Origin of the sequence: Bacillus massiliglaciei, assembly GCF_900098925.1 — a bacterium.
Classification (GTDB): Bacteria; Bacillota; Bacilli; order Bacillales; family DSM-1321; genus Peribacillus; species Peribacillus massiliglaciei.
Genome location: NZ_LT622343.1, coordinates 1 through 55896, shown reverse-complemented (window position 1 = coordinate 55896; position 55896 = coordinate 1). Strand labels below are relative to the sequence as shown.

Annotated in this window: 68 protein-coding genes, 2 rRNA genes, 2 pseudogenes and 2 other annotated features (1 of these 74 only partly in view); of the genes and pseudogenes, 1 reads left to right on the top strand and 71 read right to left on the bottom strand. The window is 43.7% G+C overall.

From position 1 onward, the window contains the following. A protein-coding gene (locus tag BQ4305_RS00735; protein WP_110926034.1) for a PTS mannitol transporter subunit IICBA crosses the window boundary here: on the bottom strand, positions 1-81 show its 5' end (the start). It extends 1833 nt beyond the left edge of the window; only the first 81 of its 1914 coding nucleotides appear in the window; the start codon lies at positions 79-81; the stop codon falls past the left edge of the window. 350 nt (positions 82-431) lie between these two features. Further along, positions 432-1259, bottom strand: coding sequence for a mechanosensitive ion channel family protein (locus tag BQ4305_RS00730; protein ID WP_110926033.1), 828 nt, complete (start codon positions 1257-1259; stop codon positions 432-434). 76 nt (positions 1260-1335) lie between these two features. Here BQ4305_RS00730 and BQ4305_RS00725 point away from each other — a divergent pair. Further along, positions 1336-1682: pseudogene (locus BQ4305_RS00725) on the top strand (GNAT family N-acetyltransferase); the annotation flags it as partial. Between the two features lie 87 nt (positions 1683-1769). Here BQ4305_RS00725 and rpsI read toward each other — a convergent pair. The 69 genes and pseudogenes from rpsI to BQ4305_RS00385 form a co-directional block, all read right to left on the bottom strand. Beyond that, complete coding sequence (gene rpsI, locus BQ4305_RS00720) at positions 1770-2162, bottom strand: 30S ribosomal protein S9 (RefSeq protein WP_110926032.1); 393 nt, start codon at positions 2160-2162, stop codon at positions 1770-1772. 20 nt (positions 2163-2182) lie between these two features. Then, positions 2183-2620 (bottom strand): 50S ribosomal protein L13, encoded by a 438-nt coding sequence (gene rplM, locus BQ4305_RS00715; protein ID WP_110926031.1) that lies wholly within the window; start codon positions 2618-2620, stop codon positions 2183-2185. A gap of 143 nt (positions 2621-2763) precedes the next feature. Next, positions 2764-3537: a tRNA pseudouridine(38-40) synthase TruA gene (gene truA, locus BQ4305_RS00710; RefSeq protein WP_110926030.1), complete on the bottom strand. Its 774-nt coding sequence runs from the start codon at positions 3535-3537 to the stop codon at positions 2764-2766. Positions 3538-3548: 11 nt separating this feature from the next. Then, positions 3549-4346 carry an energy-coupling factor transporter transmembrane component T family protein gene (locus BQ4305_RS00705; protein ID WP_110926029.1) on the bottom strand — a complete coding sequence of 266 codons (798 nt, stop codon included), beginning with the start codon at positions 4344-4346 and terminating at the stop codon, positions 3549-3551. Next, complete coding sequence (locus BQ4305_RS00700) at positions 4346-5212, bottom strand: energy-coupling factor ABC transporter ATP-binding protein (RefSeq protein ID WP_110926028.1); 867 nt, start codon at positions 5210-5212, stop codon at positions 4346-4348. Before BQ4305_RS00700 ends, BQ4305_RS00705 begins: the two co-directional genes overlap by 1 nt. After that, a complete protein-coding gene (locus tag BQ4305_RS00695) occupies positions 5188-6027 on the bottom strand; it encodes an energy-coupling factor ABC transporter ATP-binding protein (protein ID WP_110926027.1) in 840 nt (279 codons plus the stop codon). The genes BQ4305_RS00700 and BQ4305_RS00695 overlap by 25 nt, the downstream gene beginning before the upstream one ends. A gap of 384 nt (positions 6028-6411) precedes the next feature. Further along, entirely contained in the window at positions 6412-6774 is a 363-nt protein-coding gene (gene rplQ / locus BQ4305_RS00690) for a 50S ribosomal protein L17 (protein WP_110926026.1), read from the bottom strand. Positions 6775-6856: 82 nt separating this feature from the next. Next, positions 6857-7801 (bottom strand): DNA-directed RNA polymerase subunit alpha, encoded by a 945-nt coding sequence (locus BQ4305_RS00685; protein ID WP_110926025.1) that lies wholly within the window; start codon positions 7799-7801, stop codon positions 6857-6859. A 176-nt stretch (positions 7802-7977) separates the two neighbouring features. Next, positions 7978-8367, bottom strand: a complete 390-nt coding sequence (rpsK, locus tag BQ4305_RS00680) for a 30S ribosomal protein S11 (protein WP_110926024.1) — start codon at positions 8365-8367, stop codon at positions 7978-7980. Positions 8368-8389: 22 nt separating this feature from the next. Further along, positions 8390-8755 carry a 30S ribosomal protein S13 gene (gene rpsM, locus BQ4305_RS00675; RefSeq protein WP_110926023.1) on the bottom strand — a complete coding sequence of 122 codons (366 nt, stop codon included), beginning with the start codon at positions 8753-8755 and terminating at the stop codon, positions 8390-8392. 22 nt (positions 8756-8777) lie between these two features. Next, complete coding sequence (gene rpmJ, locus BQ4305_RS00670) at positions 8778-8891, bottom strand: 50S ribosomal protein L36 (RefSeq protein ID WP_003156543.1); 114 nt, start codon at positions 8889-8891, stop codon at positions 8778-8780. 41 nt (positions 8892-8932) lie between these two features. Beyond that, entirely contained in the window at positions 8933-9151 is a 219-nt protein-coding gene (gene infA / locus BQ4305_RS00665) for a translation initiation factor IF-1 (protein ID WP_028390440.1), read from the bottom strand. Between the two features lie 123 nt (positions 9152-9274). After that, positions 9275-9672 (bottom strand): annotated as a pseudogene (locus tag BQ4305_RS22140) (M24 family metallopeptidase); the annotation flags it as partial. Between the two features lie 53 nt (positions 9673-9725). Continuing rightward, positions 9726-10379, bottom strand: coding sequence for an adenylate kinase (locus BQ4305_RS00660; protein WP_110926022.1), 654 nt, complete (start codon positions 10377-10379; stop codon positions 9726-9728). A gap of 61 nt (positions 10380-10440) precedes the next feature. Next, entirely contained in the window at positions 10441-11736 is a 1296-nt protein-coding gene (gene secY, locus BQ4305_RS00655; protein WP_110926021.1) for a preprotein translocase subunit SecY, read from the bottom strand. Further along, positions 11736-12176, bottom strand: a complete 441-nt coding sequence (rplO, locus tag BQ4305_RS00650) for a 50S ribosomal protein L15 (RefSeq protein ID WP_110926020.1) — start codon at positions 12174-12176, stop codon at positions 11736-11738. Before rplO ends, secY begins: the two co-directional genes overlap by 1 nt. 32 nt (positions 12177-12208) lie before the next feature. Continuing rightward, positions 12209-12391, bottom strand: coding sequence for a 50S ribosomal protein L30 (gene rpmD, locus BQ4305_RS00645; RefSeq protein ID WP_110926019.1), 183 nt, complete (start codon positions 12389-12391; stop codon positions 12209-12211). Positions 12392-12407: 16 nt separating this feature from the next. Beyond that, positions 12408-12911 (bottom strand): 30S ribosomal protein S5, encoded by a 504-nt coding sequence (gene rpsE / locus BQ4305_RS00640; RefSeq protein WP_110926018.1) that lies wholly within the window; start codon positions 12909-12911, stop codon positions 12408-12410. Positions 12912-12934: 23 nt separating this feature from the next. Further along, positions 12935-13297: a 50S ribosomal protein L18 gene (gene rplR / locus BQ4305_RS00635; protein ID WP_110926017.1), complete on the bottom strand. Its 363-nt coding sequence runs from the start codon at positions 13295-13297 to the stop codon at positions 12935-12937. A gap of 35 nt (positions 13298-13332) precedes the next feature. Then, positions 13333-13869, bottom strand: coding sequence for a 50S ribosomal protein L6 (rplF, locus tag BQ4305_RS00630; protein ID WP_110926016.1), 537 nt, complete (start codon positions 13867-13869; stop codon positions 13333-13335). 30 nt (positions 13870-13899) lie between these two features. Further along, complete coding sequence (gene rpsH, locus BQ4305_RS00625) at positions 13900-14298, bottom strand: 30S ribosomal protein S8 (RefSeq protein WP_110926015.1); 399 nt, start codon at positions 14296-14298, stop codon at positions 13900-13902. A 30-nt stretch (positions 14299-14328) separates the two neighbouring features. After that, entirely contained in the window at positions 14329-14514 is a 186-nt protein-coding gene (locus BQ4305_RS00620) for a type Z 30S ribosomal protein S14 (RefSeq protein WP_110926014.1), read from the bottom strand. Positions 14515-14538: 24 nt separating this feature from the next. After that, entirely contained in the window at positions 14539-15078 is a 540-nt protein-coding gene (gene rplE / locus BQ4305_RS00615) for a 50S ribosomal protein L5 (protein WP_110926013.1), read from the bottom strand. A gap of 29 nt (positions 15079-15107) precedes the next feature. Continuing rightward, positions 15108-15419 (bottom strand): 50S ribosomal protein L24, encoded by a 312-nt coding sequence (rplX, locus tag BQ4305_RS00610; RefSeq protein ID WP_110926012.1) that lies wholly within the window; start codon positions 15417-15419, stop codon positions 15108-15110. A gap of 45 nt (positions 15420-15464) precedes the next feature. Further along, positions 15465-15833 carry a 50S ribosomal protein L14 gene (rplN, locus tag BQ4305_RS00605; RefSeq protein ID WP_110926011.1) on the bottom strand — a complete coding sequence of 123 codons (369 nt, stop codon included), beginning with the start codon at positions 15831-15833 and terminating at the stop codon, positions 15465-15467. A gap of 42 nt (positions 15834-15875) precedes the next feature. Beyond that, positions 15876-16139: a 30S ribosomal protein S17 gene (gene rpsQ / locus BQ4305_RS00600; protein ID WP_041101764.1), complete on the bottom strand. Its 264-nt coding sequence runs from the start codon at positions 16137-16139 to the stop codon at positions 15876-15878. A gap of 19 nt (positions 16140-16158) precedes the next feature. After that, positions 16159-16362 carry a 50S ribosomal protein L29 gene (gene rpmC, locus BQ4305_RS00595; protein WP_110926010.1) on the bottom strand — a complete coding sequence of 68 codons (204 nt, stop codon included), beginning with the start codon at positions 16360-16362 and terminating at the stop codon, positions 16159-16161. Then, positions 16352-16786 carry a 50S ribosomal protein L16 gene (rplP, locus tag BQ4305_RS00590; RefSeq protein WP_110926009.1) on the bottom strand — a complete coding sequence of 145 codons (435 nt, stop codon included), beginning with the start codon at positions 16784-16786 and terminating at the stop codon, positions 16352-16354. The genes rpmC and rplP overlap by 11 nt, the downstream gene beginning before the upstream one ends. Position 16787: 1 nt before the next feature. Beyond that, a complete protein-coding gene (gene rpsC / locus BQ4305_RS00585; protein WP_110926008.1) occupies positions 16788-17444 on the bottom strand; it encodes a 30S ribosomal protein S3 in 657 nt (218 codons plus the stop codon). Positions 17445-17447: 3 nt separating this feature from the next. Beyond that, entirely contained in the window at positions 17448-17789 is a 342-nt protein-coding gene (gene rplV / locus BQ4305_RS00580; protein ID WP_110926007.1) for a 50S ribosomal protein L22, read from the bottom strand. Positions 17790-17806: 17 nt separating this feature from the next. Further along, positions 17807-18085: a 30S ribosomal protein S19 gene (gene rpsS / locus BQ4305_RS00575; RefSeq protein ID WP_110926006.1), complete on the bottom strand. Its 279-nt coding sequence runs from the start codon at positions 18083-18085 to the stop codon at positions 17807-17809. Between the two features lie 60 nt (positions 18086-18145). Further along, positions 18146-18976 carry a 50S ribosomal protein L2 gene (rplB, locus tag BQ4305_RS00570; RefSeq protein WP_110926005.1) on the bottom strand — a complete coding sequence of 277 codons (831 nt, stop codon included), beginning with the start codon at positions 18974-18976 and terminating at the stop codon, positions 18146-18148. 25 nt (positions 18977-19001) lie between these two features. Further along, positions 19002-19289, bottom strand: coding sequence for a 50S ribosomal protein L23 (gene rplW / locus BQ4305_RS00565; protein WP_199880499.1), 288 nt, complete (start codon positions 19287-19289; stop codon positions 19002-19004). Next, the gene (gene rplD / locus BQ4305_RS00560) at positions 19286-19909 is read right to left on the bottom strand and encodes a 50S ribosomal protein L4 (protein WP_110926003.1); all 624 of its coding nucleotides are present in this window, start codon (positions 19907-19909) and stop codon (positions 19286-19288) included. Before rplD ends, rplW begins: the two co-directional genes overlap by 4 nt. Before the next feature lie 25 nt (positions 19910-19934). Then, positions 19935-20564 (bottom strand): 50S ribosomal protein L3, encoded by a 630-nt coding sequence (rplC, locus tag BQ4305_RS00555; protein ID WP_110926002.1) that lies wholly within the window; start codon positions 20562-20564, stop codon positions 19935-19937. A 40-nt stretch (positions 20565-20604) separates the two neighbouring features. Beyond that, complete coding sequence (gene rpsJ, locus BQ4305_RS00550; protein WP_110926001.1) at positions 20605-20913, bottom strand: 30S ribosomal protein S10; 309 nt, start codon at positions 20911-20913, stop codon at positions 20605-20607. Positions 20914-21312: 399 nt separating this feature from the next. Next, the gene (tuf, locus tag BQ4305_RS00545; protein WP_110926000.1) at positions 21313-22500 is read right to left on the bottom strand and encodes an elongation factor Tu; all 1188 of its coding nucleotides are present in this window, start codon (positions 22498-22500) and stop codon (positions 21313-21315) included. A gap of 122 nt (positions 22501-22622) precedes the next feature. Continuing rightward, positions 22623-24701 (bottom strand): elongation factor G, encoded by a 2079-nt coding sequence (fusA, locus tag BQ4305_RS00540; protein WP_110925999.1) that lies wholly within the window; start codon positions 24699-24701, stop codon positions 22623-22625. A 51-nt stretch (positions 24702-24752) separates the two neighbouring features. Next, the gene (gene rpsG, locus BQ4305_RS00535) at positions 24753-25223 is read right to left on the bottom strand and encodes a 30S ribosomal protein S7 (protein WP_110925998.1); all 471 of its coding nucleotides are present in this window, start codon (positions 25221-25223) and stop codon (positions 24753-24755) included. 41 nt (positions 25224-25264) lie between these two features. Next, positions 25265-25687: a 30S ribosomal protein S12 gene (gene rpsL / locus BQ4305_RS00530; protein WP_110925997.1), complete on the bottom strand. Its 423-nt coding sequence runs from the start codon at positions 25685-25687 to the stop codon at positions 25265-25267. Positions 25688-25787: 100 nt separating this feature from the next. Continuing rightward, positions 25788-26036, bottom strand: a complete 249-nt coding sequence (locus BQ4305_RS00525) for a 50S ribosomal protein L7ae-like protein (RefSeq protein WP_110925996.1) — start codon at positions 26034-26036, stop codon at positions 25788-25790. A 238-nt stretch (positions 26037-26274) separates the two neighbouring features. Then, positions 26275-29874 carry a DNA-directed RNA polymerase subunit beta' gene (gene rpoC / locus BQ4305_RS00520; RefSeq protein WP_110925995.1) on the bottom strand — a complete coding sequence of 1200 codons (3600 nt, stop codon included), beginning with the start codon at positions 29872-29874 and terminating at the stop codon, positions 26275-26277. Between the two features lie 191 nt (positions 29875-30065). After that, on the bottom strand, positions 30066-33647 hold the full coding sequence (gene rpoB, locus BQ4305_RS00515) for a DNA-directed RNA polymerase subunit beta (protein WP_110925994.1): 3582 nt from the start codon (positions 33645-33647) through the stop codon (positions 30066-30068). Between the two features lie 236 nt (positions 33648-33883). Continuing rightward, a complete protein-coding gene (locus BQ4305_RS00510) occupies positions 33884-34489 on the bottom strand; it encodes a class I SAM-dependent methyltransferase (RefSeq protein ID WP_110925993.1) in 606 nt (201 codons plus the stop codon). Positions 34490-34664: 175 nt separating this feature from the next. Continuing rightward, a complete protein-coding gene (gene rplL / locus BQ4305_RS00505) occupies positions 34665-35024 on the bottom strand; it encodes a 50S ribosomal protein L7/L12 (RefSeq protein ID WP_110925992.1) in 360 nt (119 codons plus the stop codon). A 53-nt stretch (positions 35025-35077) separates the two neighbouring features. Beyond that, complete coding sequence (rplJ, locus tag BQ4305_RS00500) at positions 35078-35578, bottom strand: 50S ribosomal protein L10 (protein WP_110925991.1); 501 nt, start codon at positions 35576-35578, stop codon at positions 35078-35080. 39 nt (positions 35579-35617) lie between these two features. Then, positions 35618-35763 (bottom strand) — a sequence feature (ribosomal protein L10 leader region). Positions 35764-35808: 45 nt separating this feature from the next. Further along, positions 35809-36510: a 50S ribosomal protein L1 gene (gene rplA / locus BQ4305_RS00495; RefSeq protein ID WP_110925990.1), complete on the bottom strand. Its 702-nt coding sequence runs from the start codon at positions 36508-36510 to the stop codon at positions 35809-35811. A gap of 104 nt (positions 36511-36614) precedes the next feature. Next, positions 36615-37040 (bottom strand): 50S ribosomal protein L11, encoded by a 426-nt coding sequence (gene rplK, locus BQ4305_RS00490; protein ID WP_199880498.1) that lies wholly within the window; start codon positions 37038-37040, stop codon positions 36615-36617. A 172-nt stretch (positions 37041-37212) separates the two neighbouring features. Next, on the bottom strand, positions 37213-37746 hold the full coding sequence (gene nusG / locus BQ4305_RS00485; protein ID WP_234396839.1) for a transcription termination/antitermination protein NusG: 534 nt from the start codon (positions 37744-37746) through the stop codon (positions 37213-37215). A gap of 376 nt (positions 37747-38122) precedes the next feature. Continuing rightward, positions 38123-38305, bottom strand: a complete 183-nt coding sequence (gene secE, locus BQ4305_RS00480) for a preprotein translocase subunit SecE (RefSeq protein WP_110925988.1) — start codon at positions 38303-38305, stop codon at positions 38123-38125. Between the two features lie 49 nt (positions 38306-38354). After that, a complete protein-coding gene (rpmG, locus tag BQ4305_RS00475) occupies positions 38355-38504 on the bottom strand; it encodes a 50S ribosomal protein L33 (RefSeq protein WP_110926044.1) in 150 nt (49 codons plus the stop codon). Between the two features lie 125 nt (positions 38505-38629). Beyond that, positions 38630-39280 (bottom strand): RNA polymerase sporulation sigma factor SigH, encoded by a 651-nt coding sequence (sigH, locus tag BQ4305_RS00470; protein ID WP_110925987.1) that lies wholly within the window; start codon positions 39278-39280, stop codon positions 38630-38632. 68 nt (positions 39281-39348) lie between these two features. Further along, positions 39349-39858, bottom strand: coding sequence for an NYN domain-containing protein (locus tag BQ4305_RS00465; protein ID WP_110926043.1), 510 nt, complete (start codon positions 39856-39858; stop codon positions 39349-39351). A 4-nt stretch (positions 39859-39862) separates the two neighbouring features. Continuing rightward, on the bottom strand, positions 39863-40606 hold the full coding sequence (gene rlmB, locus BQ4305_RS00460; RefSeq protein WP_110925986.1) for a 23S rRNA (guanosine(2251)-2'-O)-methyltransferase RlmB: 744 nt from the start codon (positions 40604-40606) through the stop codon (positions 39863-39865). Beyond that, positions 40603-41022 (bottom strand): Mini-ribonuclease 3, encoded by a 420-nt coding sequence (locus BQ4305_RS00455; RefSeq protein ID WP_110925985.1) that lies wholly within the window; start codon positions 41020-41022, stop codon positions 40603-40605. The genes rlmB and BQ4305_RS00455 overlap by 4 nt, the downstream gene beginning before the upstream one ends. Positions 41023-41024: 2 nt before the next feature. Next, positions 41025-42422 (bottom strand): cysteine--tRNA ligase, encoded by a 1398-nt coding sequence (gene cysS / locus BQ4305_RS00450; protein WP_110925984.1) that lies wholly within the window; start codon positions 42420-42422, stop codon positions 41025-41027. Next, the gene (cysE, locus tag BQ4305_RS00445; protein ID WP_110925983.1) at positions 42422-43072 is read right to left on the bottom strand and encodes a serine O-acetyltransferase; all 651 of its coding nucleotides are present in this window, start codon (positions 43070-43072) and stop codon (positions 42422-42424) included. Before cysE ends, cysS begins: the two co-directional genes overlap by 1 nt. Positions 43073-43155: 83 nt before the next feature. Then, positions 43156-43393 (bottom strand) — a binding site (T-box leader). Between the two features lie 60 nt (positions 43394-43453). After that, positions 43454-44905 carry a glutamate--tRNA ligase gene (gene gltX, locus BQ4305_RS00440; RefSeq protein WP_110925982.1) on the bottom strand — a complete coding sequence of 484 codons (1452 nt, stop codon included), beginning with the start codon at positions 44903-44905 and terminating at the stop codon, positions 43454-43456. Between the two features lie 82 nt (positions 44906-44987). Then, positions 44988-45470 carry a 2-C-methyl-D-erythritol 2,4-cyclodiphosphate synthase gene (ispF, locus tag BQ4305_RS00435; RefSeq protein ID WP_110925981.1) on the bottom strand — a complete coding sequence of 161 codons (483 nt, stop codon included), beginning with the start codon at positions 45468-45470 and terminating at the stop codon, positions 44988-44990. Beyond that, entirely contained in the window at positions 45470-46153 is a 684-nt protein-coding gene (gene ispD, locus BQ4305_RS00430) for a 2-C-methyl-D-erythritol 4-phosphate cytidylyltransferase (RefSeq protein WP_110925980.1), read from the bottom strand. The genes ispF and ispD overlap by 1 nt, the downstream gene beginning before the upstream one ends. Positions 46154-46170: 17 nt before the next feature. Continuing rightward, positions 46171-47262, bottom strand: a complete 1092-nt coding sequence (locus tag BQ4305_RS00425) for a PIN/TRAM domain-containing protein (protein ID WP_110925979.1) — start codon at positions 47260-47262, stop codon at positions 46171-46173. A gap of 179 nt (positions 47263-47441) precedes the next feature. Beyond that, the gene (gene disA, locus BQ4305_RS00420) at positions 47442-48515 is read right to left on the bottom strand and encodes a DNA integrity scanning diadenylate cyclase DisA (protein ID WP_110925978.1); all 1074 of its coding nucleotides are present in this window, start codon (positions 48513-48515) and stop codon (positions 47442-47444) included. A gap of 2 nt (positions 48516-48517) precedes the next feature. Next, a complete protein-coding gene (gene radA, locus BQ4305_RS00415; protein ID WP_110925977.1) occupies positions 48518-49909 on the bottom strand; it encodes a DNA repair protein RadA in 1392 nt (463 codons plus the stop codon). Between the two features lie 183 nt (positions 49910-50092). After that, positions 50093-52528 carry an ATP-dependent protease ATP-binding subunit ClpC gene (gene clpC, locus BQ4305_RS00410; protein ID WP_110925976.1) on the bottom strand — a complete coding sequence of 812 codons (2436 nt, stop codon included), beginning with the start codon at positions 52526-52528 and terminating at the stop codon, positions 50093-50095. A 13-nt stretch (positions 52529-52541) separates the two neighbouring features. Next, positions 52542-53612 carry a protein-arginine kinase McsB gene (locus BQ4305_RS00405; protein ID WP_110925975.1) on the bottom strand — a complete coding sequence of 357 codons (1071 nt, stop codon included), beginning with the start codon at positions 53610-53612 and terminating at the stop codon, positions 52542-52544. After that, a complete protein-coding gene (locus BQ4305_RS00400) occupies positions 53609-54160 on the bottom strand; it encodes a protein-arginine kinase activator protein McsA (RefSeq protein ID WP_110925974.1) in 552 nt (183 codons plus the stop codon). Before BQ4305_RS00400 ends, BQ4305_RS00405 begins: the two co-directional genes overlap by 4 nt. Positions 54161-54180: 20 nt before the next feature. After that, the gene (locus BQ4305_RS00395; protein WP_110925973.1) at positions 54181-54642 is read right to left on the bottom strand and encodes a CtsR family transcriptional regulator; all 462 of its coding nucleotides are present in this window, start codon (positions 54640-54642) and stop codon (positions 54181-54183) included. Positions 54643-55603: 961 nt separating this feature from the next. Beyond that, a 5S ribosomal RNA gene (rrf, locus tag BQ4305_RS00390) occupies positions 55604-55719 on the bottom strand. Between the two features lie 62 nt (positions 55720-55781). Further along, positions 55782-55896, bottom strand: a 23S ribosomal RNA gene (locus tag BQ4305_RS00385); the annotation flags it as partial.

Genomic DNA, 55896 nt, shown 5'->3' with positions numbered 1-55896 from the left:
CGCTGATATATTAGGCATGACCATCGAGCTCAAGAAATTCCCGAACTTCTGGACTGCTACTTTTACTTTAGATTGAGCCATTTGCCCCTCATCCCTTCCTTTTCATTAAACTAATAATAAGTCACAAAATTCGACATTTCAATTATCACGAAATCCAGTTTTGTCGCAGCCCTCCCGACAAACTTGTCGTTACTTAACGTTTTATTATTTAGGCTTTCCAAGGAATCCAATCTAATGACAGGTTACCCCTATTTTGCGGCTTACTTTGGTCTTTATCCCCTCCACATAAAAAAGGCAAACGCAGATGGCAGATTTCCATCTATAACAGTTAGAATTTCTTCTAGCGGATATAATCTGAGATAATGCTTCTTCTTTGGATTCCCTGTAACCTAACAAAGGGCATCAGAGATTTTTTCTCCGATACCCTTATTTTAATGGCTTACATCAAGACTCTCAGCCATCATCAATTCACTCTTGTAGGCAGCCGCTGCCAGTTCATATCTTACCTTTTTGCTCACTTCCACAAGATCCGCTTCATTCACAAGAGCGGATAGGGAATATTTATGCCCCTTGAACTCAACATTCAGTTCCGTGATTTGGTTAAAAGTAAAGCTCTCCAACGGCTGGCCATTTACGTCCTTCAACAAGTATTCACTATATTTCTCATTACATGTTTTGGCTACTTCCTCCATTACCTGAAATGCCTCATCCGGATTTTGCCGATAACTGAGGATAAGACTTTCGTTTACCCGTCGCATGCCCCTGTTCCCATTCTGAAGTTCCGAGATGCTGCTGTAGGAAACGGTATAGAGATATCCGTCATATTGGCGGATCTTCAGGTAACGCATACTGATTTCCTCAATTTTCCCCTGCCGCTCTCCATTAATGATCACGTAATCTCCGTGATGGATTTGCCGCTCGAATAAGTAAGTCAGCCCCATGATGTAATCACGGATGATATGCTGGAGAATCAATGCCAAGGCACCCGCCAGTACGACTGAACCAGTCACAAGCTTAGCAAGATCGAAAAAATGACTGAGTAAATAAATACAGAAGAAAACCAGTCCCAAAACCTTTGTCACCTGTTTAGTGAAATGCATTAAAGTCTCTTCACGCTTTTGATCCAAAAAACTTGTTTTATCAAAGAAAAGCTTGAGGGATTTTCGAATCAAATAAACGATCAAAATAATCAGCAGTCCCACTGTGATCACCATCACAATTTCTTTAGGGAACTGCTTGAACAATTCGTAGACAATCACCCGACCAACTCCTGACTTTCTCAACGTCGAATTTTAACGATAGCATAATTTCATAAAAAAAAGAAGCGCAGTGAATCCTGACCTAATCCTTTTTGTGGCGAAGATTCATAACGAAATAGTTGGCAGTGTGCAGCTTCATCTATGCTCAAAGCAGAACGGCGGACATAGAGCCGAAATTGCCAAATTAATGCCCCCCCCCATTTTCGACGGAATGGAATTGGCCGCTTATTAATGGAGAAGGCTCATGAAACAGCTTCAAAAAGAGACCGAACACTGTTGATTCTTGATACAAGAGAAGGAGATCCTTCCAATTTACTTTACCGTTCATTAGGATACATTCAGGCAGGACGGATCCCTTTTTATGCCATGTCCGAAAACGGCACTTACGATGCCACGCTTATTTATTATAAAAATTTAATGTAAACCTACTGGCTCAGTCGTTCTGAGGCTTTTGAAGACAATAAAAAACCCCTTCCCGAAGCATCGGGAAAGGGCTGTAAACGCCAAAAATTAACGTTTTGAGAACTGAGGAGCACGACGAGCGCCTTTAAGACCGTATTTCTTACGTTCTTTCATACGTGGGTCACGAGTCAGTAAACCTGCAGTTTTAAGCGGTGCACGGAATTCTGGATCTACTTGAAGCAATGCACGGGCGATACCGTGACGGATTGCGCCAGCTTGACCAGTGTATCCTCCGCCGTTTACATTGACAAGAATATCGTAAGTTCCAGTAGTTTCAGTTGCAACTAGTGGTTGGTTTACAACTTCACGCAATGCTGCGAATGGGATGTATTCGTTGATTTCACGGCCGTTAATTACGATGCGACCTTCGCCTGGTACTAAACGTACACGAGCTACTGAGCTCTTACGGCGACCAGTACCATAATATTGAACTTGTGCCAAGATAGTAACCTCCTTAATAATTATCCGCGTAATTCGTAAACTTCTGGCTGTTGAGCAGCGTGTGGATGCTCAGCTCCAGCGTATACGTGTAATTTTTTGAAAATTTGACGTCCTAGAGAATTCTTTGGAAGCATGCCTTTGATAGCAAGCTCAAGCATTTTCACAGGATAGTTTGTACGCATCTCAAGTGCAGTTCTTGTTCTAAGACCGCCTGGGTGCATAGTGTGACGGTAGTAGATTTTGTTATTCAACTTGTTACCAGTCAAATGAATTTTTTCCGCATTGATTAGAATTACATGATCACCAGTGTCAACGTTTGGTGTATAAGTTGGTTTGTTTTTACCACGTAAGATGGATGCTACTTCTGTAGAAAGACGACCTAAAGTTTTACCTTCAGCATCGATCACATACCATTTACGTTCCACTTCATTAGCTTTCGCCATAAATGTCGTACGCATGGTTAACCTCCTAAAAACTTTCATAGTTTTAATATTTATTTTCAATCACAATAAACTTTCCGGGGCTTATCGCGGGATTAAAATACATACCATATTATATTAAACTGTCCCATATACATTGTCAAGGGGATGTTACACCAGGATTAGTTGTCATGAGAAATATTTTTTCCATCCTCTGGATAGCAGACTTCCCATAAGTATAAACCATGTCCTGGCGCTGTCTTCCCGGCCGCTCTGCGGTCTTTTTGCTTTAGAATGGACCGAATGTCTTCAGGCTGCCTTTTTCCATTGCCGATTTCCAGAAGGGTTCCTGTCAAAATCCGGACCATATTATATAAAAAACCGTCACCGGAAAATGTGAAAACCAGTTTCTCTTCATCTTCCTTGATTTCGATTTTATAAATGGTGCGGACTTTATCAACAACACTAGTATTGGACGCACAGAAGCTTGAAAAATCATAGGGTTTCCCCGTCAGATAAGAAGCCGCCTTTCTCATCGCTTCAATATTGAGCGAATGAGGGTAATGACAGGCATAATTCCGCAGAAACGGATCCCGGTGCTTGGAGCGCAAAACAATATAGCGATATTCCTTGCCGACTGTATCAAATCTGGCATGAAAATCCGGTGCGGCTTCTTCTATTCCTAAAACTGTAATATCTTCAGGAAGCAGGGCATTCAGCGCTTTAAGCCAATTAGCCGGCGGAAAACCATAAGGAGAGTCAAAGTGAATGACCTGCCCCTTTGCATGGACCGCTGCATCCGTTCTGCCTGAAGCCGTAACCTTCACAGACGCCCCTTTATGCATTTTTCCAAGCGCGGCCTCCAGCTCACTCTGAACCGTCCGTTTTTCCGGCTGAACCTGATAGCCGGCAAATCCTGTTCCATCATACGCAATCACACATTTATATCTCGGCATATCTCAACCTCTTATGATCGTAATAAAAATAATAAAGCCGCAAGAACAGCCAATGAGAGCAGCAGAAGGGTATCCTTCATCTCCCATTTCAGCACGCGGTACTTTGTCCGTCCCTCACCGCCTCGGTAGCCCCTCGCTTCCATAGCCGTAGCCAGTTCCTCGGCACGCTTGAAGGAGCTGACAAACAGAGGCACAAGGAGCGGCACAATGGCCCTTACCCTGTCCTTAATCGGCCCAGAAGTGAAATCAACTCCTCTGGCTGTCTGTGCCTTCATGATCTTATCCGTTTCATCCATCAAGGTCGGAATAAAGCGAAGCGCAATCGACATCATCAAGGCAAGTTCATGGACTGGAAGCTTCCACTTCTTCAATGGTCCCAGAAGCTCCTCCAAACCGTCTGTGATAGCGATCGGTGTCGTTGTAAGCGTCAGAAGGGACGTCACAAGGATCAGGAACGTAAAGCGCAGTGAAATCATAATCCCCTGTTCCAAACCGCCCTGATAGATTGTAATGAAGCCGAAATCCGCAATCAGCTCCCCTTCCTTCGTAAACAGGATATGGAGAAGGAAGGTAAAGACAATCAGAAAGAGGATGGGCTTCAGCCCGTTATAAAGAAAACGGGGCGGAATTTTGGACAGCACAACCATACTGACCGTAAACAGGCCCAATAATCCGTAGGTAAAGGTATTGTTCGCTAAAAATACGATGCACACAAACAGGAACACGAGCAGCAGTTTAGCCCGCGGATCCATTTTATGAAGGACTGAATCGGATGGGACATACCGGCCAATAATCATCTTTTCAAGCATCAGCGGTTCCCCCGTTTCATAGCCTTGTCTATCTGTGCTGCCAATTCATCTATATTGAGGCATGGATGATCAAACCGAATGCCCAGCTCCTTTTGCAGTTTAAGCTGGAAACGGACGGTATCCGGGACATCGAGGCCTAATTCAATCAGCTGCTCCGGCTCCGAAAAGATTTCTTCCGGATTTCCCTTTTTAAAGACCGACCCTTTATGCATGACGACAATCTCATCTGCATACTTTGCGGCGTCCTCCATACTGTGTGTAACCAAAATCGTGGATATTCCTCTCCGCTTATGGAGATCATAGAACATATCCATGATTTCCATCCTGCCCCGCGGATCCAGCCCGGCTGTCGGCTCGTCCAAGACAAGCACATCCGGTTCCATAGCCAGGACTCCGGCGATGGCAACACGGCGCATCTGGCCGCCGGACAGATCGAATGGAGACTTCTCAAGAATTCCATCCGGGAGGCCAACCTGTTTGACCGCCTCCCGAGCCCGCTTCTTTGCCTCTTCCTCCTGTACGCCAAAATTCATCGGACCAAAGCAAATATCTTTTTCCACCGTTTCCTCAAACAACTGATGCTCTGGAAACTGAAAGACAATGCCTACCTTCTGACGGACCGGCCGCAGATGCTTTTCTTTTCTGCCCGACTCAATAATACGGTCGCCAATGATGACACGCCCTTTTGTCGGCTTTAAAAGAGCATTTAAATGCTGAAGCAGCGTCGACTTCCCTGAACCTGTATGTCCAATAAACGCTGTGTAGCTGCCTGGCTTAATCTCCAGGTTGACATCCTGAAGAGCCAGATGTTCAAACGGCGTATTCGCCTGATAGCGGTACTCTACATCTTCAAGTGTAATTCGCATAAGTCTTTCACCAACTCTTCCTCTGTCAAATGCCCGTCCACTACTTGGATTCCATTTACTTGAAGGGCTTTTGTCAATTTCACGGCAAACGGAATATCCAGGCCTAAGGCAACCAGTTCCTGCTCCATTTCAAAGATGTCCTGCGGAGTGCCTTCGCGGTACAGCAGACCTTGATTCATCACAATAATCCGGTCAGCCTTGGCTGCTTCCTCTAAATCATGCGTAATAGAAATTACTGTGATGTCCTGCTCCTTCATCAGCTGGCGGACTGTATCCAGCACCTCCGCCCGGCCTCTCGGGTCAAGCATGGAAGTGGCCTCATCCAAGATAACAATCTTTGGCTGCAGGGCCAGCACTCCTGCAATGGCTACCCGCTGCTTTTGTCCGCCCGAAAGATGGTGCGGCTCTTGATCGAGAAAGTTATTCATCTTCACCTTTTCCAGAGCTTGGTAGACCCGTTCCGCCATGATTGTTTGAGGAACACCGGCATTTTCTAAACCAAAAGCCACATCATCCTGTACAGTCGTACCGACAAATTGATTATCTGGATTCTGAAAAACCATCCCGATTTTTTGCCGGACATCCCATACGGTTTCTTCTGTCAGGTTTTCCCCGAGCACCTTAATTCCCCCTGAGTCAGGAAACTGAAGCCCATTTAAAAGCTTAGCCAACGTAGACTTTCCTGAGCCATTATGACCGACGATGGCAAGCCATTCGCCTTCATAAATATCAAAGGATACACCGTCTAAAGCATTTTTTTCCTGTGATTCATACTTGAATGTAACATTTTCTAATGAAACTAGCTTTTTTCTCATGCTGACCTCCTTAACTAAAAACGCCCTACCTTATCTTACCCGAGCACAGCAGGATTTGCATGAAAAAATCCAGCCTAAAAAAATTGACGATACAAAAAAACGCTGCACCCCTTCCACCGAATCAATTCCGGTAAATTTAAGAGCAGCTTGTATCCAACCCATTTCGATAAACAGGTTCATATATCGCTTAAGTAAGCGGGAAGGGGTACTTGAGCTAGACGAGAAGGCTCCCTTATATAGCAAAGGTTCCGCCAGCCATCGTAACACTCAATGCGTATTTCCATTTTTGCGAAGCAGGCCTTGCGGGCAAGCTTCAAGATAAAAGAAAAAGGGCAAAGAACAAGTGAGTTCATTCATCTGTCCTGCCCTTTTTCACCGCCGTTATTAAACTAATTCAATAACCACGACTGGTGCACCGTCACCGCGGCGTGGACCTACTTTAAGAATACGAGTGTATCCGCCTTGACGCTCTTCATAACGCGGAGCGATGTCAGCAAATAGCTTTTGAACCGCATCTTGATTATTTTCAGCATTAGCTTCTTCATTACGGATGAATGCAGCAGCTTGACGGCGTGCATGCAAATCACCGCGTTTGCCAAGAGTGATCATTTTTTCAACTACAGAACGTACTTCTTTAGCACGAGCTTCAGTTGTTTCGATACGCTCATGGATGATAAGATCTGTAGCCAAGTCACGAAGTAATGCTTTACGTTGAGCGCTAGTGCGTCCTAACTTTCTGTAACCCATTAGAGATTCCCTCCTTTGTTGAAGTACTAATTATGTCTTTATAGAGGCTCACATTAAAATGGCTAGTTTTACAAACTAGTCATCAGTCATCTTTACGCAGACCCAAGCCTAATTCATCAAGTTTCGCTTTCACTTCTTCAAGTGATTTGCGACCTAGATTACGAACCTTCATCATATCTTCTTCCGTTTTATGAGCAAGCTCTTGAACGGTGTTGATACCAGCACGCTTCAAGCAGTTGTAAGAACGAACAGAAAGATCAAGTTCTTCGATAGTCATCTCAAGGACTTTTTCTTTTTGGTCTTCTTCTTTTTCAACCATGATTTCAGCGTTTTGAGCCTCGTCTGTCAGGCCGACAAAGATATTCAAGTGTTCTGTTAAAATCTTAGCTCCAAGTGCTATCGCTTCTTGAGGACCAGTGCTTCCATCAGTCCATACATCAAACGTTAGCTTGTCAAAGTTAGACAACTGTCCTACACGAGTGTTCTCAACTTGGTAAGAAACACGTGAAACAGGAGTAAAGATAGAATCAATAGGAATAACACCGATTGGCTGATCTTCCCTTTTGTTTTCAACAGCAGGGGTATAACCGCGGCCGCGTTTTGCCGTAAGGCGCATACGCATATGTCCGTTTTTACCAATCGTAGCGATATATAGATCCGGATTAAGGATTTCTACATCACTATCATGAGTGATATCAGCAGCTGTAATGACTCCATCGCCCTGAACATCAATTTCAAGCGTCTTTTCTTCGTCGGAGTAAATCTTTAGAGCAAGCTTCTTCACATTTAGAATGATAGATGTTACATCTTCTACGACGCCTTCAATTGTTGAGAACTCATGCAGCACTCCATCAATTTGTATAGCTGTGACAGCAGCACCTGGGAGTGAGGATAATAAAATACGACGCAAGGAATTCCCTAAAGTAGTACCATACCCACGCTCTAGTGGCTCTACGACGAATTTACCGTATTTGGCATCGTCGTTGATTTCAACCGTTTCGATTTTTGGTTTTTCTATTTCGATCATTACTAAACCCTCCTTCAAAACGTCGAAACCCCGGCTAGTGAGAAATCACTAATAACCGAAATTCCCCATGTATACGTTCCCGCTGTGCGCAACAACTGAAAAATAATCCTTCTGTAGAACGCAAAATTAGTATTATATCCCATTATTGACAGGGATACAAAATTTATACAGAAAAATTAAACACGGCGACGTTTTGGTGGACGGCATCCGTTATGTGGTACTGGAGTTACGTCTTTGATTGCAGTTACTTCCAGGCCGGCAGCTTGAAGAGCACGAATGGCAGCTTCACGTCCTGCACCAGGTCCTTTAACTGTAACTTCAAGAGTTTTCATACCATGTTCAATTGATGTTTTAGCAGCTGTTTCAGCAGCCATTTGTGCAGCAAATGGAGTGGATTTACGAGATCCGCGGAATCCTAGAGCTCCTGCACTTGACCAAGAAATAGCATTACCATGAGAATCAGTGATCGTAACGATAGTGTTGTTGAAAGTAGAGCGAATGTGTGCAATACCAGATTCTATATTCTTTTTCACACGACGTTTACGTGTATTTGTTTTACGTGCCATGAAAAGTAACCTCCTTTACTTATTATTTTTTCTTGTTAGCTACTGTACGACGAGGTCCTTTACGCGTACGAGCGTTGTTTTTTGTGTTTTGTCCACGAACAGGAAGACCACGACGGTGACGAAGACCGCGGTAAGATCCGATTTCCATTAGACGTTTGATGTTAAGAGAGATTTCACGGCGTAGGTCGCCTTCTACTTTTAACTTGTCAATGATATCACGGATTTTGTTCAATTCGTCTTCTGTTAGATCACGAACGCGAGTATCTTCAGAAACACCTGCTTCTGCAAGAATCTTGATCGCAGTTTGTTTACCAATACCATAAATATATGTTAATGAGATAACAATACGTTTGTCACGGGGAATATCTACTCCAGCAATACGTGCCATGCTTGAGTGCACCTCCTTCTAATTAGCCTTGTTTTTGTTTATGTTTAGGGTTTTCGCAAATAACCATGACTTTACCTTTTCTGCGGATAACTTTACACTTTTCGCAGATTGGCTTTACAGATGGTCTGACTTTCATTGCTATCTAACCTCCTTATACAGATCGGAGCGCAACCAGATTTATTTAAACCGGTATGTGATTCTGCCGCGAGTTAGATCATACGGGGAAAGCTCAACCGTAACTTTATCTCCAGGCAAAATACGAATAAAGTGCATACGAATTTTACCGGATACATGAGCTAAAACAGTATGACCATTTTCTAATTCTACCTTAAACATTGCATTTGGCAAAGTCTCTTGTACTGTGCCTTCTACTTCAATTACATCGTCTTTCGCCATTAATGTGATTCTCCCTTCTCTATGTGTGAACTCTTTTCAGTGTGCACATCTAACCGTCAACCATTACTCTCCAGTCCAATCACCTTAAACAGCCGTTTGAAATCTGCTGCAGTCTGCACCATTTGGGTAAACAGCGATGACTGTCCCAGGCTTCAACCGAGTAGCTTTCAGGTGGACCGATACAAGGATTCAGGGCCCTCATGTAAGTCTTGACCGATTCCGTGGCTGACATACTCTCTGGTTAAAGAGAAATAATAAGCCTCAACATAGGTTTTGTATAGCATGGGAGATGTTTGAAAGACGCTCTTGCCTGCTTCTTTCAACCCTCTATATAATGACTCTTCTGGAGCACATATAAGAGCCGCAGTATTTTCTCTTTAATTTTGCCAACCGTATACCAGGGAATGACCAACCAGGATAGTTAAACCAACCCAACTGGAATACCAGAGACAGGTGTTTTGTTAACAGTTGTACAATCTCTCGCGAAATCCATTATACCCTTTATTGCTAAAGAGTGCACCCCATTACCAATAATATTGATAATTAGGAAAATTCCGGCCCATACAGGCAACACTTAATTTGGCAAGTATTCAAGCAATGCATCAACGTCTTCAAAAACCTTATTAATATCCTGCTGCCCGTTAATGTTTCGCAGATACCCTTTTTCTCCGTAAAAATCAAGAAGAGGTTTGGTCTGTTTCAAATTCACCTCAAGGCGATTTTGAACAGTTTCTGCATTATCGTCAGCACGCTGATACAGATCACCGCCGCAGCGATCGCAAGTATCTGCTTTTGCTGGAGGATTGAAAACCAAGTGGTACGTGGCTCCGCAAGATTTACAAATGCGCCGGCCAGTCAATCTTTCCATCAAAATTTCTTTATCAACATCGATATTAATTACAAAATTAATTGGACGATCCAGCTTAGCCAGGATGTCTTCCAATGCTTCAGCTTGTGCAACAGTACGCGGGAAACCATCAAGCAAGAAACCTTTTTCACAGTCGTCCTTACTTAACCTTTCACGGACAATGCCGATTGTTACCTCGTCCGGTACAAGCTCACCTTTATCCATAAATGATTTAGCTTTCAGACCAAGTTCAGTTCCTTCTTTAATAGCAGCTCGGAACATATCTCCAGTAGAGATATGAGGGATATTATATTTTTCTACGATTTTTTCAGCTTGAGTACCCTTGCCGGCACCCGGAAGCCCCATTAATACTAGATTCAATTTTTTTTTCCCCCTCAAACTCTATAATGGGTTTTGGGAAACTTGCTGTTCCCAAAATCCATTACTTTATAAAGCCTTTATATTGACGCTTCACCAGCTGTGCTTCAAGCTGTTTCATTGTATCAAGTGCAACGCCGACTACGATTAACAAACTCGTTCCCCCAATTTGCGCAGAGGCAGGGAGATCAGCGAACTTAATGAAAAAAACAGGAAGAACGGCGATGACCGCTAAGAAGATAGAGCCAACGAACGTTAATCGATATAGAACACTTGTCAGATAATCTTGAGTGTTTTTACCAGGACGGATTCCCGGAACATAACCCCCCTGCTTTTTCAGATTCTCCGCCATCTGTTCAGGATTAACCTGAATGAAGGCATAGAAATAAGAAAAGGCAATGATTAATGCGACATAAATGATCATCCCAACAGGTTGGGTGTAATCGAAGTTCTTTGTAATCCAATTTGTCACATCATTCTTACCAAAGAAAGATGCAATCGTCGTTGGAGTTATGATAAACGCCATCGCGAAGATAACAGGTATTACCCCGGCGGCATTCACTTTCAAAGGTAAGTGAGTGGATTGACCACCCATTTGTGTCCTGCCTGCTGCAGCACGTTTTGCATATTGAATCGGAATCTTACGAAGTGCCTGCTGAATGAATATAACAGCAACCACAATCGCCAAGATGACTAACAGGATCAAAGCCATTGTAACGATACGCATGAAAAGCTGGTCTCCAACATTATCAAATTGCTGGGCGTAAATCTGATTTACGGTCGTAGGGATACTAGCAACAATCCCGGCAAAGATAATGATGGAAATACCATTTCCCACGCCATTCGAAGTAATAAGCTCGCCTAACCATAACAGAAAGGCTGTTCCTGCAGTAAGAACCGTTGCAATAAGCAGGTAAGTTCCAATACTAGGATCTTCAATCAATGCGCCACCAGACATGTTGTTGAATCCATAAGACATACCTAATGCCTGTATGAACCCAAGTATGATCGTAAAGTAGCGAGTAAATTGTGCTAATTTACGGCGGCCTGCTTCCCCTTGTTTCGACCACTCAGTGAACTTAGGAACGACGTCCATTTGTAACAGCTGAATGATAATCGAAGCCGTGATATACGGCATGATCCCCATAGCCAAAATAGAGAAATTTTGCAGGGCACCGCCGCCAAAGGTATTTAACAGACCAATGACGCTCAGCTGATCCTGGGCAGCCAGAAAATCGGCATTCACATGCGGTACAGGAATGAATGTACCGATGCGATAGACGATTAACATTAATAAGGTAAAGATAATCTTATTTCTTATTTCAGCCACGCGCATAAAATTGGAGATCGTACGAAACATTAGATCACCTCAATGTTTCCGCCAGCAGCTTCGATAGCTTCCTGGGCAGCAGAGGAGAATTTATGAGCTTTAACAGTAAGCTTTTTCTCGATGTTACCTTTTGCAAGAATTTTAATACCTGACTTCTCTTTAGATACGACACCTGCTTCTACTAATAGAGCAGGAGTTACTTCAGTTCCGTCTTCGAAAAGGTTCAACGTTTCAAGGTTTACGATAGCGTAATCCTTACGGTTGATGTTTGTGAATCCACGTTTAGGCAAACGTCTGAATAGAGGAGTTTGACCACCCTCGAATCCTAGGCGTACACCGCCGCCAGAACGAGCGTTTTGTCCTTTATGTCCTTTACCAGCTGTCTTACCATTACCAGATCCGATACCGCGTCCTTTACGTTTACGTTCTTGACGAGAACCTTCAGCAGCTTTCAATTCATGAAGTTTCATGTTGGCACCTCCTTGTTAAGCGAAAAATTATTTTATTGTTCTTTGACAGTAACAAGATGAGCAACTTTGGTAATCATACCGCGAATCGCAGGGTTATCATCATGAACAACTGTTTGATGCATTTTGCGTAAACCCAGAGTGTTAACTGTAACTTTTTGATCTTCAGGACGACCAATCAAGCTGCGAGTGAGGGTGATTTCTAATTTATTAGCCATAATTCGATTTCCCTCCTTATCCTAACAGTTCTTCTACTGATTTACCACGTAACTTAGCTACGTCCTCAGCACGTTTCAATTGCTTTAATCCTTCGATAGTTGCACGAACCATGTTAATTGGTGTGTTAGTACCTAGTGATTTTGATAAGATATCGCTCACGCCGCCAAGTTCAAGGACCGCACGAACCGGACCGCCGGCGATAACTCCAGTACCTTCAGAGGCAGGTTTCAAAAGGATGTGACCTGCTCCGTAACGACCATTTACAAGGTGAGGAATTGTTGTTCCTACCATTGGTACAGTGATCAGGTTTTTCTTAGCATCCTCGATAGCTTTACGGATCGCATCCGGAACTTCTTGTGCTTTACCAGTACCGAAACCAACGTGACCGTTCTTATCACCAACAACTACAAGTGCAGTGAAACGGAAACGACGTCCGCCTTTTACAACTTTAGCTACACGGTTAACTGTAACTACGCGTTCTTCAAGTTCTAATTTATTAGGATCAATACTACGAACCATCTGTTTTGTCCCTCCTTTTACCATTAAAATTCTAAGCCGTTTTCACGAGCAGCATCAGCTAATGCTTTAACACGACCATGGTAAAGGTATCCTCCGCGGTCAAATACCACAGATTTCAAACCTTTCTCAACGGCACGTTTCGCAATAAGTTCGCCAACTTTTTGAGCTGCTTCAGCATTGCTAGTAGCTTCAAGATTGATCTCTTTATCAAGAGTTGAAGCACTTGCTAATGTTACGCCGTTTGCATCGTCAATTAATTGTGCGTAAATGTGCTTGTTTGAACGGAACACATTTAAACGAGGACGAGCTTCTGTACCAGAAAGTTTAGCACGTACACGCGCATGTCTTTTCTGACGAGTAGCGTTTTTATCTTGCTTCGTAATCATATACGTCACTCCTTTCGTTTACTTATGCGGCATTATTACTTACCAGTTTTACCTTCTTTACGACGAACAAATTCGCCTTCATAACGGATTCCTTTACCTTTGTAAGGCTCTGGCGGACGAACATCACGAATATCAGCAGCCAATGCGCCGACACGTTCTTTGCTAATCCCTTTAACTATGACTTTTGTATTTGAAGGAACTTCAACTTCAAGTCCTTTTTCAGCTTCGAATTCAACCGGATGAGAGTAACCAACGTTCAATACAAGTTTGTTTCCTTGTTTTTGAGCACGGTAACCAACACCGATAAGTTCTAGTGATTTTTCAAATCCTTTAGAAACACCTTCAACCATATTAGCGATAAGCGCACGAGTTGTTCCGTGAAGAGCACGGTGTTCTTTAGAGTCTGAAGGACGAGTAACAGTAAGTACGTTCTCTTCTTGAGTGATTGTAAGATCAGAATTGAAAGATCTAGTTAATTCACCTTTTGGCCCTTTAACAGTAATATCACTGCCAGTGATCGTAACTGTCACACCAGCAGGAATTTCTACAGGTTTTTTACCTATACGTGACATTGAGTGCACCTCCATTCTTGTTACAATGTATTACCAAACGTATGCTAGTACTTCTCCGCCAACTTGTTTAGCGCGAGCTTCTTTGTCTGTTAAAACTCCGTGAGAAGTAGAAACAATTGCGATACCTAAACCATTAAGAACACGTGGAACCTCACCAGTTTTCGCATAAACACGTAGACCAGGCTTACTGATACGTTTAAGACCAGTGATTACACGCTCATTGTTGGCACCATATTTCAAGAAGATACGGATGATGCCTTGTTTATTGTCTTCGATAAATTCTACATCACGTACGAAGCCTTCACGCTTTAAGATTTCAGCAACATCTCTCTTAATCTTAGATGCAGGAACTTCTAATTTCTCGTGACGTACCATATTCGCATTACGGATGCGAGTAAGCATATCTGCAATAGGATCTGTCATGACCATTTAATTTTACCTCCTTCCCAAAATCGGGTTTTACCAGCTAGCTTTTTTCACGCCAGGAATTTGTCCTTTATATGCAAGTTCGCGGAAACAAATACGGCACAGTTTAAATTTACGGTATACAGAATGTGGACGTCCGCAACGTTCGCAGCGTGTGTATTCTTGTACTTTAAACTTTTGTTCGCGTTTTTGTTTTACGATCATAGATTTTTTAGCCACGTTTTCGCCTCCCTTATTTAGAGATTACTTTTGGAACGGCATTCCGAATTGAGTAAGTAATTCGCGAGCTTCTTCATCCGTGTTGGCAGTCGTTACAATAACGATATCCATTCCGCGGACTTTGCTCACTTGATCATAATCAATCTCAGGGAAGATTAACTGTTCTTTAACACCTAATGTGTAGTTACCGCGGCCGTCGAAGGATTTTTTAGAAACCCCACGGAAGTCACGTACACGTGGTAAAGAAACAGATACTAACTTATCAAGGAATTCATACATACGCTCTCCGCGCAGTGTGACTTTCGCACCGATAGGCATCCCTTCACGCAAACGGAAGCCTGCAATTGATTTCTTAGCTTTTGTAACAACAGGTTTTTGTCCGGAGATCAAAGCAAGTTCTTCAACAGCTGTATCAAGAGCTTTTGAGTTAGAAACTGCATCGCCGACACCCATGTTAATTACGATTTTTTCGATTTTAGGTACTTGCATTACAGAGTTGTAATTAAATTTGCCCATCAATGATGGAGAAATTTCACCTTGGAATTTTTCTTTTAGGCGGTTCATAAGTGAGTGTACCTCCCTTCTTCTAAAACTTATTTATCTAAAGATTCACCTGATATTTTCGCTACGCGTACTTTCTTGCCATTTTCAATCTTGTAACCAACACGGGTTGGTTTACCTGATTTCGGATCAAGAGGCATTACGTTAGAAACATGGATCGCTGCTTCTTGGCTGATAATTCCACCTTGTGGATTAGCTTGAGAAGGTTTTGAGTGTTTCTTTACGATGTTAATCCCTTCAACCAAAACGCGGTTTTTCTTAGGGAATGCCGCAAGGATTGTACCTTGTTTGCCTTTGTCCTTACCAGAGATGACTACGACTTTATCACCTTTTTTAACATGCATTAGCTTCGCACCTCCTTGAAAGGCTTTTACGAGATTTATCTATTATTACAGTACTTCTGGTGCCAGTGAAACAATTTTCATGAAGTTGCTGTCGCGAAGTTCACGGGCAACTGGTCCGAAAATACGTGTTCCACGTGGACTTTTATCGTCACGGATAATTACACAAGCATTCTCATCGAAACGAATGTAAGTACCATCAGGACGACGTACACCGCGCTTTGTACGAACAACAACGGCTTTAACGACTTCACCCTTTTTAACAACGCCTCCTGGTGTTGCTTGTTTAACTGTACATACGATAACATCACCGATATTAGCAGTTTTACGACCAGATCCACCTAGGACTTTGATTGTTAGCACTTCACGTGCACCAGAGTTGTCAGCTACTTTTAAACGAGATTCTTGTTGAATCATGTACGGTACCTCCCTTCGGAATTAACTTACTCCGAACTTAGATTAAATAATTACTGCTTTTTCTACAACTTCTACTAAACGGAAGCGTTTTGTAGCTGAAAGTGGGCGAGTTTCCATGATGCGCACTACATCGCCGATTTTAGCTTCGTTAAGCTCATCATGAGCCTTGAACTTTTTAGAGTATTTCACGCGCTTACCGTATAAAGAATGCTTTTTATACGTTTCTACAAGAACTGTAACTGTTTTATCCATTTTGTCGGATACAACGCGTCCTGTGTAGACTTTACGTTGGTTGCGTTCGCTCATTCTGCAAACCTCCATTCAATTATCGATTATTTACACCGATCTCTCTTTCACGAACAACTGTTTTCATACGAGCGATCGATTTGCGCACTTCGCGGATGCGAGCTGTATTTTCAAGTTGTCCAGTAGCTAACTGGAAACGAAGATTAAATAGTTCTTCTTTAAGAGATTTAAGTTTTTGTTCAATTTCAGCAGTGGTCAATTCTTTGATTTCATTAGCCTTCATTTGATTCACCACCAATTTCTTCTCGTTTTACAAACTTACATTTGATAGGAAGTTTGTGCATAGCAAGACGTAATGCTTCTCGTGCCACCTCTTCAGGTACACCAGAGATTTCAAACATTACTTTGCCTGGTTTAACGACTGCAACCCATCCTTCAGGAGCACCTTTACCAGAACCCATCCGCACTTCAAGAGGTTTTGCAGTGTAAGGCTTGCTTGGGAAAATCTTAATCCAAACTTTACCGCCACGTTTCATGTAACGAGTCATTGCAATACGGGCAGCTTCGATTTGACGGTTTGTGATCCAAGAAGCTTCAAGCGCTTGAAGACCATATTCTCCGAAATGTACTTCAGTGCCGCCTTTAGCAGTTCCTCTCATTTTACCGCGGTGTTCACGACGATATTTAACGCGTTTTGGCAATAACATATTATTTTCCTCCTTCCTCGGATTTCTTCTTAGTAGGAAGAACTTCTCCACGGTATACCCAAACTTTAACGCCTAGTTTACCGTAAGTAGTATCTGCTTCTGCGTGTGCATAATCAATGTCAGCACGTAGAGTGTGAAGTGGAACAGTTCCTTCACTATAGTGTTCAGCACGAGCAATATCTGCACCGCCAAGACGACCAGAAACTTGCGTTTTGATTCCTTGTGCACCAGCACGCATTGTGCGTTGAATAGCTTGTTTTTGAGCACGGCGGAAAGAAACACGGTTTTCTAATTGACGAGCGATGTTTTCAGCAACCAATTTCGCATCAAGATCTGCTCTTTTAATTTCGATAATGTTAATGTGTACTCTTTTGCCTGTTAATTGGTTTAATGCTTTACGAAGTGCTTCAACTTCAGTACCACCTTTACCAATAACCATACCAGGTTTTGCAGTGTGAACTGAAATGTTGATGCGGTTCGCAGCACGTTCGATTTCAACCTTTGATACAGAAGCGTCGCTTAAACGTTTCGTGATGTATTCACGAACTTTAAGGTCTTCATGTAAAAGATCTGCGTAGTCTTTATCAGCGTACCATTTTGATTCCCAATCACGAATGATTCCGACACGCAGACCGACTGGATTTACCTTTTGACCCACAGATTATCCCTCCTTCTTTTCTGATAGAACGATTGTAATATGACTAGTACGTTTATTGATTGCACTCGCACGGCCTTGAGCGCGAGGACGGAAACGTTTTAATGTTGGTCCTTCGTTTACGTATGCTTCTGAAACAACTAGATTGTTGATATCCATTTCGTAGTTGTGTTCTGCGTTTGCTACTGCAGACTTAAGAACTTTTTCCACGATTGGAGATGCAGCTTTTGGTGTTAAGCGAAGAATCGCTACTGCCTCACCTACTTGTTTGCCTCGAATTAAATCAGCGATTAAACGGACTTTACGAGGTGCAATACGAACTGTTTTAGCGACAGCTTTAGCTTGCATGAGATGCCCTCCTCTCATTAACGTCTTGTTTTCTTATCGTCACTTGCGTGACCTTTATAAGTACGCGTTGGCGCGAATTCACCAAGTTTGTGTCCTACCATATCTTCAGTGACATAAACCGGTACATGCTTGCGTCCGTCATAAACAGCAATTGTATGTCCGATGAATTGTGGGAAGATTGTTGAACGGCGAGACCAAGTTTTAACAACTTGTTTCTTATCTGATTCGTTTAATTTTTCGACTTTAACCATCAAGTGGTCATCAACAAAAGGTCCTTTTTTTAAGCTACGACCCATGAGAGTACCTCCCTTCGTGATCGTTCTACGGTCCGGTTAATGAACCGTAGCTCAATCCCGTTATTTTTTACGACGACGTACGATGAATTTATCTGATTTGTTCTTTTTCTTACGAGTTTTGTATCCAAGAGTTGGTTTACCCCATGGAGACATTGGTGATTTACGTCCGATTGGTGAACGTCCTTCACCACCACCGTGCGGGTGATCATTCGGGTTCATAACAGATCCGCGGACAGTTGGGCGCTTGCCTAACCAGCGTGAACGTCCTGCTTTACCGATGTTGATTAGTTCGTGCTGCTCGTTACCTACTTGACCGATAGAAGCGCGGCATGTAGCTAGGATCATACGAACTTCCCCAGAGTTCAAGCGAACAAGAACATAACGGCCTTCTTTACCAAGTACTTGTGCAGAAGTTCCTGCTGAACGGACTAATTGTCCACCCTTACCTGGTTTAAGCTCGATGTTATGAATCACTGTACCGACTGGAATGTTTACTAATGGAAGAGCGTTACCCACTTTGATGTCGGCTTCAGGGCCTGACATAATCTCCATACCCACTTCTAGGTTTTTAGGAGCTAGGATATAACGTTTTTCTCCATCAACGTAATTAATTAATGCAATGTTTGCTGAACGATTTGGATCGTACTCAATTGTGGCAACGCGTCCTGGTATACCATCTTTATTCCGTTTGAAATCGATGATACGGTATTGACGTTTGTGGCCGCCACCTTGATGACGAACGGTTAACTTACCTTGGTTGTTACGGCCGCCTTTGCTGTGTAAAGGAGCAAGCAATGATTTTTCCGGTTGGTTTGTTGTGATTTCAGCAAAATCGGAAGATGTCATGTTGCGTCGACCGTTAGAGGTAGGTTTATACTTCTTAATCGCCATTGTATTTCCCTCCTTCTCTAATGAATTAAGCTTCGAATAATTCGATGTCTTGGCTGTCTGCAGTTAGTTTAACAATTGCTTTACGGCGCTTGTTAGTGTAGCCTGCATGTTTGCCCATGCGTTTGAATTTACCTTTGTAGTTCATGATGTTTACTTTTTCAACTTTTACGCCGAAGATCTCTTGTACAGCATCTTTGACTTGAGTTTTATTAGCTCGAACATCAACTTCAAATGTGTACTTCTTCTCAGCCATAGCGTCTGAAGAAGCTTCCGTGATTACGGGGCGCTTAATGATATCACGTGCGTCCATTATGCAAGCACCTCCTCTACTTTTTCGACAGCTGTTTTAGTCAAAATCAGTTTGTTGTGTGAAACAACATCTAGAACATTCAGACCGTTAGCTTCGACTACAGTAACACCTGGGATGTTGCGTGCAGAAAGAGCAACTTTCTCATCAAGGCCATCTGTAACGATTAGCGCTTTGCTATCTACAGACAGGTTTTTAAGAACATTTGCAAATTCTTTTGTTTTTGGTGCGTCGAAAGCCAAGCTGTCAAGCACTACGATATTCTCTTCAAGAGCTTTAGCAGATAAAGCAGATTTGATTGCTAAACGACGTACTTTTTTAGGCAACTTGTAAGAATAAGATCTTGGAGTTGGTCCAAAAACAGTACCGCCGCCACGCCATTGCGGAGAACGGATAGAGCCTTGACGCGCACGTCCAGTTCCTTTTTGTTTCCATGGTTTGCGTCCGCCGCCTGATACTTCAGAACGGTTTTTTACTTTATGAGTTCCTTGACGCAAGGAAGCTCGTTGCATAACAATTGCTTCAAATAATACATGATTGTTAGGTTCGATTCCAAAGATTGATTCGTTAAGTTCGATATCTCCAACTTGTGAACCAGCTTGGTTGAACAATGTAACTTTTGGCATTCTGATGTTCCTCCTTTCTTAAATATTACTTCGCTTTAACAGCGCTGTTTACTTTGATCAATGCTTTTTTAGCACCAGGTACATTACCTTTGATCAAAAGCAGGTTACGTTCAACATCAACTTTGACAATTGCCAAGTTTTGAACTGTAATTTGCTCTCCGCCCATTCTACCTGGCAATAATTTGCCTTTGAATACACGGTTTGGAGCAACAGGACCCATTGAACCAGGGCGACGGTGGTAACGAGAACCGTGAGCCATTGGTCCGCGAGATTGTCCGTGGCGTTTAATAGCACCTTGGAAACCTTTACCCTTTGAAATTCCTGTTACATCTACAATATCGCCTTCTGCGAAAATATCTACTTTGACTTCCTGACCGATCTCGTATTCATCAAGATTAGCTCCGCGGAATTCACGGATGAAGCGCTTAGGAGCAGTATTTGCTTTTTCAGCGTGTCCCTTAGCAGGTTTGTTAGAAAGCTTTTCGCGTTTGTCTTCAAAACCAACTTGGATGGCTTCATAGCCGTCTGTTTCAACAGTTTTCTTTTGAAGAACAACGTTTTGAGCAGCTTCGATAACTGTTACTGGGATAAGTTCACCATTTTCAGCAAAAACTTGAGTCATACCGATTTTTCTTCCTAAGATTCCTTTGGTCATTAGTCACACCTCCTAAAGTTTTTGTTCATTTTTATATGAATTATAGTTTGATTTCGATGTCAACGCCTGAAGGTAAATCTAAACGCATCAATGAATCAACTGTTTGCGGAGTTGGATTAACGATGTCGATTAGACGCTTATGCGTACGCATTTCGAATTGCTCACGAGAATCTTTATATTTATGAACCGCACGAAGGATCGTATAAACAGATCTTTCAGTTGGCAATGGGATCGGTCCGGAAACGGACGCACCAGAGCGCTTAGCAGTTTCAACAATTTTCTCAGCAGACTGATCTAGAATTCTGTGATCATAAGCTTTCAAACGAATACGAATTTTTTGTTTTGCCATTATTTTCCCTCCTTTACGCCTATTTTAAAAATAGACTTTTCTCAGTGAAAATTTCCCACACACTCGCCATGGCAAAGCGGCCGGGTGTGTCAGCAACCTTCCACCTCATCGCAGTCAAAGACCAACATTGTCTATTATACACCCTAAGGACAGAATAAGCAAGTATTACTTAAACACCTCTCGGAGCAACACACTTTTACAATTATACACAATGAATCGCAGTTTTTCAAGCTGTTATTCAAATAACAGATTATTACATTCACCTTCTATTAAAACGTATTCCTTCTATATATAAAGTTCACCTTATTGTTTGTGTTCAACTTTTTGATAAGCGCATAAAAAAAGCAGCACCCGGCGTCCCGGATACTGCTTCTTCTATATTTATTGATCGCTCAATAATTATTCAGTGATTGTAGCAACTACACCAGCGCCTACAGTACGTCCACCCTCACGGATAGAGAATTTAGTACCTTCTTCGATAGCGATTGGAGCGATAAGCTCAACAGTCATTTCAATGTTATCTCCAGGCATAACCATTTCTACGCCTTCCGGAAGATTAACAACACCAGTTACGTCAGTTGTACGGAAGTAGAACTGAGGACGGTAGTTTGAGAAGAATGGAGTGTGACGTCCGCCTTCTTCTTTTGAAAGAACGTATACTTCAGCTTTGAACTTTGTGTGTGGAGTGATTGAACCTGGCTTAGCAAGTACTTGTCCACGTTGGATGTCTTCACGGGATACACCGCGAAGCAGCGCACCGATGTTGTCACCAGCTTCAGCAAAGTCAAGAAGCTTACGGAACATTTCAACACCTGTTACAGTTGTTGATTTTGGCTCTTCAGAAATACCGATGATGTCTACAACATCTCCGACTTTAACTTGTCCACGCTCAACACGGCCAGTAGCAACTGTTCCACGTCCAGTGATTGAGAATACGTCCTCAACTGGCATCATGAATGGCTTGTCAGTGTCACGAGTTGGTGTTGGGATGTACTCATCAACAGCGTTCATCAATTCGTGGATTTTTTCTTCCCAAGCAGCGTCTCCTTCAAGAGCTTTAAGAGCAGAACCTTTGATTACTGGGATATCATCGCCAGGGAAATCGTATTCAGATAGAAGATCACGGATTTCCATTTCTACTAGTTCAAGAAGTTCTTCGTCGTCTACCATGTCACACTTGTTCATGAATACTACAAGGTAAGGTACACCTACTTGACGAGATAGAAGGATGTGCTCACGAGTTTGTGGCATTGGGCCATCAGCAGCAGATACTACTAGGATCCCGCCGTCCATTTGCGCAGCACCAGTGATCATGTTTTTAACATAGTCAGCGTGTCCTGGGCAGTCAACGTGTGCGTAGTGACGGTTAGCTGTTTCATACTCAACGTGCGCAGTTGAGATTGTGATACCACGTTCTCTTTCTTCTGGAGCACCGTCGATTTGGTCGTATGCACGTGCTTCTGCACCGCCTGATTTAGAAAGTACAGTAGTGATTGCAGCTGTTAAAGTAGTTTTACCATGGTCAACGTGACCGATTGTTCCAACGTTAACATGGGGTTTTGAGCGATCGAATTTTTCTTTAGCCATTGGGGAATTCCTCCTTAGTATATTAAATAATAGGTAAGTATATTATAGTGTGATGATGGAAGAAATCTTCCACCACCACATCTTACATAAGTAGTTATACTTTAATAGTTGGTGAAAATCAATTATTCACCTTTATTTTTTTTGATAATCTCTTCAGAGATGCTCTTAGGTACTTCTTCGTAGTGGTCGAAGTGCATAGAGAATGTTCCGCGACCTTGTGTGTTAGAACGAAGAGTAGTAGCATAACCGAACATTTCAGAAAGTGGAACGAACGCTTTAACAACTTGTGCGTTTCCGCGAGCTTCCATACCTTCTACACGTCCGCGGCGAGAAGTGATATTACCCATGATATCTCCTAGATATTCTTCAGGCATAACAACTTCTACTTTCATAACAGGCTCAAGGATAACAGGTTTACATTTAGAAGCTGCATTTTTAAGTGCTAATGAAGCTGCTACTTTAAACGCCATTTCAGATGAGTCAACATCATGATAAGATCCATCGTATAGTTTTGCTTTCACATCAACTAACGGGAATCCAGCAAGAACACCGCGTTCTAAAGCGTCCTCAAGACCGGCTTGAACGGCTGGAATGTATTCACGAGGAACAACACCGCCGACGATTGCATTTTCGAATTCAAAGCCTTTTCCTTCTTCGTTTGGTGAGAACTCGATCCAAACGTGTCCGTACTGTCCGCGACCACCTGATTGACGGGCAAATTTACCCTCAACTTGAGCTGATTGACGGAAAGTTTCACGATAGGCAACCTGAGGGGCACCTACGTTAGCTTCTACTCTAAATTCACGACGCATACGGTCTACAAGGATATCAAGGTGAAGCTCACCCATACCGGCGATGATAACCTGTCCAGTTTCCTGGTCAGTATGTGCACGGAATGTTGGATCTTCTTCTTGAAGTTTTTGAAGAGCTGTAGTCATTTTGTCTTGGTCAGCCTTAGATTTAGGCTCGATAGACAATTCGATAACCGGTTCTGGGAACTCCATAGATTCAAGAATTACTAGAGACTTTTCATCACATAGAGTGTCACCAGTCGTAGTATCTTTAAGACCTACTGCTGCTGCAATGTCCCCAGCATATACTTCTGAGATCTCTTGACGGGAGTTAGCATGCATTTGAAGGATACGTCCAACACGTTCACGCTTTCCTTTTGTAGAGTTTTGTACATAAGAACCTGAGCTCAATGTACCAGAGTATACACGGAAGAATGTTAATTTACCGACATAAGGGTCTGTCATAACCTTGAAAGCAAGTGCTGAGAATGGCTCATCATCGCTTGAAGGGCGAGTTATTTCTTCATCTGTATCCGGAATAGTACCTTTGATAGCCGGTACATCAAGCGGAGATGGAAGGTAATCGATAACAGCGTCCAGCATTGGCTGAACCCCTTTGTTTTTGAATGCAGAACCACAGATTACTGGGTAGAATTCAACGTTAACAGTACCTTTACGGATCGCTGCTTTTAGTTCTTCAACTGTAAGCTCTTCTCCGCCAAGATACTTCTCCATTAACTCTTCATCTAGTTCAGCAACTGCTTCAAGCAATTTTTCACGGTATTCTTCAGCTTGGTCTTTATATTCTGCAGGAATCTCAGTTACTGAAATATCAGTTCCTAAGTCGTTTCCGTACATAATAGCTTTCATTTCAACCAAGTCGATGATACCAGAGAACTCGTCTTCTGCACCGATTGGCAATTGGATTGGGTGAGCATTCGCTTGAAGACGCTCATGTAAAGTTCCTACTGAATAAAGGAAGTCTGCACCAATCTTGTCCATTTTGTTAATGAATACTACACGCGGTACACCGTAAGTTGTTGCTTGGCGCCAAACTGTTTCAGTTTGAGGCTCAACACCAGACTGTGCATCAAGTACAGCTACCGCACCATCAAGTACACGCAAAGAACGTTCAACTTCAACTGTGAAGTCTACGTGTCCCGGTGTATCGATGATATTTACGCGGTGACCTTCCCACTGTGCAGTTGTAGCTGCGGAAGTGATTGTGATACCACGTTCTTGTTCTTGCTCCATCCAGTCCATTTGTGATGCACCTTCGTGCGTTTCACCAATTTTGTGGATACGGCCAGTGTAATAAAGAACGCGCTCAGTAGTAGTCGTTTTACCGGCATCGATGTGAGCCATGATACCGATATTACGAGTTTTAGCCAAGGAGAACTCTCTTGCCATTGGTCTTTCTCCTTCCTTCTATAAGAATTAGAATAGTATGCTTTTTTAGACTTACCAGCGATAGTGAGCGAACGCTTTGTTAGCTTCAGCCATTTTATGTGTATCTTCACGTTTCTTAACAGAAGATCCAGTGTTGTTAGCTGCATCCATGATTTCTCCAGCTAAACGCTCTTCCATTGTTTTTTCTCCGCGAAGACGGGAGTAGTTTACTAACCAACGAAGACCTAGAGTGTAACGGCGGTCTGGGCGTACCTCAACTGGTACTTGGTAGTTTGCACCACCCACACGGCGTGCTCTTACTTCTAGTACTGGCATGATGTTCTTAAGAGCTTGGTCGAAAACTTCGATTGGCTCATTGCCAGTGCGGTCTTTAATGATATCGAATGCAGAGTAAAGAATTTTTTGTGATTTACCTCTCTGTCCATCAACCATCATTTTGTTGATTAAACGAGTCACAAGTTTTGAATTATAAATCGGATCTGGTAATACGTCTCTTTTTGTTACTGGTCCTTTACGAGGCATTATGTTTCCTCCTTTCAAACAGGTTCAATATTTTATGATTCTTATTTCTTAGCTGCTTTTGGCTTCTTAGTACCGTATTTAGAACGTCCTTGCATACGGTTGTTTACGCCAGCAGTATCAAGAGCACCACGTACGATATGGTAACGTACACCCGGTAAGTCTTTTACACGACCGCCGCGGATAAGTACCACACTGTGTTCTTGTAGGTTGTGGCCAATACCAGGGATATAGGCAGTAACCTCGATACCGTTAGTCAAACGTACACGAGCATATTTACGCAACGCGGAGTTTGGTTTCTTCGGTGTCATTGTACCAACACGTGTGCATACACCACGTTTTTGTGGAGAAGATACGTTAGTTTGTGACTTTTTAAAGCTGTTGTAACCTTTGTTTAGTGCCGGTGATTTAGAATTGAATTCTTTTGTTTCACGGCCTTTGCGCACTAATTGATTAATTGTAGGCATTAATTTGTCCTCCCTTCACTTTTTCATTTCTAGACCCACACATCCAGGTGGTTCATAAATGGGTAAAAACAAAGTCTTTGCGTTAAAAGCAAAAACGAGTTTACTTATTAATGGCAACAGTTGAGGCTCCAACATCTATTCTACAAGCTTTACCAAGCTTTTTCATCGAATCAACATATGTGATTGGAACATTGAACTCAGCTGCAGTTTGTATCACTTGCCTGATGAGGTTTGGATCAGCATCTCTAGCGATGACAATCTCTTCTGCCAGGTTGTTTTTAAGAGCTCTGACTGTTTGTTTCGTTCCTATAATTACTGACTTAGCCTGTGTTACTTTTTCATAAGACATGGTCCATATCCTCCAAAGTTACAGGGTAACATAGGAGCACCTTTGCTATAGTATCACTTTTTAAATGATACTGTCAACTTATTTTGAAAAATAATTTAACCGGCTGCCTATGACACACCCACATAATGTTCAAGGATGTACTTATAAAAAAAGGAGACCGCCCTGACTTACTGGTACATTGTTTTTCTTTGCAGAAAATAATGTATTCAGTTTTAATCAGAGCAGCCTCTTATTTATGTCAGTCTATTGTAACTGTATCTTCGTTCTCGTCAGCGATAGCCACCGGCTGTGCTTTACGATAGCGCGGCATTCCAGTTCCCGCAGGAACAAGTTTACCGATGATAACATTTTCTTTCAGTCCAAGAAGCTCATCGCGCTTGCCTTTGATCGCAGCGTCAGTAAGAACTCTTGTTGTCTCTTGGAAGGATGCCGCAGATAAGAACGAATCCGTTTCAAGAGAAGCTTTTGTAATACCAAGAAGTACCGGACGGCCTGTTGCAGGCAGTTTGCCAGTTAGAACTGCATCCCTGTTGGCTGCCGTGAACTGATGAACATCCAGCAATGTTCCTGGAAGAACTTCGGTATCACCCGCATCAAGGACACGGATTTTGCGAAGCATTTGTCTTACCATAACCTCGATATGCTTATCACCGATTTCAACACCCTGCATACGGTAAACTTTTTGTACCTCATGCAATAGGTATTCCTGTACAGATAATACATCGGTCACTTTCAGCAATTCCTTCGGATCGATAGAACCCTCAGTCAATTCCTCACCACGGCGGACTTTTGAATCAACCGCAACTTTCAGGCGCGCAGTATAAGGCGCGGTGTAAGTGCGCGTTTCAACAGCACCTTGGATTGTAATTTCCTGCTGTTTATCCCGAATTTCATTAATCGATACAACAGTACCTTCGATTTCAGAAATGATAGCCTGACCTTTTGGATTTCTTGCTTCGAAAATCTCTTGGATACGAGGCAGACCTTGTGTGATATCATCTCCGGCCACACCGCCTGTATGGAACGTACGCATTGTCAACTGTGTACCAGGTTCACCGATTGATTGGGCAGCGATAATACCGACTGATTCTCCCACTTCAACCTGCTGGCCTGTAGCCAAGTTGCGTCCGTAACATTTTTTACATACACCGTGACTGGTGTTACATGTAAAGGCAGAACGAATCCACACTTTTTCAATATCAAATGAAGCAACATGGGCTGCAAGATCCTCAGTGATTAACTGGTTCTCTGCTACAATGACTTCATTTGTCTCAGGATTTCGAATTGGTTTCCTTGCATAACGGCCGATTAAGCGTTCTTCAAGCGTTTCGATAATTTCTGTTCCTTCTCTAAGAGCAGCAATTTCGAGTCCTCTGTCCGTTCCGCAGTCGTCTTCACGGATGATTACATCCTGAGCTACGTCTACAAGACGGCGAGTCAAGTAACCTGAATCGGCTGTTTTAAGGGCTGTATCTGCAAGACCTTTACGAGCACCGTGAGTGGAGATAAAGTATTCCAATACTGTAAGACCTTCACGGAAACTTGACTTGATCGGCAACTCAATGATCCGGCCGGCCGGGTTGGCCATCAGACCACGCATACCCGCAAGCTGCGTAAAGTTAGATGCGTTACCACGGGCACCGGAGTCACTCATCATGAAGATTGGGTTCCGGCGATCCAGGGAATTCATCAGTTTGGATTGGATTGTATCCTTCGCTGCACTCCAGATGGAGATAACACGATCATAGCGTTCGTCTTCGGTAATTAAACCGCGGCGGAATTGCTTCAAGACGTTATCCACTTTTTTCTGTGCTTCCGTAATGATTTCCTGTTTCTCTCCTAATACGACGATATCAGCTACACCAACTGTGATACCTGCTTTAGTAGAATATTTGAAGCCCAGGTCCTTCATCCGGTCAAGCATTTTGGACGTTTCCGTGATTTTGAAACGTTTAAATACTTCAGCAATGATATTTCCAAGAATTTTCTTCTTGAAAGGATCAATAAGGTCTCTTGATTTAATCACTTCAGGAATATTTGCGCCCTTTTCCACGAAATATTTCTCCGGAGTTTTCACTTCCAGATTATAGCGTGTCGGTTCGTTAATATACGGGAAGGATTTCGGAAGAATCTCATTGAATACCAATTTACCGACTGTAGAGATCAGCAATTGATTATTCTGTTCTTCAGTAAACGTTTCATTGTTCAAGGAAGAAGCATGCACCGCAACCCGGGTATGCAAGTGAACATAGCCGTTTTGGTAAGCAAGCAGCGCTTCACTTGTGTCTTTGAAGACCATACCTTCTCCAATAGCGCCTTCACGCTCAAGAGTCAGGTAATAGTTACCTAATACCATATCCTGTGAAGGTGTAACAACTGGTTTTCCGTCCTTCGGATTCAGGATGTTCTGCGCTGCAAGCATAAGCATGCGGGCTTCAGCTTGAGCTTCAGATGAAAGCGGAACGTGCACAGCCATTTGGTCACCATCAAAGTCAGCATTATACGCTGTACATACTAGCGGGTGAAGACGGATCGCACGGCCTTCAACCAATGTAGGTTCGAATGCCTGGATTCCCAGTCTGTGCAAAGTAGGTGCCCGGTTAAGCAATACCGGATGCTCCCTAATCACTTCTTCGAGCACATCCCAAATTTCCGGTGATAAACGTTCAATTTTACGTTTAGCCGATTTAATGTTATGAGCTAAGCCTCTTTGAACCAATTCTTTCATAACAAATGGCTTGAAAAGCTCGATGGCCATTTCCTTAGGCAGACCGCATTGATACATCTTCAAGTTCGGTCCTACAACGATAACCGAACGGCCGGAGTAGTCAACACGCTTACCAAGAAGATTTTGACGGAAACGTCCTTGCTTACCTTTCAGCATATGAGAAAGAGATTTTAATGGACGGTTGCCCGGTCCTGTAACAGGACGGCCGCGGCGGCCATTATCAATCAATGCATCCACTGCTTCTTGAAGCATGCGTTTTTCGTTTTGAACAATGATGCTTGGCGCACCAAGGTCAAGAAGTCTTTTCAGACGATTGTTCCGGTTAATGACACGACGGTATAAATCGTTCAAATCGGAAGTAGCAAAACGTCCGCCGTCCAGCTGTACCATTGGACGAAGCTCCGGAGGAATAACCGGAAGGACATCAAGGATCATCCAAGAAGGCTCATTTCCGGAGTTACGGAAAGCTTCCAATACTTCAAGGCGCTTAATCGCACGTGTACGGCGCTGACCTTGAGCTGTTTTAAGTTCTTCTTTCAGAGTATCCACTTCTTTTTCAGTATCGATATCCTGAAGAAGTTTCTTGATCGCTTCAGCACCCATGGCTGCCTGGAATTTCTTGCCGTACTTCTCGCGGTATGCACGGTATTCTTTTTCAGAAAGAAGCTGTTTCTTTTCTAAAGTCGTATCACCAGTGTCTGTCACTACATAAGATGCAAAATAAATGACTTCTTCCAGCGCACGCGGTGACATATCCAAAACAAGACCCATACGGCTAGGGATTCCTTTAAAGTACCAAATATGCGAAACAGGAGCAGCAAGCTCAATGTGACCCATACGTTCACGGCGTACTTTTGCTCTTGTTACTTCCACGCCGCAGCGGTCACAGACTACGCCTTTATAACGGACGCGTTTGTATTTACCGCAATGACATTCCCAGTCTTTTTGAGGTCCGAAAATACGTTCACAAAAGAGACCGTCTTTTTCTGGCTTTAATGTACGATAGTTAATGGTTTCTGGTTTTTTCACTTCACCATGGGACCAAGAACGAATCTTATCCGGTGAAGCAAGACCGATCTTCATATACTCAAAATTATTAACGTCTAGCAAGGGGCCTACCTCCCTTTTTTCTCAGGTTTTACCCTATTGCTTAATTTTCATTAAGCGAAATTTACAGTCAGATGATTTAACCCAATCTTCTATCCATGTTTAAGCAATTAGACTCCGACAAGCAGCAGGGAGTGTTTAATCCCGGCTGCCTGTCAGAGTGTTCATTGTGAAATCTGTAATGCTGATATTTATTATTCGGAAGTCAGCATGTTTGTTTTTCCGCCGGCTTCCGTAGCTACCATTTCTTTGCTTTCGGCGTCAAGACTGATGGAATCAGATTGATTCGCATCCTCTTCATCTTCCAAATCACGCATTTCAATTTCACGATCTTCGGAATTCATGATTTTTACGTCAAGTCCCAAGCTTTGAAGTTCCTTGATCAATACTTTGAATGATTCAGGGACACCAGGCTCTGGAACGTTTTCGCCTTTCACGATGGCTTCGTACGTTTTCACACGTCCGACAACGTCATCCGACTTGACAGTAAGGATTTCTTGCAATGTATAAGCGGCACCGTAAGCTTCAAGCGCCCAAACCTCCATCTCTCCGAAACGCTGTCCGCCGAACTGGGCTTTACCGCCTAGAGGCTGCTGCGTAACAAGTGAGTAAGGTCCTGTTGAACGGGCATGAAGTTTATCATCAACCATGTGGGCAAGTTTGATCATATACATGACACCAACAGAAACACGGTTGTCAAACGGTTCGCCTGAACGTCCGTCATAAAGGACAGTCTTAGCATCACGGGCCATGCCGGCTTCTTCGATTGTTTCCCAAACATCATCCTCATTCGCTCCGTCAAATACAGGTGACGCAACATGAATGTTCAATGCACGGGCAGCCATACCTAAGTGAAGCTCAAGCACCTGACCGATGTTCATACGGGAAGGTACGCCCAATGGATTCAACATGATGTCAACCGGTGTTCCGTCTGGAAGATATGGCATATCTTCTTCAGGAAGGATCCGGGAGATAACCCCTTTATTACCGTGACGTCCGGCCATTTTATCGCCTTCGTGAATTTTACGTTTTTGAACGATATAGACACGCGCAAGCTGGTTTACGCCCGGTGGCAGTTCGTCGCCGTCTTCTCTGTTAAACACTTTAACATCAAGGACGATTCCGCCGCCTCCGTGAGGCACACGCAATGAAGTATCGCGGACTTCACGGGCTTTTTCACCAAAGATTGCATGAAGCAGACGTTCTTCGGCTGTCAGCTCTGTTACTCCTTTAGGAGTTACCTTACCTACAAGCAGATCTCCGTCTTTTACTTCGGCACCGACACGGATGATTCCGCGCTCATCCAAATTACGAAGCGCATCTTCACCGACATTCGGAATATCACGGGTGATTTCTTCAGGCCCCAATTTCGTATCACGGGACTCTGACTCATACTCTTCAATATGAATTGAAGTATATACATCATCTTTTACAAGACGTTCGCTCATGATGATAGCATCTTCATAGTTATATCCGTCCCATGTCATGAAGGCTACAAGAACGTTTCGGCCAAGGGCCAATTCGCCTTTTTCCATAGATGGGCCGTCTGCAAGGATTTCTCCCTTCACAACCTCATCGCCTACACTGACAATCGGACGCTGGTTATAGCAAGTTCCTTGGTTGGAACGAATGAATTTCAGCATACGGTATTTATCAAGGTCACCCTTCACTTTTTGTCCGTCTACTTCACTTACACGGCGGACCCAAACTTCACGGGCTTCCACATGCTCTACGATACCAGGATGCTTACAGATAACCGCAGCTCCGGAGTCTTTCGCAGAAACATATTCCATACCTGTTCCGACACGCGGAGCTTCCGGCTGCATAAGCGGCACGGCTTGACGCTGCATGTTCGCTCCCATAAGGGCACGGTTGGAGTCATCGTTTTCCAAGAAAGGAATACAAGCTGTTGCGGCTGATACAACCTGCTTAGGCGATACATCCATGTAATCGACACGGTCGCGCTTTACTACAGTGTTTTCACCGCGGAAACGGGCAACTACGTCTTCATCAAGGAATGAACCGTCTTCAGACAGGCGGACATTCGCCTGGGCAACTACATAGTTATCTTCTTCATCAGCCGTTAAGTAATCAATGCGGCTTGTAATTTTGCCTGTATCAGGATCAACCCGGCGATACGGCGTCTCAATAAAGCCATAAGGATTTACTTTCGCATAGCTGGAAAGGGAGTTAATCAAACCAATGTTTGGACCCTCCGGCGTTTCAATCGGACACATACGGCCATAGTGGGAATAGTGAACGTCCCGCACTTCGAAGCCCGCACGTTCACGAGTCAATCCGCCAGGTCCCAATGCAGAAAGACGGCGCTTATGCGTCAATTCAGCAAGCGGATTTGTTTGGTCCATGAACTGAGAAAGCTGAGAGCTTCCAAAGAATTCTTTAATTGATGCAATAACCGGACGGATATTGATCAGCTGCTGCGGTGTGATTGTATTGGTATCCTGGATGGACATCCTTTCACGAACCACACGCTCCATACGGGAAAGACCGATACGGAACTGATTTTGCAGCAATTCACCGACAGAACGAAGACGGCGATTGCCCAAATGGTCAATATCATCTGTAATGCCGACTCCGTGAAGCAAATTAAAGAAATAGCTAATAGAAGAAATGATGTCAGCAGGCGTAATGTTTTTAACCTCTTCGGTTACATAAGCATTACCAATGACATTGATGACTTTCTCTCCTTCAGCATCATTTGGCGCATAAATCTTAATCGGCTGAAGAAGGATTTCCTCTTCCACCACGCCGCCACTTGGATGATACGTATTGAAGCCGATACCATTCTCAATGTTTGGAAGGATACGGTCCAAATTACGGCGGTCAAGCAGTGTGCCTGCTTCAGCAATGATTTCTCCTGTTTCAGGATCAACCAAAGTCTCTGCAAGGCGCTGTCCGAAAAGACGGTTCTTGATATGAAGCTTTTTGTTTATTTTATAACGTCCAACATTGGCCAAGTCATAGCGCTTTGGATCAAAGAAACGTGAAACCAATAGACTCTTAGCATTTTCAACAGTCGGCGGCTCACCTGGGCGCAGACGTTCGTAAATTTCAAGTAAAGCTTTTTCTACACTCTCCGTATTGTCTTTCTCAAGCGTATTGCGAAGGTATTCATTGTCCCCAATCAAGTCAATGATCTCTTGATCAGTGCCGAATCCAAGCGCACGCATCAATACAGTGATTGGCAATTTCCGTGTGCGGTCGATTCTTACGTAAACTACATCTTTGGCATCTGTTTCATATTCAAGCCAAGCACCGCGGTTCGGGATAACAGTTGCTGTAAAGCCGCGCTTCCCGTTCTTATCCATTTTGCCGTTAAAATACACACTCGGGGAGCGAACTAGTTGAGAAACGATAACACGTTCCGCACCATTAATAATGAATGTGCCTGTTTCCGTCATTAACGGGAAGTCGCCCATAAAGACGTCCTGATCTTTCACTTCTCCCGTTTCCTTGTTAACAAGGCGGACTTTTACACGCAGCGGTGCAGAATACGTAACATCGCGCTCTTTTGATTCTTCAACAGAATACTTCGGTTCAGCCAGGCTGTAATCGATGAATTCAAGCGATAAGTTACCCGTAAAGTCTTCAATAGGAGAAATATCCTGGAACATTTCTCTCAAGCCTACATCTAAAAACCATTGGTAGGAAGCTGTTTGAATTTCAATCAGGTTTGGAAGTTCCAATACCTCACTGATTCTTGCATAACTTCTACGTTGGCGGTGTCGTCCATACTGAACTAGTTGACCTGTCAACTGATTCACCCCTTAAATCAAGCGTTATAAGGATCCATTTGCCTGCGCAAATCATGCATTCACAGACAAAAAGAAAATGGTTTTTGTTTTAAAAACCACTATTTCACATAAAACGAACTATTATTTATATATTCTTTCCAAAAATTCCATTTTTTATACATAATTGGTATAAAAAATGCATAGTTTCAGAATTATATATATGCATTGTATAATACTAACATAGTGGAATTTCAGAGTCAAACTTTTTTAGATACCATAATGTAGTAGCCTTTTTTCTTTTCCACCGTCTCCACATTCCCAAAAAGGGACTCCATTTTTTCCATCGTGGATGGTGCACCCTGCTTTTTTTGGATGACGACCCACAGCTCTCCCCCCGCAGTCAAGCTTTCAAAACTCTGTTCATATATTTCATGAATGACTTTTTTCCCAGCTCGGATCGGCGGGTTGGTCAGGATGGCAGCATAACCGTTGCTTCTTACGCTCAGCAGTCTGTCACTTTCATAAATCGCAGTATTGCTGACATCATTTGAATTCGCGTTTTCTTTCGCAAGTTCAATCGCCCGGCTGTTTACGTCAATCATTTCAACCGTTCTCTCTGGATAGCTTGCTGCGACAGACATTCCGATCGGGCCATATCCACATCCCACATCCAAAAGCGGTCCATCCACATTGTTATCCAGTTTAAAAGCTTCAATCAGCAGACGTGACCCAAAATCAACTTCTTTTTTTGAAAAAACCCCGTTGTCGCTTTTAAAACGAAAAGTTCGCCCTCTTAATGTAAAATTCCAGTATTTCGGGGCGCTCTCTACATCGGGATTATTTGTATAATAATGCTCAGTCAGGGTTATCTCCTCCTATCAGAAAGGAATTAAGGAAGTTTGTGTGAAGAAGAATCTTGAAGAAAAACAGCATTTCCTCCAATAGGAAATGCCCAGTCCCCCTGCATGCAGACGGCTCTTAGTTTCGATGAAGAAAAAAAGCCCGCCAGTAACAGCGAGCTTTTTTGTTTATGCAAGATTACTTAACTTCAACGCCAGCTCCAACTTCTTCAAGTTTAGCTTTGATTTCTTCAACTTCTTCTTTAGAAGCTCCTTCTTTAACTGCTTTTGGAGTGTTATCAACAACTTCCTTCGCTTCTTTAAGGCCAAGACCTGTGATTTCACGAACAACTTTGATAACTTTGATTTTTTGGTCTCCTGCAGATGCAAGAATAACGTCAAATTCAGTTTTCTCTTCAGCAGCAGCACCGCCGCCAGCAGCTACAGCTACAGGAGCAGCAGCAGTTACGCCGAATTCTTCTTCGATTGCTTTTACTAGGTCGTTTAGTTCAAGAACAGTCATGTTTTTGACTGCTTCAATGATTTGATCTTTAGTCATTGTATAGTTCCTCCTAAAATGGTTGTTTGTTTTTTTAATAGCCGGGGCTTAACTTACGCGCCTTGTTCTTCTTTTTGATCTGCAACTGCTTTTGTAGCAAGAGCCAAGTTGCGGATTGGAGCTTGAAGTACAGAAAGCAACATAGAAAGCAAACCTTCGCGTGAAGGCAGTTCAGCAAGAGCTTTAATTTCATCAGCTGTTGCAACATTTCCTTCGATAACTCCCGCTTTGATTTCTAATGCTTCATGTTTTTTCGCGAAATCATTAAGGATTTTAGCTGGTGCAATAACATCTTCAGTTGAGAATGCGATTGCGTTTGGACCTGTTAATGAGTCGTTTAATCCTGAAAGCTCAGCAGCTTCAGCAGCACGGCGTGACATTGAGTTTTTGTAAACTTTAAATTCAACGCCTGCGTCACGAAGTTGTTTACGAAGCTCTGTTACTTCTGCAACAGAAAGTCCGCGGTAGTCAACAACAACTGTTGATTGGCTTGCTTTCAATTTGTCAGCGATCTCAGTAACAATTTGTTTCTTTTGTTCGATAACTGCGCTCATCCTTACACCTCCTGTTAGATTTGCTTGAAAACATTTATACCGGTCAAAGAAAAAGCCTTCACTCTTTGCAGACATGAAGGCAGTAATTTTTAAAAGTTAGTCAGTGACTAAATTTATAGAATTACCTAGGTAGGGAATTAAGCCGGAATGGCACCTACTGTCTACGGTACAAATGATATTCATTTATTCACAACAAAACATATTATAACAATAAGTTTGTGTTATGTCAATTAGTTTTTTGCGCCGAAGCTTGAAGCATCGACTTTAACACCAGGTCCCATAGTAGTAGTTACAGTGATGTTTTTCATGTAAGTACCTTTAGCAGCTGATGGCTTAGCTTTAGCTAATGTATCAAAGATTGTAGTGAAGTTTTCTACCAATTTGCTTTCTTCGAAAGAAACTTTACCGATTGGAGCGTGGACGTTACCAGCTTTGTCGACACGGTACTCAACTTTACCAGCTTTGATTTCATTAACAGCTTTTGTTACGTCAAAAGTAACTGTGCCTGTTTTAGGGTTTGGCATTAAGCCTTTAGGTCCTAATACACGGCCCAATTTACCAACTTCACCCATCATGTCTGGAGTCGCTACGATTACATCGAAATCGAACCATCCTTGTTGGATTTTGTTGATGTATTCAGCATCGCCAACGAAGTCAGCGCCAGCAGCTTCTGCTTCTTTTGCTTTTTCGCCTTTTGCGAATACTAATACGCGCTGAGTTTTACCAGTTCCGTTTGGAAGCACAACAGCTCCGCGGATTTGCTGGTCAGCTTTCTTAGGGTCTACGCCCAAACGGAAAGCAACTTCAACTGTAGCATCAAATTTTGAGAAGTTAGCCTTTTTAGCAAGCTCAACAGCTTCTTCAACTGAGTAAGCCTTTGTGCGGTCTACTAATTTAACCGCTTCAAGATACTTTTTACCTTTTTTAGCCATGATATAAAATCCTCCTATATTGTGGTTTTAACGGAATGACCTCCCACGAATAAAGGTTGCGAGTAAAATCGCAACCCCGTAGCAACCGATAGCCTTTACATGGATTAGTCTTCGATGACAATACCCATGCTGCGAGCAGTACCTTCAACCATACGCATAGCAGACTCAACGTTTGCAGCGTTTAGATCAGGCATTTTCGTTTCAGCAATCTCGCGTACTTTATCACGCTTGACTGTAGCAACTTTGTTACGGTTAGGTTCACCAGAACCAGACTCGATACCAGCTGCTTTTTTAAGTAAAACCGCAGCAGGCGGAGTTTTAGTAATGAATGTAAATGAACGGTCTTCAAATACCGTGATTTCAACAGGAATAATTAGACCAGCTTGTTCCGCTGTACGAGCGTTAAACTCCTTACAGAATCCCATGATGTTAACACCAGCTTGACCTAGTGCAGGACCAACCGGCGGTGCAGGATTCGCTTTACCAGCAGGAATTTGCAACTTAACCATTTTAATAACTTTTTTAGCCACGAGACACACCTCCTTATAAGTCCGTGATGTGGTAATAGGGTATATAACCCTCCCACTCATCATAAGTTCTTTGCATATACAAAGAACGTTTATCGTTCAGGTCTCGATATTGAAACATACTGACCTTTGAAATTCTATCACTTTTGACAGCTAATTTCAAGTTCTTTTCCGTTTATAATTTCTCTACCTGATTAAAATCAAGTTCTACAGGCGTATCTCTGCCGAACATATTGACCAATACCTTAAGCTTTCCTTTGTCTTTGTCCATCTCTTCAATCAGTCCGGCGAAGTTGGCGAACGGTCCTTCTTTTACCTGTACGTTTTCTCCAACCTCGAAGTCCACTTCGATTCGGCCTTCCTCAACACCCATGCGCTTAAGAACGACTTCAATCTCTTCATCCAAAAGAGGTGTCGGCTTGGAGCCCGCGCCTGAAGAACCGACAAACCCAGTTACTCCAGGTGTGTTCCGTACCACATACCAAGAATCATCTGTCATGATAATTTCTACAAGCACATAGCCAGGAAACACTTTTTTCTTCAGCACTTTCGTCTTGCCGTCTTTAATTTCTGTTTCTTCTTCTTCTGGCACAACTACGCGGAAGATCTTGTCTTGCATCCCCATTGTTTCTACCCGCTTTTCCAAGTTTGCCTTTACCTTGTTTTCATAACCGGAATAGGTATGAACAACGTACCAATTCTTTTCCATATATTCAGGGCTTTTCGCCCTTCCCTCCCTGCATCGTTTTCTTGAATGGTTGAACCGCAGTGTTTCAGCCGATTTCTTCTCTTGCCAAAGGCCGCCCGCATGGAATATGGCGATAGAAAGTTTACACCTCAAACAGTATTCTCTTTCTCGAGGCTGCACAGCACTTCTAAAACGCTTTCCATCCTGTGCCTAAACAATAAATGGTTGTGAAATTCACTCTTCCAATGTCTCACCATCCAGCCGTCAGTCTGTATCTCTTAAGACAGCGTTCAGTCCATTCACACACTTCTTTTTAAAGACAAATTAAAAAACCCGTTTCCGGGCTTTCTGTTAACACTTATCATTCTATCACTATTATAGCGTAATTTCGAATCTCTTATTCAACAACTAAACGAATTAATTCAGAAATCCCTAAATCGACAACAGTAAAGAACAACGCCATAAAAACAACAGTCGTAATAACAATGACCGTATATTTTGTGAGCTCTTTACGTTTTGGCCAACTTACTTTTTTCATTTCACGGGAAACATTGCGGAAAAAGTCGGTCAAACGTTTCATGAATGTAACCTCCAAGCTTGGGTAGCATGATTAAATCTATTAAAAGGCTTTATTTCGTCTCTTTATGAATCGTATGGCTGTTGCACGTGCTGCAGAACTTCTTCAGTTCTACCCGCTCTGAACCTGTTTCTTTGCTGCTCTCGGAACTGTAGTTTCTAGAACCGCACTGCGAACAAGCCAAGGTTATTTTTTTACGCATTTTATACACCTGTCCTATCAGTTTACACGTTTTAAACTTTAACATGTATGAAAACCCATGTCAATAAGCCCCCAAGCCAGCGTTACAGACCGCTTCCGCAGCACCCGTTCCAAATATTCGGAATTTTAAAGACTGACTTCCCTGACCTCCAGATATCGCTCCAGTTTGCGCTTGACCCTCTGCAGGGCATTATCGATTGATTTTACATGCCTGTTCAATTCTTCTGAAATTTCCTGATAGGTTTGCCCGTCCAAATACAGTGCCAGCACTTTCCGTTCCAGATCGCTTAATAATTCTGCCATTTTCAGTTCAATATCATCAAACTCTTCCTGGTTGATGACCACCGCTTCCGGATCGAGCACTTTATTCCCGGATATAACATCCATGAGGGTGCGATCCGATTCTTCATCGTAAATGGGCTTGTCCAGAGATACATAGGAGTTAAGAGGAATATGTTTTTGACGTGTCGCGGTCTTGATAGCCGTTATAATCTGTCTCGTGATGCAAAGTTCCGCAAACGCTTTAAAAGAGGATAGCTTATCGCCTTTGAAATCTCGTATTGCCTTATACAGTCCGATCATGCCTTCCTGGACTATATCTTCCTTGTCTGCTCCAATTAAAAAGTAGGTTCTTGCTTTTGCCCTGACAAAGTTCCTGTATTTATGAATTAAATAGTCCAAAGCTTCGCTATCACCTGTATGCACTAAGTTCACCAGCACGTCGTCTTCCAATTGCAAATAGTCTTCATTCAGTCTTATTCCGAATTTGACACTCACATTTTATCCCCCTGACCGTACTCATCTAGAAATATTATACAGTAGATAAATTTTAACAGTCAATGGAATTAAAGGTTTCCTCTTCGCCATTTTTCGAATATTTCTGCAACTTCTTCACTCAAATGTATCTTGGACGGGGGTTTCTTCACCGTGGATTTTGTCACATCTTTTTTTATTTCTCCCTGAATATATTGCATTTCAATCAAAAGCTCTCTTGCCGACTTACGCAAAGCACCCTGCCCGAAGATTACCCACTGCTCCGTGAAGTCTGAAGTTGCCACCTGTATCTGCGTTTTGATGTTATTCAGGTCGATAGCCATCTTCTCAATCCGCTCATCGGCCGTCTCATTTTCTTTCGTAAAAATCACTTCTACCTTATGGTTTTTAAAAACCCGCGCAATCCCTTGCACGAATTGCGCGTCAAACACGATAATCACACGGGTTCCGGTGAAAGCTTGGTATTCTGCCATCAGTTCGATCAGACGATCCCTGGCTGCCGCCAGATCCCGCTCCTTCAGATCCGTCAGCTCCGGCCAGGCTCCAATGATGTTGTAACCGTCCACCAAAAGGATATTCATCATGTCATTCCCCTAACGGAAATCGTTTCCTGTAAATCTCGTACATTAAAAGCCCAGCCGCAACAGAAGCATTAAGCGACGTTACCTTTCCCGCCATCGGCAAATGGACAAGGAAATCGCACTTTTCTTTAATCAGCCGGCCCATGCCTTTTCCTTCGCTGCCAATGATAAGGCCTATCGCCATTTTCCCATCAAGGTTCCGATAATCCTCGCTGCCCTTTGCATCTGTTCCAACAATCCATATACCGCGTTCCTTCAGTTCATCAATAGTCCGGGCCAGATTGGTCACCCTTGCAACCGGTATATATTCAATCGCCCCTGTCGAAGCTTTCGCGACAGTCGCTGTCAGTCCGACCGCCCGCCTTTTAGGGATGATAATGCCGTGAGCACCTACAGAATCAGCGGTCCTCATGATCGATCCCAGATTATGAGGATCTTCAATTTCGTCCAAAATCAAGAAGAAAGGCGCTTCATTCCGCTCTTCCGCAGCAGCATACAGATCATCGAGTTCAGCATACTGATAAGCGGCCACACTGGCAACGACCCCTTGGTGGACACCCTCAGCTAATTGGTCCAATTTTTTCTTTGGCACAAATTGAACGAATACACGGCGTTCTTTGGCGGCGCCTATGATCGGCTGCATGGACCCTTTTTGCGAACCCTCAGCAATCCAAATTTTATTAATTTCCCGCTCGGAACGAAGAGCTTCCAAAACAGGATTTCTTCCAATGATAAATTCTTCACTCATCGGACATCCTTCCCTTCTTCGATAAAGTGGATGGAGGCAGAAATGATGTCTTCCATCCTTTCCGTTTGTCCTGACAAATACAGATAGCCGACCAATGCTTCAAAAGCTGTGCTGTACCGGTATGTCTGGACATCTGTGTTTTTTGGCACTGTCCCCGATTTAGCGTTCCGGCCCCGGCGGACAACTGCTGTTTCTTCTTCAGTCAGCTGGCCTTCCTCAAGGAAAAAACGAATGATCCTGTTTTGGGCTTTTGCCGAGACAAAGGAGGTTGCCTCCTTATGCAGCAGATGCGGCTTAACCGCTCCTTTTTGAATCAGGTGATGCCGGATATAGGTTTCATATACGGCATCTCCCATGTAAGCAAGAGCGAGACTGTTTAACATTTTTTCGTCGATTTGTTTATCATAATGGAGCATGCTTATCCTCTTTTCCATCTCGTGCCTTGCGGTGTATCTTCTAAAATGATATTCCGTTCCTTCAATGTATCGCGAATCTCATCCGCCAATTGGAAGTTGCGGTCCTTGCGCGCCTGGATTCTCTCTTCAATCATTCTCTCGATATCCTCATCCAGCAGCTCTTCTGTTTCAAGCGACAGTCCAAGCACTGCGAACAATTGTTCAAACTCATTCATAAAGGCTTGAATCACTGATTGATCAGTGTTTTTCTCCATCAGATAGTAATTCGCTTCTTTGGATAAATCGAATAAAACAGAAATCGCATTGGCTGTATTAAAATCATCATCCATTTCCCTGATAAACTGATCATGCAGGCCGGATATCTTACCAAGCCATAATTCATTGCTGTCCGTCAGACCAGCGCTTGCCTCAAGGCGGTGCTTCAGGTTTTGGTAAGACGTCTTCAGCCTCTCCAATGACGCAGTGGCATTTGCCAGAATTTCTTCGCTGTAGTTAATCGGATGGCGGTAATGCACTGACAGCAGGAAGAAACGGAGCACCTGCGGATCATACTGCTGAATAATATCGTGTACAAGGACGAAGTTGTTTAATGACTTTGACATCTTTTCGTTATCTATATTGATGTACCCATTGTGCATCCAATAATTCGCAAACGGTTTGCCGGTCAAAGCTTCGGATTGGGCAATTTCATTTTCATGATGCGGGAACGTCAGATCCTGGCCTCCTGCATGGATATCAATCGTATCGCCCAGATATTTCTTCGCCATGGCAGAGCACTCAATATGCCAGCCAGGACGGCCTTTTCCCCACGGACTATCCCAAGAGATTTCTCCCTCTTTTGCCGTTTTCCAAAGGGCAAAATCCAAAGCATCCGCTTTTTTCTCGCCTACATCGATGCGGGCTCCTACACGGAGTTCATCAATGGACTGATGGGAGAGCTTGCCGTATCCCTCAAATTTGCGGGTGCGATAATAGACATCGCCATCCGACTCATAGGCATACCCTTTTTCAACAAGAGCAGCAATAAAGTCAATGATGCTGTCCATGTTCTCCATAACTGTCGGGTGCTCATCTGCCCGATGGCAGCCCAATGCCTGAACGTCCTCAAAATACGCTTTGATAAAACGCTGGGAAATGGTCGGCACATCCTCGCCAAGTTCCTTGGCCGCACGGATGAGCTTATCATCCACATCTGTAAAATTGGACACGAACTGGACATCATACTCTCTGTACTGCAAATATTTGCGCACCGTATCAAAAACAATCGCCGGACGGGCATTTCCAATATGAATATAATTATAGACAGTCGGCCCGCAGACATACATTTTTACTTTTCCTTCCTCTAACGGTACGAAGGTTTCTTTCTGGCGTGTCAGCGAGTTAAATATTTTAATGGCCATTATTTCAAGCTCCTTTCTTCCTGCAGTTCCCCAATCTGTTCTTGTAAAGCGCGTATCTGTCTTTCCATTGCTCTAAACCTGTCAGCTGTCGGGTCAGGAAGATCTGAATGATTTAAGTCTTTTTTTATTTTTACACCGTCTTGGATAACCACTTTTCCAGGAATCCCGACAACGGTTGAATTGGGCGGAACTTCCTTCAATACAACGGAACCAGCCCCGATTTTTGAATTCTCTCCAACCGTGATGGAGCCGAGCACTTTGGCGCCTGTCGCAATCAGAACATTGTCGTGGATGGTCGGATGCCTTTTCCCCTTTTCCTTTCCGGTGCCTCCAAGCGTCACGCCCTGGAAGATCGATACATTATCCCCGATTTCACACGTTTCGCCAATCACGACACCCATCCCGTGATCGATGAAGAAACGGCGGCCGATCTTTGCACCCGGATGAATTTCAATGCCAGTGAAAAAGCGGCTGATCTGGGAGATGCTTCTGGCTATGAAATACATTTTTTTCTTGTAAAAGGCATGAGCTATGCGGTGGCTCCAGATAGAGTGAAGTCCTGCATAGGTCAGGATGACTTCTATATAGCTCCTTGCGGCTGGATCCTGATCAAAAATAACGTCAATATCCTCTTTAAACATGTTAAACATAGTATATACCTCCCCTGTAGAAAATCTTCTATCCTGTACATAAAAAGTCCCCATCCATATAAAAAAGCGTCCCTGTCTATAAAGACAGAGACGCTTGGCAAGCGCGGTTCCACTCTGTTTGAGATGCAGGACAAACGCTGCCGTGCACATCTCCAACTTTCACCCGATAACGTGGGCTATTCCGCCTTTGCCTACTTAAAATCGTTCAGCAAAGGACTCAAGGGTGCATTTCGGCAAACGAGGGGCCTGAACCACTTTCAGCAGGTTATGGTTCTCTCTGATAAGCATCGTCTGCGTACTTCTCCCTATCAACGTGATTTTCTGTAAGGTATCCGCATTGTATTATTACATACTATATTATATTTCAGGCTTTCTGTTCAATCAAAAAGCTTGAAGGCGCTGTTTTATTTTTTCCCTGCCAAGCAATGCAATGGCTTTTGGAAGGTCCGGTCCATGAGTCTGGCCGGTAACAGCCGCACGAATCGGCATGAAAAGCTTCTTCCCTTTGTGCCCGGTGCTCTTTTGAACCGCTTTAATCGATTTTTTTATTCCTTCTGCATTGAATTCCTCAAGCGCATCAATTTCCGCCAAAAAGGCCTTCATCACTTCTGGAACCTGTTCTTCCGCCAATATCTCTTTTGCTTCCGGCTCATATTCAATCTCATCTTGGAAGAACAGCTTGGAAAGCTCGACAATTTCTGCACCATAGCTCATTTGATCCTGATAGAGCGTTACAAGTTCACGCACCCATTTTTCTTCTTCCGGATTTAAGTTCTCGGAAACTTTTCCAGCCTTAATCAAATGAGGAACAGAAATTTCATACGCACGGTCCTCATCCAGCTGCTTCACATACTGATTGTTCATCCAGGCTAATTTTTGCTTGTCAAAAAGGGCCGGAGATTTAGACAGCCTTGCTGCATCAAACAGCTTAATGAAGTCTTCTTTTGAATAAATTTCTTCCTCACCGCCCGGGTGCCATCCAAGCAAAGCGATGAAATTGAATATTGCCTCAGGCAGGTATCCTAATTCTTCATATTGCTCGATGAACTGAATAATCGATTCATCCCGTTTGCTCAGTTTTCTCCGGCTTTCATTTACAATCAATGTCATGTGGCCGAACACAGGCGCTTCCCAGCCGAATGCTTCATAGATCATCAGCTGTTTCGGTGTATTGGAAATATGGTCATCCCCGCGGAGAACATGAGAAATTTTCATCAGATGGTCATCCACAGTCACAGCGAAGTTATAAGTCGGAATCCCGTCTTTCTTCACAATGACCCAGTCACCGATTCCCTCGGATTCAAAGTGTACTTCATCTTTCACCATATCATTAAATGTATACACCTTTCCTTCAGGAACCTTAAAACGAATGCTTGGCTTTCTGCCTTCTGCTTCAAGGGCTGCTCTCGCTTCACTTGTTAAATGGCGGCACTTCCCGGAATACTTAGGTGTTTCGTTATTTGCCATTTGCGCTTCCCGCTCTGCTTCAAGCTCTTCTTCCGTACAATAGCATTTATAGGCCAGTCCTTTATCAAGAAGCTCCTCATACAATTCCTGATAAATGTCATTCCGCTCCGATTGACGGTATGGGGCATACTCTCCGCCCACATCAACGCCTTCATCCCAATCCATTCCGAGCCATTTCAAATATTTCAGCTGGCTTTCTTCACCGCCGGCAATATTCCTCTTTTGGTCGGTATCCTCGATCCGAATGATAAACTTTCCGCCCTGGTTGCGGGCAAATAAATAGTTGAACAAGGCCGTACGTGCATTCCCTATATGTAAATGTCCAGTTGGACTGGGTGCGTAACGGACCCTTATATCACTGCTCATAACTTTTCCTGCCTCCTAAACTAGCCTTTGTTATCGTTATATTCTATCATCAGCTGAAGCGATTATAAAGTCTCACACAGGACTATTCGTCAGTTTTTGCGATGAGAACGGTTACTTGGGAAGCGATTCCTTCTCCTCTTCCTGTAAATCCAAGTTTTTCGGTTGTTGTAGCCTTGACATTCACCTGATCAACCCCCGCCTCGAGCAATCCTGCAATATGCTCGCGCATGGCTTCAATATGAGGAGCCATCTTAGGGCTTTGGGCAATAATGGTACAGTCGATATTTCCAAGCTTATAGCCGGCCTCTTTGACTATTTTCCATACATGCTTTAACAGCATTGAAGAATCCGCATCCTTGAAAGCAGGGTCCGTATCCGGAAAGTGCTTTCCGATGTCTCCCCCTCCAATCGCGCCAAGACACGCATCCGCTACAGTATGCAGCAATACATCAGCATCAGAATGGCCAAGCAGCCCCTTTTCATAGGGAATGGTAATCCCGCCGATAATCAGAGGCCTTCCTTCTACTAATTGATGAACATCAAAACCTTGTCCAATACGAAACATTATGTTAACTCCTTCTTTTGTAAAATTGCTTCGGCAAAATACAAATCTTCTTGCGTCGTAATTTTTATATTATCATAATTGCCTTCAATTATGACTACGTCAAGCTGAAGTCTTTCTAATAAACTGGCATCATCCGTACCAAGGAAATGGTCTTCTTCTGCCTTTTGGTGAGCTTCTTTCAGGACAGACGCACGAAAAGCTTGTGGTGTCTGGACAGCCCACAAGCTTGATCGTTCAACCGTTTCCATTACTGATGTACCCGCTGCCCTCTTAATCGTATCCTTAACAGGGACAGCAAGTATGGCTCCAGCCTTTGCCGTTGCCGCTTCAGCAAGCAGTCTGATCTGCTCCTGATTAATAAACGGACGGGCCCCGTCATGCACCATGATGATCTCTTCCTCCGCATAGGCCAGTCCATTAGAAACACTTTCCTGGCGTTCGCTTCCGCCCGCTGCCAGCTTCTTGACTTTCTTAATTCCGTAGTCAGCAAGCAGAGCTTCGAACAAATGTTCTTCGTTGGGATTTATCGCTAAAATAATGCCGCGGCAGCCGGGATCCGCTTCAAACACTCTTAATGTATGAATGATGATCGGAACCCCTGATAATTCAATGAATAGCTTGTTCTTGCCGGCTTTCATCCGTTTCCCCTGCCCCGCAGCAGGTATGACGACTTCATAATGCATATTGATCCCCTATTCCATTAAAGTGCTTTTTCTAAAAGTTTGGGTTTTGCAAAAATCATTCGGCCCGCTGATGTCTGCAGAACGCTCGTGACAAGTACATCGATCCGCTTCCCGATATACTCCCGGCCGCCTTCTACTACAATCATCGTTCCGTCATCCAGATAAGCAACTCCCTGATTCTGCTCTTTCCCGTCCTTGATCACAAGAACATTCATTTCTTCTCCGGGAAGGACGACCGGCTTGACAGCGTTGGCCAGGTCATTGATGTTCAAGACCGCTACGTTCTGAAATTCGCAGACTTTATTCAAATTAAAATCATTGGTGACGACCATACCGCCTGAGATCTTGGCAAGCTTCACCAGCTTGCTGTCCACTTCCTGGATGTCCTCAAAATCTCCTTCATACATTTCTACTTTAACCGCAAGTTCCTTCTGGATTCGATTCAGGATATCCAGTCCCCTGCGTCCGCGATTCCTTTTCAGAGCATCCGAGGAGTCCGCGATATGCTGCAGTTCATTCAGGACGAATTGTGGAATGACAATCGTTCCTTCTAAAAAACCAGTCTGGCATATGTCCGCGATACGTCCGTCAATAATCACGCTCGTATCAAGGATTTTCATGCGGCTTTCCGTACCTTCAGCGTCCGTGTCTTCTTGATCCGTACTTTTCTTTTTGCTCCCTTTTGTAAATAAATTCAGGAGCTCATCTCTCTTTTTGAAACCAACCTGAAAACCAAGGTACCCGAACAGAATCGTCAGCAAGAGCGGCACGACCGTATTCAAGATCGGTATATTGACAGTATTGAAGGCTGAGCCGATTAAAAACGCAGCCAGCAAACCGACCAATAGACCAAGGCTTCCGAAAATAATATCCGTGATGGGGATTCTCACAATCTGCTCTTCCAGCCACTTCATGAAATGGACAACATAATCGACTGCCCAAAAAGTAATAAAATAAAAAATAATGGCACCTAGCAGTACACTGACATAAGGATTGTTGATCAACGCCATGTCTTCTGCATGTAAGAGTATCAATAATTCAGGTATGAGAAAAATACCGAGTGTCCCTCCGACAATGAGGAAGCATGCCTGTATAATACGTTTTAACATCCTTTCACCTCCCTCTAACCATTATTAACAACTTTTAAAAAACAAAACGTCTGACTGCAAATTTCCCTTTAAATTTCATTTTTTATAAATTATATTTTTAGCCTAGCATCATGGTCAGACAGTGTCAAAAACTAAGTATCCTTTATTATCGAGCGGATTAGCCATATTTTTCGCCAGAATCAGACCCTTCGATTCGTTATGAGCTGATTCTTCAAAAATCGCAGTCCTTCTTTAATTTTATTGGCTCTGACTTCCCCGATTCCTTCTACTTCATCCAACGCTTCCACACTGGCTTTATTGACCGCATGAATGGTTTGGAATTGGCTGACTAAATTTTCAATGATCAGCGCAGGCAGCCGTGGGATTTTATGAAGGATGCGATATCCCCTTGCATGGACACTCTCATCCAGATGGATATAGCCGTTGTATCCTAATATCTTCAGCACCATACTTTCATCGAACTTCTCCATCATCGCCAGTTCCTGAAGTCTGGCAGTAACAAGAGCGGGGTCCATATCCTGCGCATACGTATAATCCTTAATAAGCCACTTCGCTTCGCTTTCCAAATCAGCCAGGATTTCGTACATCTGCAGCCTGATCAGCCTTCCCTCTGTCCCCAGTTCAGTTAAATAAGATAACAATTCAGCTTTGATTCGCAGCACCATAATGTAACGGTGGAAGACCTGAAGTATATCTGCAAATGTAACAATTTCCTCAAACTCCAATGTACCGAGAACCGAAATCCCCTGCTGGAGAACGGTTTTATATTTCTCCAGCGTTTGGATCGCCAAATTAGCTTTAGCCAGGATCACGCCAATATCTTTTAAGGCATAACGAAAATTGCCCTGGTATAAGGTAATCACGTTCCTGCGCTGGGAGATCGCCACGACAAGCGCCTTGGTTTCCCTGGCAACTCGTTCTGCTGTTCTGTGGCGCATCCCGGTCTCTGTAGAGGCAGTGCTCGTGTCAGGAACCAGCTGTGCATTTGCAAACAGGATCGTCTCTGCCTTTTCATTCAAGATAATCGCTCCGTCCATTTTCGCCAATTCATACAGCGTGCTAGGTGTACAGGCACAATTGATTTGAAAGCCTCCATCTACAATAGCCCGGACCTTTTCATTGAATCCGACGACTATAAGCCCGCCGGTATTCGCCCGAAGGACATTCTCAATCCCTTCGCGAAGCGGGGTGCCGGGTGAAATGAGCTGTAAAATATCCAGCTTTGTTTTTTCATAGATCTTCTTATCGGTCATATTCAGCCTCCTAGTGCGTAATGAAGCGCTTCAGATACAGAAGAAACACCTACAACCTCAATTCCTTTAGGAACCGTCCAGCCGCCTATATTGTTAGCAGGGAGGATCACCCGCTCAAACCCAAGCTTTGCTGCTTCCTGAACCCTTTGTTCCACCCGGGAGACTCTTCGCACTTCCCCAGTAAGCCCCACCTCTCCAATCAGGCAGTCTGATGCCTTGGTCGATTTATCGCGGAAACTTGAGGCAATGCTGACAGCGACGGCTAGATCAATCGCCGGCTCATCCAGCTTGACACCGCCTGCCACCTTCAGATAGGCATCCTGATTTTGAAGCAGCATGCCGACCCTCTTTTCCAGAACGGCCATCAATAAAGAAACCCGATTGTGATCGAGTCCTGTTGCCATCCTGCGCGGGTTCCCGAAGCTTGTCGGCGAAACAAGTGCCTGTACTTCTACCAGCACCGGGCGTGTTCCTTCCATCGAAGCAACGACGGTAGAACCGGATGTCCCTTCAGAACGTTCTTCAAGAAAAATTTCAGACGGATTAGCTACCTCTTCCAGTCCATTTTCCTTCATCTCGAAAATCCCCATCTCATTTGTGGAGCCAAACCGGTTCTTCACAGCCCGGATAATTCGATACGTATGATGCCGCTCCCCTTCAAAATAAAGAACTGTATCCACCATATGTTCAAGCAGCCTTGGTCCGGCGATATTTCCTTCTTTTGTCACATGACCTACGATAAAAATAGCGATTCCGTTGCTTTTCGCAATTCTCATTAAGGTAGCTGTACATTCCCTTACCTGCGAAACACTTCCCGGTGCAGAAGTTACTTCTGACTGATAAACCGTCTGAATGGAATCGATAATAACCAAGTCCGGATTCACTTCCTGAATCGCATGCTGAATATAATCCATGTCTGTCTCGGAGAAAACATACAGATTTTCAGAGGTGACGCCAAGCCTGTCCGCCCGAAGCTTCGTTTGTTTGACAGATTCTTCTCCCGAAATATATAAAACTTTCTTTCCCTTCCGCGCAAGCTGAGAAGAAACTTGCAAAAGCAAGGTGGACTTCCCAATTCCCGGATCTCCTCCGATCAGGACGAGAGATCCCTGGACAATTCCTCCGCCAAGCGCTCGGTTCAATTCCGCAAGATCCGTCGTTATACGCGGTTCTCTTTCTGTCTGAATCGTTGTGATCGGCGCCGCCTTCTGGCGTTCTGCTCCCCCGATTCCATCCGAATGCGTAAAGGCTCCGCCCCTTCGTGCGGGTTTCACAATTTCCGTTTCCTCAACCATTTTATTCCACTCGCCGCACCCAGGACATTTTCCCATCCACTTAGCAGATTCGTATCCGCAGGATTGGCACATGAATTTCGTCTTCTTTTTTGCCGGCATAATTTCTCCTTTTCCTACACAATAGGTTCTTTAAAAATATATTTCAGAAACTAGCTTTTTAATCCTTTTTATTATACACAAGCATCCTGGGGAACTCCGCAAAATGCATCATTCCCCCATAAAAAACAGAGGTACAGCGCTAAGATAGCGTGTACCTCGAAGTTACGGCAAAACTTTAAATCCTTATCGGTTCACCGGTTCTCCCTGTCTGATGGCAAATTCGCCGTCTTTTACATCCAGGATCACGGTTTGGCCTTTTTCTACATTTCCTTTAAGCAATTCTTCTGAAAGCAAATCTTCCACATGCTTTTGGATAGCTCGGCGGATTGGGCGCGCTCCGTATTCCGGATCATAGCCTTCCTCAGCGATTTTTTCTTTCGCTTCATCCGTCAGCTCAAGGAAAAGTTCATTTCCTTTCAAGCGATTGACAAGCTGATCGACCATAAGCGTAACGATTTCTTTCAAATGTTTCTTTTCCAAAGCATGGAAGACAATCGTTTCATCAATACGGTTCAGGAATTCCGGACGGAAAGCACGCTTCAGCTCTTCCATCACTTTTCCTTTCATATCCTTGTAATCCTGCGTTTGATCCTGAATCGAGAAGCCGACATACTTATTCTCTTTAAGAGCAGAAGCACCGACATTCGATGTCATAATCAAAATCGTATTTCTGAAATCAACCGTGCGGCCTTTTGAGTCCGTCAGGCGTCCGTCTTCAAGCACTTGAAGCAGAATATTGAACACATCTGGATGCGCTTTTTCAATTTCATCAAGCAGAACAACGGAGTAAGGCTTGCGGCGGACTTTCTCTGTTAACTGGCCGCCTTCTTCATATCCGACATATCCTGGAGGGGAACCGACCAGACGGGAAGTCGAATGCTTCTCCATGTATTCGGACATATCAATACGGATCATCGCATCTTCATCGCCAAAGATGGATTCTGCCAGCGCTCTGGCCAATTCTGTTTTACCGACACCGGTAGGCCCAAGGAAGATGAAGGAACCGATTGGACGCTTAGGATCCTTCAGTCCGGCTCTGGCCCGGCGCACGGCTTTGGATACAGCAATGACTGCTTCTTCTTGCCCGATTACGCGCGAGTGAAGGATAGACTCCATTTTAAGCAGCTTATCAGATTCTGTCTGGGCGAGCCTTGTAACCGGAACACCCGTCCAGCTTGATACTACATGAGCGATATCTTCCACTGTCACTTCACTGTTTTCCTGTCCTTGCTTTTCTTTCCACGTTTTCTTCGTTTCTTCAAGCTGCTCTCTCAAGCGCTGTTCCGTATCACGAAGCGAAGCGGCTTTTTCAAACTCCTGACTTTGAACGGAAGCGTCTTTCTCTTTTCTCACTTCATCCAGCTTCAGTTCAAGTTCTTTAAGATTTGGAGGAGTTGTATAAGAACGCAGTCTTACTTTTGAACCTGCCTCATCAATCAAATCAATGGCCTTATCCGGAAGGAAACGGTCCGAAATATAACGGTCGGACAGTGTAACGGCCGCTTCAATCGCTTCATCTGTAATCGATACACGGTGATGCGCCTCATATCGGTCGCGAAGACCCTTCAGAATCTGAACGGATTCCTCAATGGTAGGCTCATCGACTTGAATTGGCTGGAAACGGCGTTCAAGCGCTGCATCCTTTTCGATATATTTACGGTACTCATCAAGCGTAGTAGCACCGATACACTGCAGTTCTCCGCGTGCAAGAGAAGGCTTCAGAATATTGGATGCATCAATCGCACCTTCAGCTCCGCCCGCTCCGATCAATGTGTGCAATTCATCAATGAAAAGAATGATATTGCCGGCCTGGCGGATTTCATCCATGACTTTCTTTAAGCGATCTTCAAATTCTCCGCGGTATTTCGTACCGGCAACCACGGTTCCCATATCAAGTGTCATGACCCGTTTATCACGAAGAATTTCCGGAACTTCGTTATTGATAATTTGTTGGGCCAGCCCTTCTGCAATGGCTGTTTTACCAACCCCCGGCTCCCCGATTAATACAGGATTATTCTTTGTACGGCGGCTCAGCACTTCAATGACGCGCTGGATTTCCTTAGAACGGCCGATCACAGGATCCAGGCTGCCTTCGCGGGCAATCGCCGTTAAATCTCGCGCAAGGCTGTCAAGAGTCGGTGTGCTGGCGTTCGCAGCCGTTGATCCTTGATGTCCGGCAGACTCATTGCTGCCCAGCAGCTGAAGAACCTGCTGGCGTGCTTTGTTCAAGCTCACTCCTAAATTATTCAGCACACGGGCGGCAACACCTTCGCCTTCCCTGATCAAGCCAAGAAGCACATGCTCGGTTCCGACATAGGAATGGCCAAGCTTTCTTGCCTCATCCATAGAAAGTTCAATCACTTTCTTGGCTCTTGGGGTATAGTGAATCGTTTGAGCTGTTTCCTGGCCGCGGCCAATCAGATTTTCGACTTCCTTTTGAATCTTATCTGCTCCGAGGCCAAGGGCATACAATGCTTTAGCCGCAATACCTTCGCCTTCCCGCACTAATCCGAGCAAAATATGCTCTGTACCAATATTATTATGACCTAAACGAATTGCTTCCTCTTGGGCGAGGGCTAATACTTTCTGCGCTCTTTCTGTAAAACGACCAAACATCATAGGGAATTCCTCCTTAAGAATTTTTGCTGTTATTTAAACGCTCTCGGATAAGCGCGGCCCTTCTTATATCTCTTTCTCTTGGGTTCAGCGAACCTCCTGCGTATTTTTGTAAAAATCCTGGCTGTGTCAAAATCATCAACTCATTGAGGATGTTTTTGGAAATGTCTTTTATATACCCCAAATCAATCCCTAACCTAACATCTGATATACAGGTTCCCGCTTCTTTTGTTTCGATCACCCTGGCATTCGACAAAATTCCCAAAGAGCGATATACCCTATCTTCTAATTGTATGTTAGAGGTTCTGACTAATGCTTCCCTAGCTGTTCTTTCCTGCGTAATAATTTGGGCCACGACACCCAATAAATCTTCGACAATATCTTTTTCAGATTTTCCGAGTGTCATCTGATTGGAAATCTGAAAGATATTCCCCAGTGCCTGGCTTCCTTCCCCATAAATTCCTCTGACAACAAGCCCCAATTGGTTGATCGCGGGGATGATATGATTAAGCTTCTGTGTAAGTACAAGTCCTGGAAGATGCATCATGACGGAAGCACGGAGCCCTGTACCGACATTCGTCGGACAGCTGGTTAAATAGCCTCGTTCTTCATCATATGCAAAGTCCATCTCTTCTTCGATCCAATCATCCAGCTGATTAGCCATCTGTAAAGCTTCTCTCAGCTGCAAGCCTGACATCAGACACTGAATCCGAAGATGATCCTCTTCATTGACCATGATGCTGACCACTTCATTTTCAGAGAGCAGGCAGGCTCCTGATGCTGAATCATCTGCCAGCTGCGGGCTGATTAAATGTTTCTCCACAAGCACCCTTTTTTCCAGCGGATTGAGCTGGTTCATCTCCAGCATTTCAAGCCTTCCAATTTCCTTATTCGGTTCCTGCTTGATTCTTTGTCTCACCAACTCAATGACGGCCTTTCCCTCTTCTTCTGAAAAAATAGTAGGGAAGGAAAAATTGTTTAAGTTCCTCGCAAGTCTTACCCGGGAACTTAAAACAATATCATTAGCTGGTCCATCTGTACTTAACCAGGAACTAAGCGCGTTTTCCATGAATTTTTCCAAGCTCATGTTTCATCGCCCCCCTCCTGTGCCTCATACCTTTTTTCTAGAGCACGAATTTTATCTCTTAACTCCGCTGCTTTTTCAAACTCTTCATTTTCAATATGGACTTTTAAAGCAGCCTTCAGATCAGTAATTTGTTTGCGCAGATATATTGCCCCGCCCATCCGTTTCGGTATCTTTCCAATATGAGCCGTATTGCCTCCATGCACCCGTTTTAATATAGGGTTCAGCTGGGCATTGAAGGTTTTATAGCATTCTGAACAGCCAAACTTCCCAATATGCGTAAACTCTTTATACGAGAGCCCGCAGTGGGGACAGCGCAGTTCCTCTTTCTTAGCAAAGGCACTTGCTTTCGCTTGCTGGAATGCAGGCTCTATATTCAGCAGCCCGGAAAGAAGATTATTGATAGAGAACCCCTGGCCTCCTGTATCAATCATCTGTTCACCCTTTTCCTGGGCACATCTTTCACAGATATGGACCTCTGTCTTTTCCCCATTTACAATTTTCGTAAAATGAAGGGTTGCTGGATTCTGATTACACTCTTGGCAGATCATCTTATCACCTCTCCCGCTGCTTATTTATATTTTAATGTAGTCAGCATCGCTGCCAGAATCCTGGCTCTTAGTTCATCGCGGTCAGGTAAATCTATATATATGACAGAGCGGTCAATTACGCTCATCATAATCTTTGCTTCTCGCTCATTGATGACTTCTTCCTCAATCAGTCTGTAAATAACTCCTTCAGCGGTAGATTGAGGTATTTTTGTGCCGACTACATTCAGCAATTGATCGATCAGATGGACATAATCCTGTGATTTTACCTTCATAATCCGGATATATCCGCCGCCGCCTCGTTTGCTTTCCACCACATATCCTCTTTCAATGGTGAATCTGGTATTGATTACATAATTGATTTGGGAAGGAACACACTGAAATCTATCTGCTATTTCGCTTCGCTTGATTTCTAAGATGTCTTTCTGACTTAGTTCAAGCACTTGCTTCAGATAGTTCTCGATAATATCAGATATGTTTCTCATTCAGCCCTCCTCCAATCTGACTTTGACTATATTTGACTATGATTATACAACGAAATTTCTGTTTTGCAAATTCAAACGCCTCTGCTTTTTAAGTATTATATATTTTCGCCACGCTATATGTACTTACATACCTTAATTTTTTGTTTTTTTCCCTTTTTATTGAATAGCAAAACTTCTTTTTAAAGAAAAAGAGAGTTCGCGTTAAATTTTTGATGGGGTGAAGAGGAATTTTCGCTTCAGGGGGTTCGCTTTCCGCGGGCGGTCAGGAAGCCTCCTCGTCGCAGCTTCCGCGCTCCTGCGGGGTCTTCCTTTGACGCGCTATTCCCGCAGGAGTCTCACCCCCTTCCGCTCCAATCCACATAGCTGTCAAATGATCCTTCGTTTCACATACATTAGAATAGCGGATCATATAACAACTAAATCCGTTACAGCTATAGGAAAATAAAAGGGAAAGTTATTCTGTCCTATTTAGATGAAAGAACTGTTCTTACTGGGCACCATCTTACGAGGTGTACTTATATCGAAAAAGTAATAGATCTCAAAAAAGTCCAGCTCTTCAACAGGAAGTTATACAGTAACTGGAGTTAATCATTTTGCGCCTCATACATGGTCTTTGCCTCTAGATAACTTTTCAGACCTTCGGTCTTTATCCTATGAATCAAAAAAAGACCAGCACTCAGCTGGTCTTTCGTCTGCTTGGCAGCGTCCTACTCTCACAGGGGAAACTCCCAACTACCATCGGCGCTCGAGCTCCGAAACGACGATGGACGGCGAATCTCTGCGTCAGCTTCCTCCGCTCCAGTCCTCATGTACGCTGTACACTCCGGTCCTCGCTCCCCTGCTTCCTTGATTTTCTTGTCCCTCCCCATTTCGGGTGAGGCGTTTAAAATTTAGTTTGACAGACCTTCGGTCTTTTTTATACAACATAAAAAAAGACCAGCACTCAGCTGGTCTTTCGTCTGCTTGGCAGCGTCCTACTCTCACAGGGGGAAACCCCCAACTACCATCGGCGCTGAAGAGCTTAACTTCCGTGTTCGGAATGGGAACGGGTGTGACCTCTTCGCTATCGCCACCAAACAGATAAAGGAATTATTCCTTCAAAACTAGATAATGGGAAGGCATGAATCGTTTCAAGCAATGTGGTTAAGTCCTCGACCGATTAGTATCAGTCAGCTCCACGTGTCGCCACGCTTCCACCTCTGACCTATCAACCTGATCATCTTTCAGGGGTCTTACTAGCTTGCGCTATGGGAA

Coding starts and splice junctions, on each gene's coding strand:
- rplM (WP_110926031.1), bottom strand. CDS start 2,620: ATGCGTACGACATTTATGGCGAAAGCTAATGAAGTGGAACGTAAATGG.
- truA (WP_110926030.1), bottom strand. CDS start 3,537: ATGCCGAGATATAAATGTGTGATTGCGTATGATGGAACAGGATTTGCC.
- BQ4305_RS00705 (WP_110926029.1), bottom strand. CDS start 4,346: ATGCTTGAAAAGATGATTATTGGCCGGTATGTCCCATCCGATTCAGTC.
- BQ4305_RS00700 (WP_110926028.1), bottom strand. CDS start 5,212: ATGCGAATTACACTTGAAGATGTAGAGTACCGCTATCAGGCGAATACG.
- BQ4305_RS00695 (WP_110926027.1), bottom strand. CDS start 6,027: ATGAGAAAAAAGCTAGTTTCATTAGAAAATGTTACATTCAAGTATGAA.
- rplQ (WP_110926026.1), bottom strand. CDS start 6,774: ATGGGTTACAGAAAGTTAGGACGCACTAGCGCTCAACGTAAAGCATTA.
- BQ4305_RS00685 (WP_110926025.1), bottom strand. CDS start 7,801: ATGATCGAAATAGAAAAACCAAAAATCGAAACGGTTGAAATCAACGAC.
- rpsK (WP_110926024.1), bottom strand. CDS start 8,367: ATGGCACGTAAAACAAATACACGTAAACGTCGTGTGAAAAAGAATATA.
- rpsM (WP_110926023.1), bottom strand. CDS start 8,755: ATGGCACGTATTGCTGGAGTAGATATTCCCCGTGACAAACGTATTGTT.
- rpmJ (WP_003156543.1), bottom strand. CDS start 8,891: ATGAAAGTCAGACCATCTGTAAAGCCAATCTGCGAAAAGTGTAAAGTT.
- infA (WP_028390440.1), bottom strand. CDS start 9,151: ATGGCGAAAGACGATGTAATTGAAGTAGAAGGCACAGTACAAGAGACT.
- secY (WP_110926021.1), bottom strand. CDS start 11,736: ATGTTTCGTACGATCTCCAATTTTATGCGCGTGGCTGAAATAAGAAAT.
- rplO (WP_110926020.1), bottom strand. CDS start 12,176: ATGAAACTTCATGAATTGAAAGCTGCTGAAGGTTCTCGTCAAGAACGT.
- rpmD (WP_110926019.1), bottom strand. CDS start 12,391: ATGGCTAATAAATTAGAAATCACCCTCACTCGCAGCTTGATTGGTCGT.
- rpsE (WP_110926018.1), bottom strand. CDS start 12,911: ATGGTTCGTAGTATTGATCCTAATAAATTAGAACTTGAAGAACGCGTA.
- rplR (WP_110926017.1), bottom strand. CDS start 13,297: ATGATTACGAAGCAAGATAAAAACGCTACTCGTCAGAAAAGACATGCG.
- rplF (WP_110926016.1), bottom strand. CDS start 13,869: ATGTCACGTATAGGTAAAAAACCTGTAGAAATTCCTGCTGGTGTGACA.
- rpsH (WP_110926015.1), bottom strand. CDS start 14,298: ATGGTCATGACAGATCCTATTGCAGATATGCTTACTCGCATCCGTAAT.
- rplE (WP_110926013.1), bottom strand. CDS start 15,078: ATGAACCGCCTAAAAGAAAAATTCCAAGGTGAAATTTCTCCATCATTG.
- rplX (WP_110926012.1), bottom strand. CDS start 15,419: ATGCATGTTAAAAAAGGTGATAAAGTCGTAGTCATCTCTGGTAAGGAC.
- rplN (WP_110926011.1), bottom strand. CDS start 15,833: ATGATTCAACAAGAATCTCGTTTAAAAGTAGCTGACAACTCTGGTGCA.
- rpsQ (WP_041101764.1), bottom strand. CDS start 16,139: ATGAGCGAACGCAACCAACGTAAAGTCTACACAGGACGCGTTGTATCC.
- rpmC (WP_110926010.1), bottom strand. CDS start 16,362: ATGAAGGCTAATGAAATCAAAGAATTGACCACTGCTGAAATTGAACAA.
- rplP (WP_110926009.1), bottom strand. CDS start 16,786: ATGTTATTGCCAAAACGCGTTAAATATCGTCGTGAACACCGCGGTAAA.
- rplV (WP_110926007.1), bottom strand. CDS start 17,789: ATGCAAGCTAAAGCTGTCGCTAAAACAGTTCGTATTGCACCTCGTAAA.
- rpsS (WP_110926006.1), bottom strand. CDS start 18,085: ATGGGTCGTAGCTTAAAAAAAGGACCTTTTGTTGATGACCACTTGATG.
- rplB (WP_110926005.1), bottom strand. CDS start 18,976: ATGGCGATTAAGAAGTATAAACCTACCTCTAACGGTCGACGCAACATG.
- rplD (WP_110926003.1), bottom strand. CDS start 19,909: ATGCCAAAAGTTACATTGTTCAACCAAGCTGGTTCACAAGTTGGAGAT.
- rplC (WP_110926002.1), bottom strand. CDS start 20,564: ATGACCAAAGGAATCTTAGGAAGAAAAATCGGTATGACTCAAGTTTTT.
- rpsJ (WP_110926001.1), bottom strand. CDS start 20,913: ATGGCAAAACAAAAAATTCGTATTCGTTTGAAAGCTTATGATCACAGA.
- tuf (WP_110926000.1), bottom strand. CDS start 22,500: ATGGCTAAAGAAAAATTCGATCGCTCAAAACCCCATGTTAACGTTGGA.
- fusA (WP_110925999.1), bottom strand. CDS start 24,701: ATGGCAAGAGAGTTCTCCTTGGCTAAAACTCGTAATATCGGTATCATG.
- rpsG (WP_110925998.1), bottom strand. CDS start 25,223: ATGCCTCGTAAAGGACCAGTAACAAAAAGAGACGTATTACCAGATCCG.
- rpsL (WP_110925997.1), bottom strand. CDS start 25,687: ATGCCTACAATTAATCAATTAGTGCGCAAAGGCCGTGAAACAAAAGAA.
- BQ4305_RS00525 (WP_110925996.1), bottom strand. CDS start 26,036: ATGTCTTATGAAAAAGTAACACAGGCTAAGTCAGTAATTATAGGAACG.
- rplL (WP_110925992.1), bottom strand. CDS start 35,024: ATGACTAAAGATCAAATCATTGAAGCAGTCAAAAACATGACTGTTCTT.
- rplJ (WP_110925991.1), bottom strand. CDS start 35,578: ATGAGCGCAGTTATCGAACAAAAGAAACAAATTGTTACTGAGATCGCT.
- rplA (WP_110925990.1), bottom strand. CDS start 36,510: ATGGCTAAAAAAGGTAAAAAGTATCTTGAAGCGGTTAAATTAGTAGAC.
- nusG (WP_234396839.1), bottom strand. CDS start 37,746: ATGGAAAAGAATTGGTACGTTGTTCATACCTATTCCGGTTATGAAAAC.
- secE (WP_110925988.1), bottom strand. CDS start 38,305: ATGAAACGTTTGACCGACTTTTTCCGCAATGTTTCCCGTGAAATGAAA.
- rpmG (WP_110926044.1), bottom strand. CDS start 38,504: ATGCGTAAAAAAATAACCTTGGCTTGTTCGCAGTGCGGTTCTAGAAAC.
- BQ4305_RS00465 (WP_110926043.1), bottom strand. CDS start 39,858: ATGAATATCCTTTTGGTGGACGGTTACAACATCATTGGAGCCTGGCCG.
- rlmB (WP_110925986.1), bottom strand. CDS start 40,606: ATGAGTGAAGAATTTATCATTGGAAGAAATCCTGTTTTGGAAGCTCTT.
- BQ4305_RS00455 (WP_110925985.1), bottom strand. CDS start 41,022: ATGCTCCATTATGATAAACAAATCGACGAAAAAATGTTAAACAGTCTC.
- cysS (WP_110925984.1), bottom strand. CDS start 42,422: ATGGCCATTAAAATATTTAACTCGCTGACACGCCAGAAAGAAACCTTC.
- cysE (WP_110925983.1), bottom strand. CDS start 43,072: ATGTTTAACATGTTTAAAGAGGATATTGACGTTATTTTTGATCAGGAT.
- gltX (WP_110925982.1), bottom strand. CDS start 44,905: ATGAGCAGTGATATAAGGGTCCGTTACGCACCCAGTCCAACTGGACAT.
- ispF (WP_110925981.1), bottom strand. CDS start 45,470: ATGTTTCGTATTGGACAAGGTTTTGATGTTCATCAATTAGTAGAAGGA.
- ispD (WP_110925980.1), bottom strand. CDS start 46,153: ATGCATTATGAAGTCGTCATACCTGCTGCGGGGCAGGGGAAACGGATG.
- BQ4305_RS00425 (WP_110925979.1), bottom strand. CDS start 47,262: ATGTTAAAACGTATTATACAGGCATGCTTCCTCATTGTCGGAGGGACA.
- disA (WP_110925978.1), bottom strand. CDS start 48,515: ATGACCGATAAGAAGATCTATGAAAAAACAAAGCTGGATATTTTACAG.
- radA (WP_110925977.1), bottom strand. CDS start 49,909: ATGCCGGCAAAAAAGAAGACGAAATTCATGTGCCAATCCTGCGGATAC.
- clpC (WP_110925976.1), bottom strand. CDS start 52,528: ATGATGTTTGGTCGTTTTACAGAAAGAGCGCAGAAAGTATTAGCCCTC.
- BQ4305_RS00405 (WP_110925975.1), bottom strand. CDS start 53,612: ATGAGCTTGGAAAAATTCATGGAAAACGCGCTTAGTTCCTGGTTAAGT.
- BQ4305_RS00400 (WP_110925974.1), bottom strand. CDS start 54,160: ATGATCTGCCAAGAGTGTAATCAGAATCCAGCAACCCTTCATTTTACG.
- BQ4305_RS00395 (WP_110925973.1), bottom strand. CDS start 54,642: ATGAGAAACATATCTGATATTATCGAGAACTATCTGAAGCAAGTGCTT.